The organism is Neiella litorisoli (assembly GCF_014773395.1).
Lineage (GTDB): Bacteria > Pseudomonadota > Gammaproteobacteria > Enterobacterales > Neiellaceae > Neiella > Neiella litorisoli.
Window position 1 is genome coordinate 1 of record NZ_JACXAF010000028.1, and the last position, 57,311, is coordinate 57,311.

Genomic DNA, 57,311 nt, shown 5'->3' on the forward strand with positions numbered 1-57,311 from the left:
AATTTGAACACTCTTCAATAAGTTGATAATTTTTTATCTCAACTCACTGCGAGTGCCCACACAGATTGTCTTGCTAATTGTTAAAGAGCGATGCGCATTAAAATGCGCGTGCTGCACAAGGATGTGTGAATGTCGAAATCATTCATGGATGAATGTTTTATTTCGACCAGCTCCTTGGCTGCGGGAGGCGTATATTACGCTTCCGATTCTCAGTGTCAACCGCTTTTTGAAATCTTTTTTTCAAATCGCTGCTCTTCATTATTTGAAGAGCTTGGTTGATTGAGTGCGTCGAGAAAGTTTGAAACTTTAGAAGTTTGCCGTTGCCCCGAAGCAGTGGAGGCGCATTTTAGAGATACAGCTCACAGAGTCAAGCACCAATCTATAACTTTTTTCTGACTGCCGATAATGTGGTCAATTCTGGGAGCTTTTTGTTACGTCGCTGTTGTTTATTTGTAAACTCGTGTTCCGTTAACGACTCCAGTAGCTCTCAGAGCCTTAATATTTCAAACCTGCAATTTAGGTGATAATAACAATGACCTCTTCAGTGCAAATGAGACGCACGCTAACTGCCGTTGGAACAGCTCTCGTCTTGGCGATCGTTGCCAAAATTACGTTTCCGGCAATTAGCGCTTACCTCGCTCCAGATTGGACCACAGCCATCATTGCATTAGTTGCAGCGCTAATTACTGCGTTCGTAGCCAATGTAAGAAGTAATCAAACGACTGCAGAACAAGGTATGCGTACCTTGTATGTGGGTAACTTGCCATATCGAGCAAATGAAGCTGCTGTTCGCAACTTATTTGCCCAACACGGTAAAGTGTTTTCTGTTCGCTTAATGAAAGACCGTCAGACTGGCAAACGCCGAGGCTTCGGCTTTGTTGAAATGGCAGAAGGTGACGCGGATGCTGCGATTAAGGCGCTTAATGATGCCGATTTTCAGCAGCGTAATCTAAAAGTTCGCGAAGCCAAGAATAAAACCGAACAAGAATAACAACTCTCTAGGGCAGGTTAATCAACCTGCCCAGCTTTAAGCCAAAGCCCTTCATCGCTTTTTGCAGCAGATCCGGATCGGACACCGCAGCAGTCGAATAGTAACAGCCATCAACCGGCTCATACATCACCTCATCGACTTCGCGAGCTAACTGCCTTATCACTTGGCGCGCAACGGCATAACCTGAATCCACCAATCGAATCCCCGGTAGCAACTCTGCAATCGGTGATGCTAGCAGCGGGTAATGAGTGCAGCCCAACACCAGCGTATCGATGCTTGGCTGACTTCGAATCGGTTGCAGCAATTGTTCAAGCCGCTTGATATCAAGTTCGCCATTGAGCAAGTAGCGCTCCGCCATTTGTACCAAATCGCCAATACCTAGCTTGGTGACTTGGCAGTCGGCGGCAAAATCGGCCACCAACTGATCGGTATAATCTCGATTCACCGTCGCAGGTGTTGCCAGCAAAGCGATGTGCTTACTGTTACTGCTCGCCGCAGCAGGTTTAATCGCGGGCACGACACCAATAATCGGCACGGCAATCTTGTCTCGTAACTGAGCTAACACCGAGGTACTCGCTGTATTGCATGCAATCACGATGGCGTCAGGCTTAATGGCCGCCAACGAACTGGATAAAATAGTAGAGACTCTATGATTGAGTACGTCCTGCTCCAGTTCGCCGTAGGGAAATAGCGCATTGTCAAAGACATAATGACACTCAAGATCTGGTGCCAAGGCGCGAATGTGCTGCCAAACAGTTAAGCCGCCAACACCGGAATCAAAGACGATGATTTTTTGGTTGCGCAATGCGATGAGCCTTCAGAAACATAATAAATCGGCACAAAAACTGGACAGTTATAAACTAATCCCTACAATCGGCCCGTTTTCGCTTTCGGATCAAACTATGTCAGATCAACTCTCCTATCAGCAACAGCTTGATGAAAAAGTCGCTCGCTTGAGCGAACAATTTGCCGAATTTGGTGATGTGCCAATGACAGTGTTCCAGTCGCCGGCGCAACATTATCGGATGCGTGCCGAGTTCCGAGTCTGGCATGATGGCGATGAGTTGTACCACATCATGTTTGATCAGCAGAGCAAGCAGAAATACCGTGTCGATCAGTTCAACACGGCTTCTGAACTAATTAACCAAGCGATGCCTCTGCTGATAGAACATCTTAAAAGCAACGACATCCTGCGCCGTAAGCTGTTTCAAATCGACTACCTATCAAGCCAGCAAGGCGAGCTACTGATCAGCTTGCTTTACCACAAGCAGTTAGATGAACACTGGCTTGAGCAAGCCGAACAGTTGCAAACAGCACTGAGAGAACACTTTCCTGTATTTATTATTGGCCGTGCTCGTAAACAAAAGCTGATTCTGGATCGCGACTTCGTTAATGAAACGCTGACCGTCAATGGTCGTGACTATCATTATCGCCATGTCGAAAACAGTTTCACCCAACCGAATGCGGCTGTTTGCGAACATATGCTGAGTTGGGCGCAAGACTGCACCAAAGACATGACCGGCGATTTGCTTGAGTTATATTGCGGAAATGGCAACTTCTCGATTCCACTGGCCGCTAACTTCCGCCAGGTATTGGCTACTGAAATTGCCAAGCCATCGGTTGACTCTGCACAGCACAATATTGCCGCCAATGCGGTCAACAACCTCAACATCATTCGTTTATCGAGTGAGGAATTCACCCAAGCTTGGCGTGGCGAGCGCACCTTCCGTCGTTTGGAGGGGATAGACTTGAAGAGCTATCAACTCGATACATTGTTTGTCGATCCGCCGCGAGCAGGATTGGATGAACAGACCAGAGAAATGGCAATGAATTTTAAGCGCGTGCTCTATATATCCTGCAATCCGGATACCCTGCATCGCGATTTGTTGCGCCTGACCGACAAGTACCGCGTCGAGAAACTGGCGTTATTCGATCAGTTTCCATTTACCCATCACGCTGAAATGGGCGTTTGGCTGGTAGAAAAATAACGGATTACTCGCTAAAACGGCGGTCATGCTTCAATGCCGCCGCCCCTTTGGCAATTAACCGTAATTGATTGATCACCCGCTCCGCCAAAGGCTTACGTGCCGCGGCGGGTAAGTCTAACGCCTCGGCGCCTGCGTTGAACACCAATGTCACCATCGCCTCGGCTTCCATCACAGCCAGCTCACGGGAGCACTTGCCATAGTCTTCCAGGTAATCGGCTAACTCCGCGATAAAATGCTGGATCTCACGATTCACCGCCGCCCGAAAAGCAGCCGAAGTACCCGAGCGTTCCCGCAACAACAGGCGAAAAACGTTGGAATGGTGCTGGACGAATTCCATGAAAGTTTCGACCGAGGTACGAATAATGCTGCCACCATCCGCGATTCGTTGGCGAGCCTTGCGCATCAACTGGCGCAATGCCAAGCCACCTTCGTCGACCATGGTTAGACCAAGCTCGTCCATATCTTTGAAATGGCGATAAAAGGACGTTGGCGCAATGTTCGCCTCTCGAGATACTTCGCGCAAACTGAGCCCCGAAAAACTGCGTTCAGCGCTTAATTGACTAAATGCCGCGTCGATAATCGCTCGACGCGTCTTTTCTTTTTGTTGTGCGCGAACACCTGACATTCTCAGTTCCCATGCAAAGTTATGATTGCTCAGGCAATTCTACTCTTAATCTGAATTGGTAACAGCCATGGCTTCAAACAAAAACAAATTTGTCACTTGATCCTACTGCCAAGCTCGGTTTTAATTTGCGTACACCTGTACGCTGAAAAATAAAAGCATGTCTAAACCTAAACTCATTTGGTCGACCAACATCCTTTTCGCCAGCACCTTTATTGCGGCATTAACAATCGTCCCATGGTACGGCATAACCTACGGATATAGTTATGGATTATGGATCGCAGCGGTGCTCTGCCTCGGCTATTGCGGGATGTCCATTACGGTTGGTTACCACCGCTTGTGGGCACATAAGACTTTCAACGCACACCCGTTTGTTCGTTTTGTATTGGCTATTGGTGGCGCATTTGCGTTGCAAAACAGTGCGCTGCATTGGAGTTCCGATCACCGCGCTCACCACCGCCATGTTGATGATGGCGATAAAGACCCATACGCGGCGACAAAAGGCTTCTGGTACAGCCATATTGGTTGGATGTTGCGCGAGTACCAACCGATGCGCTATCACGATTACAGTAACTGCCGCGATCTGCAAAAAGACAAGATTGTCATGTGGCAGCACCGCAATTATTGGCTGATGACATGGTCATTGAATTTGGGCATTCCGGTACTCTTGGGCTGGCTGCTTGGTGATGCGATTGGTGGTTTCTTGTTAATCGGCGTGTTGCGCCTCGTCGCCAGTCATCACTTCACCTTTTTCATCAATTCGCTGGCCCACGTTTGGGGTAAGCGGACTTATACCGAAAAGAACACCGCTCGAGATAATGGCTGGTTAGCCTTACTGACTTATGGTGAGGGCTATCACAACTTCCATCATTTGTTTGAGTACGATTACCGCAACGGTATCCGTTGGTATCAGTTCGATCCGAGCAAATGGTTTATCTGGACCATGGCCAAATTAAAGCTGGCGAGCAACCTTCGCACTGCGCCAGCCGAGCGGATCATGAAAGCCAAACTCGATACGCAAAAGCTCAAACTCGACAGCAAAATTTCGCTTAGCATTCACGCCGAACGCTGGCGCGAAGCCTTACAGCACGAGTATGACCGCTTGCTGCAACGTACTCAGGAATACTATGCGGTACGCAAGCAATTGTTGCAGCTAAAAAAAGATAAGCTGTCGAATAGTTATCAGCAAGAACGGCAAGAGCTTCAATTACGCCTCGAAAAATTACGTCGGGCGGTTCGCGATCACCAACGAAGGTGGCAACTGTTGATGGCAGAGGTGACTCATTTAGCACCAGCCTGATCACTCGGCTTTCAACTTCAGTCCTGCTAAACTGCCATTACTTCTGATGGATACGTCAACTAGCAGGGCTGAACGTGAGCAAAAAACAGGACTCCTCAACCGCCAAACCAACCTCATTTAACTACGATGTAATTGTTATCGGTACCGGCCCAGGAGGCGAAGGTGCGGCAATGAACCTGACCAAAAAAGGTCAGCATGTTGCTGTTATTGAGCGCCATAGCGATGTCGGCGGCGGTTGTACGCATTGGGGCACCATTCCTTCGAAGGCACTGCGCCACAGTGTTGAGCGACTCACCGAGTTCAATAACAACCCTCTATTCTCAAACCGGCAAGACAACCTCCATCTCACCTTTAAAGACATTTTGCAGCACGCTCAAGGTGTCGTTGGCAAGCAAATCCGCATGCGCCATAGCTTCTACGAGCGCAACAGAGTCGACGTTATCCACGGTGAAGCCAGCTTTGTCGATCGCTACACCATTAACGTTACCCGCGCCGATGGCAACATTGACCAACTGACCGCCAAACAATTTGTTATCGCCACTGGCTCGCGCCCATATCGACCTGCCGATATTGACTTCAGCCATCCTCGCATTTACGACAGCGATAGCATCCTCAATCTAGAGCATGACCCGCGCAACGTCATTATTTATGGTGCCGGTGTGATCGGTTGTGAATACGCTTCGATATTCCGCGGCCTCAACAACAAGGTCGAACTGATCAACAGCCGCGATGCCTTGCTGTCATTCCTCGATGCCGAGATCTCTGACGCCCTGAGCTACCACTTGCGAAACAACGGTGCCAACATTCGTCATTGCGAAGAATATGAGTCAGTTGTTGGCGATGAGACCGGCGTCGTGATGGAGCTGAAATCCGGTAAACGAATGCGCGCCGATTGCTTCTTGTTCGCCAACGGCCGCACCGGCAACACCGACAAGCTGAATCTGCCAGCGGTTGGCCTGGAGGCAAATTCCAGAGGTCAGTTAACCGTGAATACGCACTACTGCACGAACGTCGATAACATCTATGCCGTTGGTGATGTCATTGGCTACCCGAGCTTGGCGAGTGCGGCTTATGATCAAGGTCGGATTGCTGCTGATGCGATGACCAAAGGTCAAAGCGACACCCATTTGATTGCCGACATTCCAACCGGCATTTACACCATTCCAGAGATCAGCTCAGTCGGCCAAACCGAGCAACAGCTCACTGAGAAAAAAGTGCCCTACGAAGTGGGTCGTGCACACTTCAAACATCTAGCGCGCGCCCAAATCGCCGATCAGCCGGTTGGCACGCTGAAGATCTTATTCCACCGCGAGACCAAAGAAATCTTGGGCATTCACTGCTTTGGCGAGCGTGCAGCAGAGATTGTTCACATTGGACAAGCCATCATGGAGCAAAAGGGTAGCGGCAATACCATTGAGTATTTTGCCCACACCACATTCAACTACCCAACCATGGCTGAAGCCTATCGAGTGGCGGCCCTGAACGGATTAAACCGCTTGTTCTAACGAATGCGCATCAAAAAGGCCTGCAATTGCAGGCCTTTTTTGTTGCTCAGCGTTTTTGTTAGTGACTGCGAATAATATCACCCCAGCAATAGGCCGGGTCAGCCACCACCATAAAATTGGGGTTTTCAAAGCTCTCGCGTTGGTTATAGGTTAGCGGCTCTAGCCCCATGGTCATCACCGCACCACCCGCTTGGCTGACAATACATTGCGCTGCGCCCGTGTCCCACTCGCCAGTCGGGCCAATGCGCAAATAACAATCGGCACTGCCCTCGGCAACCATGCAGCTTTTCAAGGTACTACTGCCAAATGGAATAAATTCGGCGTTCATTCCTGCGGGCAAGCATTCTGTAATTAAGTCCAGTTTTTGTCGGCGACTAATGGCAAAACGCAGCTTTTCTTGTTCTCGGTTCAGCGAGCGAGCATGAATCGGCGTATCGGTACCATCGGCATCTCGGCGGAACACGCACTGACCACGAATCGCCGCGTAGCTAATGCCACTGACCGGCGCATGAATAATCCCCATGATCGGCACGCCCGCTTCAATTAAAGCAATATTGACAGCAAAATCGCCGGAGCGCTGAATAAACTCGCCGGTACCATCGAGCGGATCGACCAACCAGTAGCGGTCCCAGTGAGCGCGTTTGCTGTAGGGAATGTGTTCGGATTCTTCCGACAAAATGGGGTAATCAACAGGCAGTTGACGTAAGCCTTTGAGAATCACATCGTTAGCGGCCAAATCGGCGGTCGTCACCGGAGTTTGGTCACTTTTTTCCAAGGCTTCAAAATCGCCGGAATCATAAATGTCAGAGATGGCCCGCCCCGCATCAACGGCGATGGTCATCACGGATTCCAACAATTGCTCCAACTTCATCTGCTTTTCCTTCTCTTGTCGAAACTAACTCCACAGCGCCAAATGGCGCGCTGCGAGCATCAATGCAGTCACACTTCGGGCTTCTTTAAATTCCGGCCAATCCAGTAGGCTAAGCCAATCATCAATGGGCCATTTCACCACCACCAAAGGCTCAGGTTCATCACCCTCAAGAACCGATGGCGACAAGTCTTGCGCCAACAGGATGTCCATCTTGGCAGCAAAGTAACCCGGCGCCAACGTGATCTGCTTGAGCGAAGTCAAATCGCTGGCAGCAAAACCGACTTCTTCTTGCAACTCTCGATTGGCCGCTTCAATGGCTTGCTCGCCGGGATCAATTAATCCCTTGGGAAAGCCCAGTTCGTATTGTTCGGTACCTGCAGCATACTCACGAATCAGCAGAAATTCACGGGCTTCGGTCACAGGCACCACCATCACTGCGCCACGGCCACTGCCTCGCATGCGTTCATACTGACGGCGAGCACCATTGGAGAATTCCAAATCAATGGTTTCGATTTCAAACATCCGGCTTTTAGCAACCACTGTGCGTTGATGAATGCGTGGCAGCTTGAGCTGGGGTAAATCCTTTTCTGACATGCGTTGGTTTGCCGAGCGTGAAGTGATAGGGTGCCCTCATTACACCCAATTCCTGATAAAGATTCCAGTACTATGCCCAAGTGGTCATCAATCGATACCGTGCTGCTCGATATGGACGGCACGCTACTCGACCTGTATTTCGACAATCATTTCTGGCTCGAATTTCTGCCGCGTTGCTATGCCCGCAAAAACAACATCAGCGAAGCCGAGGCTGTGACGTATCTCAAAGGGGAATATGAAAAACTGCAAGGAAAATTGGAGTGGTACTGCCTTGATTACTGGAATCAGCATTTAAACATCGACTTGATGCCGTTAAAGCGCCAAATCGCCCATCTGATTCAACTGCGGGCCGATGCCGAGCCATTTCTACACGCGCTTAAAGCGAGTGGTCGCAAGGTGATGTTGCTGACCAATGCGCACCCAGACAGTCTGGCGCTAAAAGTTGAACACACTCGCCTTGGTGAATTAATCGATACTTTGTTGTCGAGCCACCAATACGGCGCGCCCAAGGAACATCAATCGCTGTGGCAGCAAGTGATGGATGAGCAGTCGCTCGACCCAGCTCGGACCTTATTTGTTGATGACAGCTTGTCAGTGCTGCGCTCAGCCCAGCGCTTTGGCATCGGCCACTTGCTAGCGGTGACCAATCCAGATAGCAAACAGCCAGCACGAATCATTGATGAGTTTGAATCGGTGGGCGATTTCACCACGCTGTTGGGCGATATCACGCCGCTTTGACAGCAATGTTATGTGCATGAACCGTAACAGAACAATAGATGAAACTAAGGTGCGGAACGAGGCGAGTTGTCAGATAGTGACTCAAGACGCCGTGAAATCATCCCTGATGGCTCAACTGCCGCATCCCTGCGGCAGATGCTTTCGCAACGACCAGACACTTCGCCTCTAGCGAAGACAGAAGTCGCTCGTAGCTACAAACTACCGTCGAGCTCAATTTGGTAGCGATTGTTACCAATTGGCGTCGCCACAAACATCAAGCCTTGTTCGAACCCTTGGGGAAATTGCGGACCTGGGTTAAGGGTGCCTGACACCGAATAGCTCTGAGCAGCCAAAGTTGCCGATACATCAAGGCCGATAACTTGCTTGTCATCGTCGACCTTGGCGACAATTTCGCCATCGACGCAAGTTAATGTCGCTCGGGTATTATCAAGCTTAAACGGGTTGCCCAAAGCGGCAGCGATCACTTTAGGATTGCGCCACGTCACTAAACCATCGAGCTCTGTACACCATGGCGTACCTTGCGAAGCTGCCGTGATCTGAGCATCAATCATGCCTTCAAGTTCAACTTGCAACGGCATTGGCGACAATTCCGCAGCAACGCTCGCAGGCATCATCACTTCAAGATCCTTTGCATACCAACCTGACAAGCTCATGCCCGCAGTGCCCGTCACCGCAATATCACTGGTCATATCTTGACCGGCAATAATATCAGCCTCAAGCCGACCAAGTAGCAATTGGCCAATGTTAATATCCCACTGGACATCCTTGATGAGCTTACCTTGCCAGTGAACCACACCAATTTCGCCTTGCCATACGGAACCCGAAACACGCCCAACATGCAGGTTGTTTTGTGGCGGCAATAGCCATAAACCAAATTGTGCCGGCAAGGTGGCAACGACAAAAATTAAATACATCACCAATGCAAAGGCGACTAACCACCAACGGCTCATTGAATAATTCTCAACTGTAATTTACGAACTTGGACCATGCCGGCATCATCATCTCGGCTGAGATCAATCGAGGTCACTTCCACTCGCTGGCGCTGCAGCGTTTGTAACCACGCCAATAGCGCATTGAACTCGGCTTTGTCGATGCGGACGCTGAGCTCATCCTTTTGCGGCTGGATCCGGCTTAACTTAATCTTGTGCTGGCTTGCGGTGCGATTGACGCGCTGACTCAAGCTCCCCGAGACCTTGGCGCTTGATTGCGCGGTGGCCGAGCGTGACAACAAGACCCGACTGACACTGGTGCGCATCCATTCTAAGGTGTTTTGTTGTGCCTGCAGGCGTTGCTGCCCCGTGGTGACCGAGTTGTGTAGTGGTTGCCAAATCAACAAATAGAACACCAGCACCGCAAAGGCGACTGCCATGGCAATCAGCAAGCGCCGCTCACGCTGTTGTAATTGCTGCCATTTTTCAATCATGACACTCTCCGAATCGTGACTGTGCCACTGACTTGACCGTTGCTGGAATTCAACGCGCCGACTTCCGCTTGATAGCCATTGCTGACTGCCGATTTAAATTGCTCGAATTGTTGGAAATCCTTGCCCAATGCCTGAATTCTCAGCTCTTGCCGTTTATGATCAAAGCGCAATGAGCGGATCTCCAAGCCACTCACCGAGCGATAGGCTTCAGCGACATCGTGCAATGCACTCAAAAAGCCTTCTGCTGGGCCGCTGGCACCGCCAATCTGCTTAATCTTCTGGCGCATTTGTGCTCTCGGATTATTGACCCGTTTTTCATTGGGAAAAGCAATTTGATAGGTGCGGACCACTTCGGCTTCGACCAAGTCAGCCTGATGGTTTAATTCGCTAACTCGCAGCGCGACATTTAACAAGTACAGCACCAGCGCAACCGCCGCCAACGAAGCAACGTGAAGCCATGGTCGCCACGCGGTCTGAGCACGTTTAACGCGGATTCGATAAGGGCCGTGACGCAGATTCACTTTGCTGCTAATGGCACCTTCAACCAACGCCAGTAGCGGTAACTCAGCGAGCTCAACCGCAACTTGCTCGGATTGAAGATCGGCTGGCCATGGCGTGTGGCTTACCATGCCGCCATCGGGCAAGGTCGCTTGTCGCCACCAGCTCTGCAGCCAAGTATGATCATCAAGCAGCACACCCTGGTTGGTGGCTTGGCGAATCAACCATTGCTCTCCTAATGCAACCGCTTGCCATTGCTCTTCGGTATTCGGCAGCGCCAGTACATCGGGGACGATCTTGCTAACCACCAGCTCGGCTTGTTGCAACCAAGACAGCCATAAATCCATCTTCTGATGCGCGACGTAACACACACCAACATGGTCGGCCGCACTCTGATCGGTAATGGTGACATGAATACTGTCGATGTCCTGGGCAATATCATCTTCGAGCATGTATGGCAGGGCAGCCATCGCTTGGCGACGATTTTTCTTGGGCATTGGCAAATCGGCCAAACCGCAATCGTTCATCGGTGCGAGCGCGATAATCTCGCGATCGGTCGACCAAGTCTGCAATTCATGCAGCTTGTCTGCACCTGCCAGCTCTCCTGAGGCAATGACTTCTTGTTCACCTTGTGACCACACTAGCCATTGCATGGCCTGATCACTGTGACTCGCCAGCCTCACTATCAAGAACTCGTTCAACTCGTCCTCCAAACCGACGGCTTATCACCGTCCAGTTATTACTATCGTGTTTTAACAGCGCTTCGGTGCGCAGCTTGGTGCCGTCGTCTAGGCGGGTTTCTGCTTTGAGTAGAAACACATCCGACAGCACGGTTAACCCTGCTTTCACTTGCGCTGGGATCTCAATGCCGGCAAAGGCCTGAGAACTCATCATATCGTCAACCGTGTCGAAGCCATCTCGGGGCCGATCATCCATCAGCTGCTGGGCTTGCGACAAGGTCATGTTGGGGCTAAATGCCGCCACAAATTGTTCCGGTTGTTCGACCGTATTGACGTTGAGCAGCCACTGCCTAGTGGCTGGCACAACACACACATAAGGCGCAATGCGATCGACCACCGCTTGGTTAAAGCCATTAATGGCACGCAATTCACCGATATCAACCAAGCTGCTATTCGCCGCTAAATAAGGCTTCACCCGACTCTGGTACTCACTATCTTCAGCACCACCGCTTTGATTAACAAAATCGTCGGCATCGAGCCAATCGGTCAGTGAATCGACCATGATTTCCGCTTGGTAGCTATCGACTTCAAGCTGCTCCAAGAGCGCCAGAAATTGCTTGGCCGCTAGTGGTCGCTCGCCGGTTTGCTGCAATTGCGCTAACTCGGATTCCTGCGCTCGGACGCCGTTCAAATTAAAACAGCTACGCATGTCACTGAGCTCACCGGTAAAAATGGCGCCGCTCTCTAACGGCGCGGTCACTTCACCGCTGGCCCAGTACTGGCTCAGATGGGTTTTATCCGAGCTGTCATCAAAATCTTGCCGCAATATTTTGCGGGCAAAGCCTTCTGCGCCAATGTTGACCCACTTGGCCGCATCCAAGCTCATCAGGGTCGAGGTGCGAGTCAGCTGACGGCGCAATCGCTCGCTCATATCGACGGCAATCATCGACACCAATGCCACCACCAACAGCACAGTGATCAGCGCAACACCGCTTTGCCGAGGCCAAGCGCGCGCCAAACCACTAGGTGGTCGTTGCTGCAGGTGCTTGTTCAAGCTTTGCTCCTGTCATCAGAAAAACGCGTCTGATTGTGCCAAATGCCTTGCTATTGACTGTCACTTCCACAGCATTCGGCAAGGTTAATTCTTTATTCCAGTTTTCAACCCAACTTTCACCGACATAGAGCCGCACTTTAAACGACTCAATATCGTCAATTAGCACTCGTACCTTCGGCTCAACACCGGCGGCCTGATCAGGATACAAGGTGTGCAAGCGCTGTAATTGATTCTCTTCAACTCGATAAACAACGCCCTGAACTTCACCGCGGGGCAGCTGGTTAAACGGGTTAAGCCAACCGCCACGGGTAAAGGCCACCGTGTCGCTGTCGGTTTCACCGCTGCCGCGGGTATGGGCGAACAGCACTTTCGACGGCGCATCGCCATCAAGCCGTACTTGGCGCACTGTGGCTTGCATGAAATCGCGCTCCATCACCCAGAGTGCGCGCTGCAAACGCTCGAAATCTTCGGCGTATTGCTGTGAGCGAACATCGGCTTTTTGCACTGTCGTCAGGGTGCCGTATGCGGCAATGCCAATAATGCTAAAAATGGCCACGGCCACTAAGATCTCAAGTAAGCTAAAGCCGCGCTGATTCATGGCTTTTCCACAAAGCCCGTAACCGAGGCAATGACATACTCGCCATCTTCTTCCAAGCTGACGTCAACTTGCACGCCGCGCAAATAATCACTGCCGCCGCTGGTTAAGGAAATCTTGTAATACCACTCGCGCTCCGACATGGTCACCTTGCCAGACATTTTGCCTTGGCTTTGGGATGACGGTTTGTAGCGCAGAATGAATTCCGCTAACTGGTTTTGCCCAACCCAGCTGGCAATCGACTTTTCCATTAATAGTGATTGCGAACGCAAGCTTTGCGAGCTGGCGCCAATCAGGCTCACCGCGGCATAGCTGAAAATAGCCAAGGCCACTAACACTTCGATTAAAGTTAAACCGCGCTGACGCATTATTCGTCCTCTCCGGTCTTAATCGTTAAGGTGTCGGCTTGGCCCCACACCGTCACTGTCGGCGGCTGCTCATCTTCCATTGGCTTCCAGCTAAACGCCAAACTGAAATCGGTAAACTCGCCGTAGCTATACACAAACACCTGTGGTGTGATTTTGTCCTCGTCTTCCTCGGCAAACATGTCTTCGAACAGGCCGTCACTCTCGAACAAGGATTCTTGTTCCCACGGCAAGCCATCAAGTTCCAGCTTTAAACCAATATTTTCATCAACCACATGTGGCATCAGCGCCTTGTTGTTAGCCACCGGCTGCCAATCAACATCATTCCAGCGAACAAACTCATAGCCATCATCAGTGACCATTAAGCCTAATTCTTCGCTGGTCAGCATGGCGCGATCAGAGGCCATTTGCATGGCAACTCGAAACCGCTGCGCCTCACGCTCTAGCAAGGTTTCAGGTCCGGCGCCCGACAAGGTCAAAATCATTCCGCCCGAGACGAAGGCAATGATCATCACCACGATCAAGACTTCGATCAGGGTAAACCCCGATTGCTGGACGGAGCGACGGTTCATCTTGCTGCTTACCGGAAGTCTTGCAGATTCCAGTTGCCAATATCAGCGTTGGCACCTTCGCCACCCTCTTCGCCATCGGCGCCTAGCGTGTAAATGTCAATTTCGCCATTCTCGCCTGGGCTGAGGTAGAGGTAATCGTTGCCCCAAGGATCTTTTTCCAGACGACGAACATAACCATTTTTCGGATAATTACGGGGCGCCGGATCGACCGAAGGCTCAGCAATCAGCGCCTCTAATCCTTGCTCAGTAGTCGGGTAACGGTGGTTATCCAACTTGTACATATCGAGCAACTCTTCGAGTTTAGCGATATCAGAAACTGCTTTTTGAGTCGCCGCTTTCTCCGTGCTATCTAACAAGCGCGGCACCACCATACTCGCCATAATGCCGAGGATGACGATCACCACCATCACTTCAAGCAGGGTAAAACCCGATTGCTTGTGGCGCTTGGTCTGTGAGTTATTACAACGCATATATTCCTCCTGTTGGGTTACAGCCCAACTAAATTCTGCATTTCTAAAATCGGCTGTAGGATCGCTACAACAATAAACAAAACAACGGCAGCCATCGCCACCAACACCAAAGGCCCTAGCAAGCCAAGCGCAATGGTCATTGCACTGTCAAATTCACGGTCCTGATTATCAGCTGCACGTCCTAACATTTGCTCCAATTCGCCACTTTTTTCGCCACTGGCAATCATGTGCAACATGATCGGCGGGAACAATTTAGTTTCCTGCAACGACGCGCGCAAACTACTACCTTCACGAACCCGATCAGCAGCTTTTCGCAACGCATCTTTCATTTGCAGGTTTAGCAAGACATCGCCGGCAATGCGCATAGCATCAAGCAGAGGCACCGCACTGGCGGTAAGAATACTCAGAGTCCTGGCAAACCGAGCGGTGTTCAAACCACGCACCACTTTACCGGCCACCGGCAATTTCAATTGCACTTGGTGCCAGCGAAAACGATAACGCTTGATACTCAACACGCGCTGCACAACAACGGCGATCAGCATGACCGCAACTAACAGGAAGATGCCGTAATCGCGAACAAAGTCACTGGCGCCAATCAAAATCCGAGTGGCCAGCGGAAGGGTCTGGCCCATGTGCAGAAACTGCTCCACCACTTTGGGCACCACCACTGCCAATAACAAGCTAATGACGCCAATGGCAATCACCGTCAATACAATGGGGTAAACCAGCGCCTGAATCACTTTGCCGCGGGTGTCTTGACGCTTTTCGTTATAGTCGGCCAAGCGATTGAGCACTTCATCAAGATGGCCGGACTTTTCACCGGCGGCAACCGTGGCACAAAATAGTTCATCAAAGATCTGGGGGAAACCGCGCAGGCTATCAGCCAGTGAATGGCCCTCTAACACGCGGCCGCGAACGGCCATGATCATGCTGGCAATACGCTGCTTTTCACTTTGCTGAGCAACGGCATGGAGACTTTCTTCAATCGGCAGGCCGGATTGCACTAGCGTTGCCAATTGGCGCGTCATTAACGACAGATCGGTGGTTGAAATTTTGCCGCGAAAACGACTGCGAAATGACGGTTTGGCTGAGTCGCTTTTGGCTGCGCGACTATCAGTAACTTCTGTCAGCTGCGTCGGCATCAAGCCTCGTTCACGCAATTGCTGGCGAGCTTGCCTGGCACTTTCAGCTTCTTCAACACCTTTGGCTTGCTTACCTTCAGCACTGATTGCTTTGTATTGGAAAACAGCCACGGTTTATTCCTCGCGGGTGACGCGCATGACTTCTTCCAAGGTGGTTTCGCCATTCAGCACTTTTTGGAAACCATCGCTACGAATGCTGGAGCTGTGCTCGCGAGCCAACCGTTCAATGCGTTGTTCATTTTCACCGTTGTGAATCATTTCCCGCACTTCATCGGTCACCACCAATAGCTCATGAATACCGGTTCGGCCCTTATAGCCGGTGTAGTTACATGCCTCACAACCTTTCGCGTGATACAAAGTGGCCGGTTCGTTCGGCGACAAGTGCATTAATTCGCGTTCGGCATCCGAAGGACTGTAAGGGTCACGGCACTCATCACATAACGTGCGCACCAAGCGCTGGGCCAGAACACCCAGCAAACTAGAAGAGAGTAGGAAAGGCTCCACACCCATATCATGCAATCGGGTAATCGCACCGACCGCGGTATTGGTGTGTAGCGTTGATAAGACTAAGTGGCCAGTCAACGACGCTTGAACAGCGATTTGTGCTGTTTCCAAGTCGCGGATCTCACCAACCATGACCACGTCTGGATCCTGACGCAAAATCGCCCGCAAACCGCGCGCGAATGTCATATCAACTTTGTTATTAACCTGAGTTTGACCAATCCCTTCGATCGCGTATTCAATCGGATCTTCTACGGTCAGGATATTACGCTCGCGGCTATTAATTTCCGTCAGCGCAGCATATAAGGTGGTACTTTTACCCGAGCCCGTTGGGCCGGTCACCAAAATAATACCGTGTGGTTTGGCAATGGCCTCGGCAAACTGATCGCGGACTTTGGCGGTCATGCCAAGACTTTGCAGATCGAGGCGGGCCTGATTTTTGTCCAGTAGTCGCAATACCACTCGCTCGCCATGGCTTGATGGCATGGTCGATACCCGCACATCCACTGCCCGACCGGCAATCCGCAATGAAATACGGCCATCTTGCGGTACCCGCTTTTCGGCAATATCCAAACGGGCCATGACTTTGATCCGTGACACCAACAGCGACGCCAGCTTGCGGTTGGGCTTGAGCATTTCACGCAACACGCCATCAACGCGGAAACGGATCACTAAGCTTTGCTCGTAGGTTTCAACGTGAACGTCCGAAGCGCCGTACTTGATGGCTTCACCCAACATGGCGTTGATCAGCTTAATAATTGGCGCATCGTCGTCGGAATCGAGCAGATCTTCGGTTTCCGGCAGCTCTTCGGCAAGGGTATAGAAATCGGCATCGTTGCCGATGTCTTCCATCAACTGTTTCGCTTCGTTGGAATCGCGCTGGTATTCCTCGGTCAATGCCAACTCAAACTGATCATCAGCGACCATTTCAAGGCGCACCGGCTGATCGGCAACTCGCCGCGCTTCGCTAATATAACGCCACTGAGCGCTGCTCTTGTGACAGAGGCGCGGGTCGCCATCATCGAGGATCAACAGCACGCCAAATTCGCGGGCAAAAGCAAACGGTAGCTGAGTCGGCGCTTGGTGTTCTGGCGCTCGCTCGTCTGCAGTGTCAGCTAGTTGATCATTGCTAACAAGCTCCGCATCGGCCAGAGCGTCTTGCTCTACCGATGCATTCTGTTGGGTATTACTCATCGGCTGATAACCCAGCTTTCTTAGCCGCTTCGAGATGCTTCTCGTAAGCTTCCGCGTCCGGCGTCGTGCCATACTCCGGCAATACCGGCACATTCTTACGAATAATTGGCAACTCTTTCTCGTCTTGCGATAACTGCAGCGCGCGCATGAAATTGTACTTGCGCGAGCTGACCGCATTCATGGTGGCGGCATCGCGCACAATGGTCGGGCGGATAAACACCAGCAGATTGCGCTTGGCTTTGGTGGTCGACGTCGAGGTAAACAACTTACCCAACACTGGAATATCGCCTAACAGCGGCACTTTTGACTCGCTCTCTTGAGCATCTTCATCAATCAAGCCACCAAGCACTACCGTATCGCCATTGTCGGCCATCACGGTCGTTTTCAACTCGCGCTTGTTGATGGTGATATCCACTGACGTGGTACCAGAGACCGAAGAAACTTCCTGTTCAATAACGAGCTGAACCGCATCGCCTTCGTTGATCTGCGGCGTCACTTTCAATTTGACACCCACTTCCTGACGCTCAATGGTTTGGAACGGGTTATCGTTACCCGAGCTGGCAGTCGCGCCGGTTAAAATCGGCACGTCCTGACCTGCGATAAAGAAGGCTTCTTGATTGTCCAGTGTGGTTACAGACGGCGTTGATAGAATGTTGGAATTAGAGCTGGTTTTAACGGCCTGCACGACTGCAGCCCAGTCATCTTCGATGACACCTAACATCATGCCGTTGATTTGTCCCAGCAAGCTCGCCAACAGAGTGTAATCGCCCTGCTGATCAGGGTTTTCAGTACAAGTATCACCGGTACATACCGTTGAGCCTGGGACGTCCTCTGCTGCGCGCTGGCCAGCCCACAAGCCAGAAACCGGCACTTGCGTACCGTTGTTCCACTGCATCAAGCCGGTATCTTCACTAAAGTACTGAATGCCTAAATTGGCGCCGTCGCCTTCCATGATTTCAACAATAATGGCTTCAATATGAACTTGAGCGCGACGGATATCGAGCTGGCGAATCACCGCCTCCAACGATTGCATCATTGATGGCTCAGCAGTGATCACAAGCGCGTTGCTGTCTTCATGGGATTCGATATTGACGTCGCTGCGGCTACGACTTTTAGTTTTACTGCCGCCACTCTCTTCGGCAGTAATAGAATCACTGACGCCTTCAAGCACGCTAACCAAATCTTCAGCACTGGCGTATTTGAGGTAAAACACTCGGGTGTTACCACTGGTCGCCAACTCTTTATCGAGACGTTCAATCAAATTAACGATGCGAATACGGGCTTTTTCTTCACCGCTCACAATCACGCTGTTGGTACGCTCATCTGCCACCAGTTTTGGGGTCAGAAAATCGGCGGCGTTCTTACCACCACTTGAGCGATTTAGACTCTCAACAATGCGCACCATTTCGGCAGCGGAAGCAAATTCCAAATCGACAATATCGACGTTCTGGTCACCGGCTTGATCCACCCGATCAACAATATCCACCAAGCGATTCACCACCGCTGCACGGCCGGTGATCATCAACACGTTGGACGGATCATAGTGAACCACGTTACCACCACCAGCATTGTCGTTCAGCTGGCGCAGCAGCGGCGCTAACTCTCGTACCGAGACATTGTGAACCGGCACCACGCGAGTAATGAACTCATCGCCAAAAGCAGGGCCATCCTTACCAATCACTGGGTTCGGCGCAAATTTGGCGTCTTTATCTTTGACGATTTTGATGATGTTGTTGTCCATCTCGACGGCGGCATAACCGTAGACTTCCAATACATTGAGAAAGAATTGGTAGTACTGATCATCATTTAACAAATCGTACGAGCGGACATTAATTTTGCCACGAACCGCAGGGTCGATAATGATGGTTTTATTGAGGTTCTTACCAACGATGTTAATGAACTCGTTGATTTCAGTTCCTTTGAAACTGGCCGTATATTCAGCGGCAGAGGCAGTCAGCGCAGCACTTCCGAGTAGCGACGCCAACAACAATTGACGCAGCCATTTGGCAGCTGGTCGAACGGTTTTATGATTCATAAGTAAATGATTAGTTAGCTTCACGGCGACGGTAATTCCAATAAAAAGTCATAGAGTTGGCCGTCTCGTTCAACAGTCAAAGAGAGGTCGGTCATGGTCTTCAATTCTTCCATCACTTGGGCAGTTTGAGTGATGTCAGTGAGGTCATAACCATTGAGAGCTACGGCGAGATCGTTGGCTTTCAAGCCAACGGATTGAAATAGTTCACGGTCGATTCCAGGATTAATACGAAAGCCCTTCAACTCGGTGCCATCGCGTACTGGGGTAATTTTGACGTAATCGGTGAGCTTAGCGAGCTTATCGGCATTGCTGGCCGAAGGCGAATTCATGGTTTCTAGCGCTTGTTGTAATTTGGGACTGCGCGGAGCTGACACCGTCTTACGAGTTGCGCTGGCTTTGGCAGGTGCTTTCTGAACCGGCTTGTTACGTTCAAAGTTGGCTTTTGCGTAAGCGTCATCAAGTTGCAGTGTTTCCATCGCGCCCGCATTGCTGATGATAACTCGGTCTGGGTAGATTTCTTTGATCACCGCGCGCGTACCGTCAATGCGGTCATCGATGCCATAGGTCGCTTGTGAACCTTTCGACTCAATAATGGCCGAGCCTTTGTGTTGCTCAGAGCTGGCCACAACACCGGTTAGCTTGACCTGCAATTTAGTTTTCGGCGCTTCGGTTGGTTTGTTTTCAACAACCGGCGCGGCAGCAGCGTCACCAAATAATTTCATTTCTTGCAGTACGCCGACGTCGCGTTGTTGACGCTCTTGCTGCTCTGCTTTTGGGGGTTGCCATTGGCCTTTGGAATGGGTGGTGGGTAGCAAGCGCTGAGTTAAAATCGCCAACAAGTAAGCCACAACAAGGCTCAGTACAATCAGCGCGGCCAGCCGAATTTTGTCGACTGGTAATTTGCTGCTCGACAAGGCGGCAATCCAGCGTTTGGCTACTACTTCCAAATTCATTGCTACTCTTCTATTTTTCCGATTCTCAGTGCATCGCCACCCGTGGCAAATCTGAGCCATGTTAAACGAGGCAAAGGCCCTGCGACAAGGGAACAAGCCTGTGTTTGTGCGTCCTTATCGCAAATCTGATAACTTTCTGGCGTTATGTCACTTGTTTTACCACCAGAGAAATCGAATTTGATGTCTTCAGATACCAATATCCGTCTCGACAAATGGCTGTGGGCAGCCCGTTTTTACAAAACTCGCTCCATCGCCCAACAAATGGTTCAGGGCGGCAAAGTTCGTTACAACGGCCAGCGCAGCAAGCCCAGCCGAACTGTGGAGCTCGGCGCAACCGTGCGCCTGACGCAAGGTTATGTCGAAAAAACTGTGGTCATTACTGGCCTGAGCGATATCCGCCGCAGTGCCACTGAAGCCCAACAGTTGTATCAGGAAACCCCTGAAAGCGAACAACAACGGGAAAAGCTCATTCAACAGCGACAATTGGCCAATGCCAGCAAGGCGGCGCCGCCAACTAAACCCGACAAAAAACGCCGTCGCGAATTAGTGCAACTGAAAAACCGCCAAAGCGACTTTTAGCGCCACGGAACGGCGCAGTGTAACGAACTTGTCATGACATTATGATGACTGCGCCCTTGGGATCGTTATAATGCAGCCCTCTCGCGACTCGCTGTCGCAGCCCAATGAACATTAATGATAATAATTTTTTATCAAAAACTTTTTTCCACCCATGCCGTGTTGAGCAACTTTTCGTTACACTCAAGTTTTGTTACGACACGAATAGCTAAATAAGGACTTGCTCACGTGATCCAATCCAACGCTGATCAGCTGCATCGCTACCTTTTTGAACAGCGCAATTGCCGAGGCGAATTGGTGCAATTGCACAGCACTTATGCCCGCATCATTGAGGGCCACAATTACCCTCCGGTTATTGCGCAACTGCTTGGCGAAGCATTGTCAGCCACTTGCTTACTCACCGCTACGATCAAATTTGAAGGCGAAATCACCTTACAGATACAAGGCTCAGGGCCATTGTCGTTGCTGGTGATTAATGGCCGCAATGACCAGACCATGCGCGGCATTGCCCGAGTTCAGTCTCATGTTGGTAGCGACATGACGTTCAAGCAGTTGATTGGCCAAGGCCAGATGGTGATCACCATCGCCCCCGACAAAGGCGAGCGCTATCAAGGCGTGGTTGAATTGAGCGAAGACACGTTTAGTGCCTGTCTAGAGCAGTATTTCTATCGCTCTGAGCAACTGGCGACCAGCTTGAAACTCTTCGCTGATGTCGAATCACAGCAGTGCGGCGGCATTTTGATTCAGGCTTTGCCAAAACAAGATAACGATGATGAAGACTTCAGCCACTTACAGGTTTTGGCCAACACGCTAAAGGCCGAAGAGCTCTACGAATTGCCGGCCGAGCAAGTGCTTCATCGCTTATTCCATGAAGAAAATGTCACCTTGTATCCGCATCAAGATGTGACCTTCCATTGCAGCTGCTCACGGGAGCGCAGCATGAATGCCTTAATCAGCATGGGAAAAGCAGAGGTTTCACAGTTATTTAGCGAACAAGAACAAGTGGATATTCATTGTCAGTACTGTAATACCCACCATGTTTTTAGTGCCGAAGATTTCGATGAATTATTTGGTCTGACCAACAAAAAAATTCATTAGTTTTTTTAGGGGTCGAATTTGCCCCTAAAATTTGTGACGTTGATCGGCTAGCGCCGTTGATAACGTCTCATTTTTTGATCTGGCAACAGGACTGCCAGAGTGCCGAGCGACAACAATGTCTAACCAGAAAGATAAAAAACAATACCTATATCCCTACACCTTAAAACTAGGAGAACGACATGACAGTGGACGCTCCAATCCAAACACTCGATCTAACTCGATACGGCATCACCGATACCGTTGAGATCGTCCGTAACCCGTCATACGATCAGCTTTTCGAAGCTGAAACCGATCCATCACTCGAAGGCTTTGAACGCGGCCGAGTGACCGCGAACGGTACCGTAGCAGTCGACACTGGCATTTTCACTGGCCGCTCACCCAAGGACAAGTGGATTGTCTGCGACGACACCACTCGTGAGAACATGTGGTGGACCTCTGAAAAAGCCAAAAATGATAACAAGCCAATTACCCAAGAAGTCTGGAATGACCTCAAGGCGTTGGTCACCAAACAACTCTCCGGCAAAAAACTTTACGTTGTAGACACCTTCTGTGGCACTAACCCAGATACTCGTCTGAAAGTTCGCTTTATTGTTGAAGTTGCATGGCAAGCCCACTTCGTCACCAATATGTTCTTGCGCCCAACCGAGGCAGAACTGGAAGACTTTGAGCCTGACTTTGTGGTCATGAATGGTTCTAAAACAACCAATCCAAAATGGCGTGAACATGGTCTAAATTCTGAAAACTTCACCGTTTTCAATATGACCGAGAAAATGCAGGTCATCGGCGGCACCTGGTATGGTGGCGAGATGAAGAAAGGTATGTTCGCCATGATGAACTACTACCTGCCACTGCGCGGCATCGCTTCGATGCACGCTTCTGCCAACGTCGGTAAAGATGGCGATACCGCAATCTTCTTCGGCCTATCAGGCACCGGTAAAACGACCCTGTCTACCGATCCAAAACGTGCTTTAATCGGCGACGATGAGCATGGCTGGGACGATGAAGGCGTGTTTAACTACGAAGGTGGTTGCTACGCTAAAACCATCAACCTGACTCGAGAAGCAGAGCCTGACATTTATGATGCAATCAAACGCGATGCATTATTGGAAAATGTTGTCGTGCGTGATGATGGCACCGTTGATTTCGATGACACCTCAAAAACCGAGAATGGTCGGGTTTCCTACCCTATCCACCACATCGAGAACATCGTTAAGCCTGTCTCGAAAGCTGGCCATGCCAATAAAGTGATCTTCCTAACTGCTGATGCATTTGGCGTATTGCCTCCGGTGTCTAAGTTGACTCCAGAGCAAACCAAGTATCATTTCTTGAGTGGTTTCACCGCGAAACTAGCGGGTACTGAGCGTGGTATTACCGAGCCAACGCCAACCTTCTCTGCTTGTTTTGGTGCTGCGTTCTTGACCCTGCACCCAACCAAATATGCAGAAGTTTTGGTGAAGCGGATGGAAGCAGCAGGCGCCCAAGCTTATCTGGTCAATACTGGCTGGAACGGCTCAGGCAAGCGTATTTCCATTCAGGACACCCGCGGCATTATCGATGCGATTCTTGATGATTCCATCGAAAAAGCGGAAACCAAGCAAGTGCCTATCTTCAACCTTGAAGTGCCAACGTCACTACCTGGAGTTGATCCAGCGATTTTGGATCCACGCGATACCTACGCTGATGTTGCCGATTGGCAAGCGAAGGCAGAAGATTTAGCAAGCCGCTTCATTAACAACTTTGAGAAGTACACGGATAATGATGCTGGCGCCGCTTTGGTCGCTGCCGGACCACAGCTGAAATAGCACCAAGGTCAAACGAAAAAACCCGCTTCGGCGGGTTTTTTATTGGCTCGGCATTTCGGGTAATGATAGGACTGGACTGCACTAACTCAACGGCAACTCAATTCGCGCCATCAGTCCTTTGCCGTCCATATTCGATAACGACACATTGCCGCCATGGGACAGGACTACCCGCCTGATAATAGCTAGTCCTAAACCACTGCCTTCAGTGCCACGCGCTTTATCGCCTTGGGTAAACGGCTCAAACACATTCTGCAATTGATCATCGGGAATTCCGGCGCCGTGGTCGCGCACCGTTAACCAGATTTTTTGCTTGCTAGCATCCAGTCCTGTGTGCAATTCAACCGGCGGCTCACCGTGACGCAGGGCATTTTCAACAAGATTAGCGACCACGCGTTTGATGGTCACCCGTCGCAACGGGATTTCCGGCAGCTTGGCATCAGGATGAAAATGGATCGCCACATCGCGCACTTCTTCGGCCTGCACCACCTCCGACACAATGTCATTAAGTTGATAAGGTTCTAACGACTCATCTTTGTGATGGCGAATGTACTCAATAAACTGATCAATGATGGCGTTCATGTCGTCAATATCCTGAACAATACCATCGCGAAGCCAGTCATCTTCATCGGCCATCATTTCACTGGCGAGACGAATGCGCGTTAACGGTGTGCGCAAATCATGAGAAATGCCCGCCATCAGCAAGTTTCGGTCACTTTCGAGCCGCTTAATGCCATTGGCCATGTGATTAAAGGCGCGGGTCACCTCAACCACATCTTGTGTTCCTGACTCTTTCAGGGTTTCGGGCATATCGCCACGGGCAACTTTTAACGCCGCCACTCGCAACGCCTTTAAGGGCCGATTGAGCTGCCGAGCAAACAGCCAGCCCCCCAGCACACTCAACCCACCAATAATCGCTAAGTACATGGGCAGCGGCGAGAAATCACTCTCTTCAAGCTGCTTCATCGGCACCCGAAGCCACAACTCCGGCGCTTGCGGTGCGTTCACCCACACAATGTAATTCGCGCCCTGTTCAATACGGATCTCGGCATTGCCGCCAAGTTCATCACTCATTTGCTCGGATAGTAGGGCGTATGGTGTGGCATTTTCTAATCCTGACACCATTGCCACCGGCTCAATGTAAATCTCAATACCAGTGCTTGATAGCATTCGTGATTTGAGTGCTGGCTCCAGCATTTTATGGCCGGGATTGTGATCATCCAGCACCAGCCGCACCTGATTCGCCAGCAGGTGAACAATTTGCTCATAGGACGGCTTAATCACATAAAGCGCGACCATGAAATAAGACACCATTTGGGTAAGCAGCAGCAGGCTACCAATCAGTAATACCGTTTGCCCAAAAGCACTGCGAGGCCAAAGCCGAACCATTAATAACTAACCATCAAACGCTGGTACCATCGGGCACAAAGACATATCCCAACCCCCAAACCGTCTGCAAATAGCGAGGGTTCGATGGATCTTGCTCAAGCATTCGCCGCAACCGCGAAACCTGCACATCAATCGAGCGCTCCAGCGCCGAGTAATCGCGGCCGCGAGCTAGGTTCATTAATTTGTCGCGCGATAGCGGTTCTCGCGGATGGGTGACCAGCGCCTTGAGGACGGCGAACTCGCCACTGGTTAACGTCAACGCTTGACCATTTTGCGACATCTCACGGGTCGCCAGATTGAGTTTGAATTCGCCAAACTCGACAATGGTTTCTTCATGGGAGGGCGCGCCTGGAACCTCTTGGGTTTTGCGGCGCAAGACGGCTCGAATACGGGCCAGAAGTTCACGGGGATTAAATGGCTTAGCGAGATAATCATCAGCGCCGAGTTCAAGGCCAATAATGCGATCAACTTCATCGCCTTTGGCAGTCAGCATAATAATGGGCAGCTCATTTTCTTGCTGGCGCATGCGACGGCAAATGGACAAACCATCTTCGCCCGGCAGCATTAAGTCGAGCACCATTAAATGGAAGTTTTCTCGCTCTAATAAACGATCCATCTGTTCAGCATTCGGCGCCACTCGCACCTGATAACCTTGCTCAACCAAATAGCGCTCTAACAGCGCTCGCAAGCGCATGTCATCATCGACCACCAGAATTTTGGTGCTTTCCTGATTCATTGCCAGTCTCCTTTTTGGTCCACTATAGTGCCCACAACGCAGATGAAGCAAAGCATTGAATGCAAATGAAATCAGCCTTTTGTTACAAATTATGTGAGCGGCAACTCGTCGGTCAACCTTGGATTTCAGCCATTTGCCCGCATATCTGCGGAATAGCCCATTGCTCGATTCCATCGGAACCAATTGACCTGAATGAAAACCAACCTGATCACCCGCGAAGGCTGGCATCGGCTTGACGATGAACTGAAGTTTCTGTGGAAGGAAGAACGCCCTCGCGTCACTCAAGCCGTATCTGAAGCCGCCGCCTTAGGTGACCGCAGCGAGAACGCTGAATACATCTATGGCAAGAAGCGTTTACGTGAAATCGATCGGCGCTTACGCTTCTTAATGAAACGACTCGAAGTCCTTGAGATCGTTGATTATTCACCGCAACAAGACGGCAAGGTTTTTTTCGGCGCCTATGTCGAAGTTGAAAACGATGATGGCGAAATTGCCCATTATCGGATTGTCGGCACCGATGAAATCGACGTAAAGAAAAAGCACATCACCATCAACTCTCCGATGGCACGAGCTCTGATTGGCAAACAAATCGACGATGAAGTCCAGGTTCGAACTCCCGAAGGAGTGAAGATTTGGTACATCAATAAAATTCAGTACACGCCGTTTGATGACGCGGCGCTCGACGCACAGTAAAGACTATCCATGCAAAACATTTCTCAACAAATTGCAGTGGAGCTCAATGCTTCACCAGCACAGGTAAATGCGGCTGTTTCATTGCTCGATGAAGGTGCCACCGTCCCGTTTATTGCCCGCTACCGTAAAGAAGCAACGGGCGGCCTTGATGACAGCCAATTGCGATTGCTCGAACAGCGCCTTGGCTATTTGCGAGAACTCAACGACCGCCGTGACACCATTCTCAAGTCCATTGACCAGCAAGGTAAATTGACGCCAGAGCTACAGGAAGCAATCCGCCAAGCTGACAGCAAATCAACCTTGGAAGATTTGTATTTGCCCTACAAGCCGAAGCGTCGAACCAAAGGCCAAATTGCCATTGAAGCTGGGCTCGAGCCGCTCGCCGATGAGCTACTCAATGCCGCCAACGGCGATCCCGAACACATGGCGCAGGCTTACGTTGATGAGCAACAAGGCGTTGCCGACACAAAAGCGGCTCTTGATGGTGCGCGCTACATTCTGATGGAACGCTTAGCCGAAGATGCCCAGCTCGTTGGTCAATCCCGAAATCATCTGCAACGCCACGGTATGCTCACCGCCACGGTGATGATGGGACAAGAGCAGAACGGCCAGAAATTTAGCGATTACTTTGATCACAGCGAGCAGCTGACGAAAGTCCCTTCCCACCGCGCCCTTGCCATGCTGCGAGGTCGCAATGAAGGCATTTTGCAGCTCAAGGTCACACTGCCGGAGGATGTTGAACCCGGCGAACAACTGGTCGCTTCACACCTGCGTTTGTCAGCCGACAGCTCGGCACTTGGCCGCTGGCGGATCCAATTAGCGCAATGGACCTGGCGCATCAAATTATTGTTGCAACTGGAAAATGAATTACTGGGGCAACTCAGAGAACAAGCAGAGCAAGAGGCGATTGAGGTCTTTGCTCGCAACTTGAACGATCTATTGATGGCAGCTCCGGCTGGACACAAAGCCACCATGGGGCTCGATCCGGGGTTGCGTACCGGCGTTAAAGTTGCGGTAGTCGATGCGACCGGCAAGCTTCTTGATACCGCCACCATCTACCCCCACGTACCGCAAAAGCAATGGCAACAATCACTGGCAACACTAGCCACGCTGGTGAAAAAGCACGCCGTTGAGCTGATTGCCATCGGCAACGGCACAGCCTCACGAGAAACCGACAAGCTAGCCGGCGAGTTAGTTAAAGCTTTAGCGCAACCGAACCTGCAGAAAATCATGGTCAGCGAAGCGGGCGCATCGGTGTATTCGGCATCTGAGTTAGCCGCTCAGGAATTTCCCGACTTGGACGTATCGCTACGTGGCGCCGTGTCGATTGCCCGACGACTGCAAGATCCGCTCGCTGAATTAGTTAAAATCGATCCCAAAAGCATTGGCGTCGGCCAGTACCAGCATGATGTCAACCAAACTCAGTTGGGCACCAGTCTAACCAATGTGGTGGAAGACTGTGTAAATGCGGTCGGGGTTGATGTCAATACGGCCTCGGCGCCCTTGCTCACTCGCGTTGCCGGATTAAACCGAGTGTTAGCCCAAAATATTGTCGATTATCGCAACGCTAACGGCGCCTTTGCCGAACGCAAACAATTGCTGAAAGTAGCCCGTTTAGGCGCTAAAACGTACGAGCAATGTGCGGGCTTCTTAAAAGTAGTCAATGGTAAAAACCCGCTTGATGCGTCTTCTGTTCACCCTGAAGCCTACCCTGTAGTGAAGCGGATTTTGGCCCATAACAGCTGGCAGTTGAGCGACATCATGGGGCAATCGGGGGCGCTGAAAAAGCTCAACGTCAATGACTATACCGATGATCAATTCGGCGTACCGACGGTGACGGATATTTTTGCCGAACTCGAAAAGCCCGGTCGCGATCCACGACCAGAATTCACCACTGCCAGCTTTAAAGATGGCGTTGAGACCTTAGCCGATCTAAAGCCTAATATGATCCTCGAAGGCGTTGTCACCAACGTCACTAATTTTGGCGCTTTTGTTGACATCGGCGTTCATCAAGATGGCTTGGTACACATCTCAGCATTGGCCGATCGCTACATCAGCAACCCTGCAGATGTGGTCAAGGCGGGACAAGTGGTGAAAGTCAAAGTGATGGAAGTGGATATCGCACGTAAACGGATCGCGCTGACCATGCGAATGGGCGATGTCGCCGACAGCACCCCCAAAGCCGCAAGTGAGCCGCGGGCTAAACAAGAACGCCGTTCACATCGCAATGACCGCTCGCGTCAGCAATCGAATGCGCAGCCAGCAAATAATGCATTCGCCGAAGCATTTGCCAACGCTAAGCGTAAGTGAATCGTTAATGAAGGATGTTCGGCAGCGGTTAGGCGCTGCCGATAACGAAGCCCAAAGAGCTTTCTGAACTTTGTCGATAGGCTTGTGCAATCACCGAATTGCGCTGCACCATTTCGGCAATCGCCTCTTTGGTGTTGAGCGGCCCGGCCAGTTCAGCATCGTCATCTTCGAGCGTTTCTTGCTCAGGCTGGCCAAGCTGTTGGCTGGCCTCGGCTAATCCGTCCTGAAAGCTGCGCCGCTCTCGGCTGTATTCGCCGTCTTCGGTTTCGCCTGATGAGATTTGAGCTTGCGCTTCGATAATCAGTTGCGCCGCTTCTTGTGCCACCCGCCGATCTTGTGCCGATGGTTCAGCTGGGGCTAATGCTGCCGCGCGCACTTGGCGCATTTTTCGAATCGTCGCCACCGGATCGCCCGGCACCGGCGCAATATCGATGGAGACTTCACCACTCACAGCATACAGTTGGCCATCAGGGCCGCGCTGATAATCAAAACTCGGCGCCCCCGCATATTGGCCGCCAACCGCGGCGTGAGCTTGCTCATGGGCAATCACTTCGCGATCGCGAGCTTCAAGCTGGTCAATCACCTGTTGCTCTTGAGCTTGCTGCTCTTGCTCGCGGTTTTCCTGACGCTGCTGCGCCTGCTGTTCTTGCGGGTTTTGTTGATCGCCACTTTGCTGCTGAGAGGAATCATCAGCGGCTTCGATCGGTTGGTCGGTTTCGTTGTCCACCACATCTGTGCCGTCAATAGCACCTTCTGATGCGACTAAGCGCTGACGTGGATCTTTGGTTTGCGGCCGCTGTTGCTCTTGATCTTTAGCAATGCCGGGCTCACGGGGAAAGCCTTCCATTTGCGAAGGCTGACGAATGACTTCCCGAACTTTGTTGTCATGCGCGAGCGCCTGAGTCTGCGGATTAACCGGACTCAACGGCACATGGGCATAGTTCGAGACAATATTCATGATCAGTTAAACCTTGGTGTCGATTAAGGTGCCGACCACCTCATCGGCAGTGCGGATCACCTTGGCACCAGCAAGCGTTAGAATTTCTGCTTTCTTTAAATCGACAACCGCTTCGGTCAGGCTAGTGCTGCCAGAGGCGTTTATCGAATTCTCTGTCGTTGGCTCAATAACTGTTTCAGCAATGGCCTGAGAACTTTCCGCGGCCATGGAAAAAGCTTGATTAACGATGTTTAAGCCAGATTGGTGAATACTATTCATTCTGACCTCCTCCAAACATGGACTGTTTAATTATCGTACAAACAGCGATAATTGAAAAGGTCAAAAAAGTATAGAACGGGCAACTGAATCCAGCCTGAACGCCCGTCGGAATCACGTTTGGTGCTGTTTTATTGACGCTTATCCGGCCGTCGCGCGAAGCAGCCAATCGGTGGCCTCAGCCGGATGACTGATAAACGGCGCATGTGATGCTTTGGCCAAAACGGTGGCAGCCTCACCCAATTGCTCAGCCAACGCCACTGGCACCAACGAATCTAATCGGCCAAGCAGCCAGTATTGCGGTGTTGGTGATTTAATGGTCCTAAAATCAACTTGTTGCAGTAAAGTTAAGCCTTGCTGCAAGGCCTCTGAATCGGCTTGCGGATGTTGCTCTAGCCGCTGCTTGATTTGGCGAATATCCTGCTTCGCGGTCTCGCTGCCCATGGCCTGAATGGCCAGAAATCGTTCAATGGTTTTATCGGCATTTAAGTGCAATTGCTCAGTGAACTGCTGCAGCACACTCGGTTGAATACCGCGCCAGTTCTCAGCTGCGGGAAAATGCGGGGAGGTCGCCACCAACAATTGCGCTTTGACGCGCTCAGGTTGACGTTGTGCCAAGCGTTGCACCAACAAGCCGCCGAGCGACCAACCTAACCAATAGGCTCGCTCCGGTAATTCTGGCATCAGCGCATCGAGCCACTCGTCGAGGTCCGGATTGCTGCAAGCAGGCCGACCACCAAAGCCAGGCAAATTAACCACATGGCAACGAAAATGATGCTGCAGCTGTTCAACCCAACTGTCGAAGATACCGGCATTCATTCCCCAACCATGAAACAGCACTAGCTCATCGCCTTGACCCGTTCGCAAAATCGTCATTTCCGCCCCATACTTTCAATCATCCACTTTGTGCAAGCCACAGGACGTGGCACAACACCCAAGGACGGGTATGTTAAGAATTTCTGACTTTCACGCCAAGCTCGGGCGACAAATATCACACCGCTCGCGGCAACTACTGGCCTTAGCACTGAATCCTCGCTGCGTGCTGTGCCAACTTGCCATGACCGGCAATGAATCAGCCAAACACCGTTATTCGCTCTGCAGCACCTGCATCTCCCAGCTACAGCGCTGCCAAAACAATTGTCGGCGCTGTGCCTTGCCTCTGCCAATGGACCACATCGATTCAGCAACCATCTGTGGCGAATGCCAAAAGCAACAATCGCCAATCGAGCAAATCATCGCTCTTGGCTGGTATCAAAGTCATTTACGCCACTTAATCCAGCAATTCAAATATCAGGGTCAGTTGGCCGCTGGCCGAGCGCTGAGTGGGGCTTGGTTGCACCATTGTCAAATTGATAAGCTGCCTCAAGCGCTGATCCCAGTACCAAGTCATCGGCGTAAAATTCGACAGCGAGGCTTTAACCCAGCCGCTCTATTGGCAGGTGACTTTGGCGACCAGTTAAGCTTACCCGTGGACTTAAAGGCCTGTGTTCGACTTCATCCGGGAACTAGCCAAATGGGCAAAGATAAAACGGAGCGCTGGCGCCAAGTCCAGCATATGTATCGCGTGCTGCGCTGCGACTATGACCATGTCGCCATCGTTGATGATGTGGTGACCACTCAGGCGACAGCTACAACCATTGCTAAGCAACTGAAAGAGCATAGGGTTTGCCGAGTGGATGTCTGGTGCATCGGTCGAACGCCTTGAGTGCTTGTTTCAGTGAAGAGATTAGCGTTACAATTACCCAAGTATTTTTGTCAAGTATTCTAATGAGCCCGATATGATTGATATTTCTGCAGATGCGCAAGCGCATTTCGTTAAACTGCTGAGCCAGCAGCCCGAGAATACCAGAATTCGCGTATTCGTAATTAATCCGGGCACGCCAAGCGCCGAGTGTGGTGTTTCCTACTGCCCAGAAAATGCCGTTGAAGACAGTGACGAAACCTTCCCATATGACGGTTTTGAAGCCGTGGTCGATGCCGATAGCAAACCCTATCTCGATGATGCGGTGATCGATTATGTCACTGACAAGCTTGGCGCTCAGTTGACACTCAAAGCTCCCAATGCTCGCATGAAGAAAGTCGATGATGATGCCTCGTTGGTTGAGCGAATCAACTACATGATTCAAAGTGAAATCAACCCTCAACTGGCCAATCACGGTGGTAAAGTCGAAATTGTTGAGTTGACCGATGATGGCTTCGTGGTGCTGCAATTTGGTGGTGGTTGTAATGGCTGTTCAATGGTTGATGTGACCCTCAAAGAAGGCATTGAAAAGCAACTGTTAGAGCAGTTCCCTGATGAACTCAAAGGGGTTCGTGACGTCACTGAACACCAGCACGGCGAGCACTCTTACTACTAAACTCTTACTACTAAGTTATGCTGATAGTAACCAACAAAGGCCCTTGCGGGCCTTTGTCATTTCTGAGCGCTAATCGAAAGCAGTTATTGTGGCCGAGCTTGCTTTAAGGCATTGCAGCGCACGTCAACCTCATTGCCGCTGGCGAACAGGTTAGTAGCCTCTGCCGCATCATTGGCTAGGTCGTAACACTCTTCGACACCTTCATTGCTAATGTATTTGGCTGAGCCATCAGACACCGCCCAGCGATCGGTCACCGACTCCTCATACAATTCAGAATAAAGTTGCTGATGACGCTGCGCTGCTGGCGCTTGGGCATCAATATGGCCCAGCAAACTCAAACCATCGACATCTTGGCTGCTTGTTGCGTTGCCGATTGCCAGCAGTGTTGGATAAAGATCCTGAATTTGGATCAATGCATCGACTTCACCGCCATCAATGCCAATGTTGCTACCCGCTGCGATCACTAATGGCACATTCACTCCGCCTTCATACACAGTGCCTTTGGCATGAGCTGCGGTGAAGGGATACGCGCTGTCCTCAATAACTGCAGCGCCCGAAGTGCCATTATCGCCCAAGAAAATCACCAAGGTATTAGCCCGCGTAGCGGCATCCATCTCGGCCAATAGTTGGCCAATGGCACTGTCCATCGCCTCCGCCATTGCCCGATAGCAATCGGTCACTGAATCGTCTTGGTTATTGCGACTACAGCCATCACCCGGTTGCCCGGTCAGATTAACGGCACTATAGCTGCCCTCTGGCGGCACATGAAATGGCGAATGTGGCGCATTGAATGCCAGTTGCACAAACCATGGTTGTGATACCGATGCGATCCATTCGGCCGCTTCAGCGGCAACCACATCCGTAGCATAGCCGGTTTCAATGACAGGGTCCGTTTTTGCGGCATCTGCTCCCACCAAGGTTGTTTTTTGCCAGTTGAAATAATCGTCAATGTTTTCCAAGCTGCCGGAGTAATAATCAAAACCTTGCGAGGTTGGTAAGCTTGCTTGCCTCGTTCCTAAGTGCCACTTGCCAAATAATGCCGTGGCGTAGCCAGCATCGCTGAGCGCTTCGGCAATGGTGTATTCACTGGCATCCAACTCGCCTAACCGACCAGGGCTAAAGACACCGTGACGCAGCGCATGGCGCCCAGTCAGCAAGCTAGCGCGAGATGGCGAACACATCGGGTTGGCCCAAACATTGCGGAACAACACGCCGCTGCTGGCCAGTTGATCAATCGTCGGTGTTTGCGCGCTGTGGTCACCATGTTCGCCATAGCCACTGACGTTATCAACGCCGATGTCATCACCGATAATCAGCAGAATATTGACGCTGCCGTCGGTAGCAATCGCTTGCTCGGCCGTACTTGGCTGATGCGTTCGCACGCACCGCACCCAGTGATCGTTTTTAACAATATCGCCCTGCGGACCGCGATAGTAAAAACTGCCATAGCCCAAGTCCTGCGACGGCACATTACCGCCATTGCTAGCATCATCTTTATCATCGCTGCGCTGGGCTCCTGCGCCATGAACGTCGAGTAACTGATTCATGTAGCCCAGCGAGCGACCAAAGTTAATATAAGCCGCAGCATGACCTCTGCCACCGTAACTAATATGGGTAGTGGCACTCCAGTATGCGCCCCAGTCGGTCTCGCCTTCTTCATTGATAAAACTGGTGGCATTAAATATCGGATCGATGGCGGCAGAAGCGTGAGTGTCTGGCGAGCGCGAGTAGTCGACAATGCTATGTAATTCTTTGATATTCGGCAGGCGCCAATCGTCATAACCGGCAATCGATGCGTGTTCACATATGGCAATGGCATCATCCCAATTGTCCGACTGAACATCGTTGCGCTGCCACATTAACCCTGTGGCATGGTCACTGACGGTATCGTCACCGTTATTGACGAGATCGTTAAGTCCGTATTCGTCGCCAGCAACACAACGAACATAATACGATTTGTTGTTCAGCGGATACCCCTTGATGCGGCCATCAACAAAGTTCACGCCAAACATGGTTTCGGAATTGTTCATGGTGCGGGACACGTACTCGGTAGTGGTGGCATATTGGCCATCAATGATCCGTTCGCCAGCCGCTTGGTCACCAAATACCCAGTCGAATATAGGGTCAATGAATGGGATTAATCCCGTTGTGTCGGTGCCATTGTAACCACTCGGATCTTCACCGGTGAACGCGATCAGCGAGTATGCTTCTTTGATCGATGGCAACCGCCAATCGCTGCGCTGGGCAAGCTCTAAGCCCTGACAATAAGCTGCAGCATTGGCAGGGCTCAGCTTGTCACTGACATTGACCTGACCATCGCCGTTGGTATCTGTGCTTTGCGTCCACACCAAGCCAGTGACCTCATCAATGACCACGGTGCCGGCGGCCGATAATGAATAGTTGGCCTGATTGCCGCTGTAATCAGCATCGTAGCCCATGCCAGAACAGCTTGTTTCAATACCGCCTGCCGAGCTAAAACAACGACGTTGGCCGGTATCGACAACCGGAGAACTAACGACAACAGTTTCCTGATTAGCCTCCACTTGCACTGTGTCCAATGCGCTTTGCAATTCGCCATCACTGACAATCAGCTCGATCAGGTAAATCCCCGCCACATCCGGCGTAATGGTTGCTGTCACTAGGGTTGGATTGTCAATTGAGGCCGAGCTGCCATCTGGACGCTGCGCCAATTGCCACGAGTAACTCAACGGATCGCTATCGGCATCCTCACTCGCCGCGCCGCTCAATGTCACTTCCACCCCAACAGCAACCACCTGATCATCACCAGCATCGGCCACAGGAGCCTGATTCGGTGTCTCCGGCGTTGTTGGCGTCTCTGGTGTAGATGGCGTTTCGGGTGTTGTCGGTGAACTTGATGACGAGCCGCCTCCACCGCCACAACCAGCAACAGCTAGCCCCAACAGTAACAACGACAGGCAACTCAGCGGAGCGCTTTTTTTGATAGGCGGGGTGCGTTTCATCCGTTACTCCAATTCAGTCGATGGCTACAAGCTAGTATGAGGACGTCAGTGACCGAGGCAATAGACAAGGTGCCAAAGCTTGATAGCCAAGCCAAACCTACACTTGTTTACAAATGTCTACATTAATCAACAAAGGCCATCAACGGACAAAGCAAGAAGAGAATTAGATCTGGCGCAGTTGACGAGGCAAGCAATAGGACAAACCAACGCCCCGAGCCAACAAAAAGCACAAAAAGGCAATCCACAAAGCATGATTACCTTGCTCTTGGAGCAACCACCAAACCGGAAAGAACACGCCAAAAGCAGCCAACATCATGGTATTTCGCATCTGTTTCGCAGCTGAAAAACCAACAAAAATGCCATCCAAAAGAAAGCAAGCAGCGCCAGCAAGTGGCAATAGCACAATGTAAAGCAAGTAATCTTCAGCAGTGCGGCGAACAGGTTCTAAGTCCGTCAACAGCGACACGATGGCGGCACCAAACTGCCAAAACACTGCGGCAAATAACATGGCTAAAATAGCTGTCCAAAAGCCGTTGAGCTGAATCGCAACCACCGCATCTACTCGCTGTTTAGCGCCTTTGGCCTGTGCCACCATAGCTTCGGCGGCATAAGCAATCCCGTCAAGGCCAAGCGCAATCAGCATCAAGAAATTCATTAATACGGCGTTGGCAGCAATCGTGGCATCGCCCAATCGAGCCGCCCTGGCCGTCATAAAAGCGATACACGATTGCAAACACAGTGAACGGATAAAAATGTCCAGATTCATCGCGATCAGCGATTTCATGTGTCGCCAATGCAACCAGTGCTGGTATTGCCGGAGTCGCTCAAGCATGGCTGGCTGCAATCGGCAAGCGAGCCAGAGCGCCAGTATTGCCGCGCCATAATCGGCAATGACCGTGGCCGCTGCAGCACCTTGCACGCCCCATTGAAACACCAACACAAACAGCAAATCGAGCACAATATTGATGACATTGGTTAAGATCAGCAGCGCCATCGCCGTACGACTGCGTTGCAGACCAATAAACCACCCCATCATCACCAGATTAACCAGCGCCGCCGGTGCCGATAGGATACGAATATCAAAATAGAGCTTGGCCTGCTCCGCCACCAATGACGATGGCTTCATCAAGCCAATGGCCGCCAACCAAATGCCAGCACTCGCGATCAACAAAGCCAAACCAAGGGCTAAAGCCAGCGTTAAACCTTGTAACAGTACGTGACTCTGGCGTGCTTGATCGCCAGCACCGTGCGCTTGCCCAGCGAGGCCTGTAGTGGACATCCGCAAAAAGCCAGCAAGCCAATAAATAAGTGTGACGACCATGCTACCGACAGCCACACCACCCAGATAATAGACTTCATCTAAATGGCCGATCACCGCGGTATCAACCAAGCCAAGCAGGGGTACAGTGAGGTTAGCCAGAATCATCGGCAGCGCGATGTTGCCAATTTTTCGATGCAAATCAGCACGCTGTAAGGTATTCCAGAACGATGTCATAGCAGCCAATATTTGTATTAAGGCAAGGTGATTGCGCGCTGAAAATCACTCAGCAATTGCGATGCTTTGACGGTTGGAATTTCGCCCGGAACGGCAACCGGCTTGAACACGCCATGAATATGGCCATTGGGGTTAATCAATACAATCGACGCAGAATGGTCGACCAAATAGTTGTCTTGATCGGCGCCATCATACAGCGCATAAGCCAAGCCGAGGTTTCGCGTCAGCGGGAACAAATCTGGATGAGGGCCAGTGGCCGCGACAAAGCTAGGATTGAAATAGTTTAGGTAGGCGTTGAGCTTTTCGGTCGTATCTCGCTGCGGATCGGCACTGACAAATACCACTTGCACCGGCAATTCACTGGCTTGCTGCAGCTTAGGGTAGATACCATTGAGCATGGCAAGCGTCATCGGACAGATATCAGGGCAAAAGGTATAACCAAGGAAGATTAAACTCCAGTTGCCAACCAGTCGCTGATTGTCGAATGGTTGCTGTTGGTGATCGGTCAAATGAAATGGCTCAAGCTGTCGTTGCGGCTGATAGACCACCAGCGTATCCGATTGATGGCCATAACCAGTGGCAGTTATTGCCACCTCAGAGGTTGCCGGCTGGCTTTGTTGATAGGCCCAGAATCCAACAATGGCTGCCAGCAATGCAGCAACCAGAATGAGCACCTTGTTGTTCAAGTTAATCCCTTAGTGGCAGTCACTTGCAAACGGCCGAACTAAGCGATGAAATGATCGACCAGAATCACGATAAACAACAGCATAAGGTGGACAATTGAAAAACGGAAGGTTTTCATCGCCCACACTTGCTCATCACCAAATTTGAGCCGCACTGCATAATAAATAAAGGCTAGATTCAAACCGCTGGCGCCAATCGCATAGAGCCAACCATTCATCCCTGCAAGAAATGGAATCAAGCCGACTACAAATAACAACAGGGTATAAAGCAGCACGGCGGTTTTGGTGAATTCAATACCATGGGTAACAGGCAACATCGGTACATTCACTCGGGCATAATCATTCCGTCGATGGATCGCTAACGCCCAGAAGTGAGGAGGCGTCCAAGTAAAAATAATCATCACCAGCAACAGTGGGTAGCCATCAATTTGTCCCGTGACAGCGGTCCAGCCGAGCAATGGAGGAATGGCGCCAGCGAGCCCGCCAATCACAATGTTTTGCGGCGTCGCTCGTTTCAAATACATGGTGTAAACGCCGGCATAACCAACCAAGCCAAACAGGGTCAGCACCGCAGTTAACGGGTTAACCAATAGCCACAACATCGCCGAGCCAATCACCGCCAGCATGGCGGCAAATGCAAGCGCTCGGTGCGCTTCAATGACACCTCGCGGCAAGGGCCGGTGATGTGTGCGAGCCATTTGTTCATCGATTTTTCGATCAACAACATGATTAAGTACTGCTGCAGCCCCAGACACCAGGCCAATTCCCAATAAGCCAAACACCACGGGTTGCCATGGCAGCCAACCCTGTGTGGCGACACACATGCCAACCAATGCCGTGAGCAACAACAGCATCACCACATTGGGTTTGGTCATTTGATAGTAGTCTTGCCAACTGGCCCGCCCTAACAGACGTTGGACTAATCCTGGGCCCTTGAGAGTTAGTGTTCTAGCCATTGGCTTGACCTCCGAAAATAAGTGGTTTGCTGCGCCTTGCCCACAACACCACTAAAGTGGCGAACAGTAGCGCGGCGCCACCGTTGTGAGCCACCGCAACGGCAATCGGCAAATGGGCAATGACATTAATCAGCCCGAGGGAAACTTGCCCGACCAGCAGCAGTGAAAGCCAGATTGAAGCGCCGATGCGGCGCGCTTTAACAAGTTGAAAAATGGCTAAACCAACAACGATGATAACCACCGCCGCGCCGAAACGATGAAACACATGAATTGTCATTCGTTGTTGGTAATTGTGACGGCCGTATTCATAGCTGCCGTCCGTTGTCTCCGGCAAGCTAAAGGCGCCTTTGAGATCCAGTCGCTCGCTCCAGCCGGATTCACAAACAGGTAATTCCACACAGGCAGTTGCCGCATAATTGGCGGATGTCCAGCCGCCGAGCAAAACTTGCAGCATCACGACAATCAGTGCCACCAGCAAAGTCCGTTTTGCACCTGCCGGCGCCAATGACGTCGTTTGATGGGCACGCTTGCTGGCTTGACGCAACCGCGCTGATAACAGACACAACAAGGCAAAAATAGAAAAACCACCGAGTAGATGAGCTAACACCACTAATGGGTTGAGCTTCATCGTCACCGTCCACATCCCTAGTAGCGCCTGAAAGATCACCAACGCCACTAGGCCAACGGTAAGCCCTCGCACGAACCGGCTATGGCGCCAGCCACCAATCGCTAAGCCGACAATCAACAATCCCAAGGCACCGGCCAGATAGCGGTGGATCATCTCATTCCAGGCTTTTTGTGGTTCGACTTGGCGTTCTGGGAAGGCCTCATTGGCCACATCGATTTGCTCGCCTTGTGGCACACTGAGCAAGCCATAGCAGCCTGGCCAATCGGGGCAACCTAGGCCGGCATCGGTTAATCGTGTATACGCACCTAACTGGATCACCAAAAAGCTCAATACCACGGCGACAATACTTGCAACGCGCATAATTACTCCACTTCTACTGTTGTCCCGCTAGCCACCAAGGCCATGGGATGTCCTTTTGCTCATCCGCTGATGCTCATTAACCGATCCGCGATAATTTCAGCATTTTGTACAAATCCGCTTTCACCCCTCGGCCTTGCTCGGCAATTTGCTCGCGCTCAGCGCCAGCTTGCAATGGCGGATAAGTCAGCATGACATGGCCCAGAGGATCCATAATCAGAATAGTGCCGGCTGCCGCCCAGCGCTCTGGTAAGTTGCTAAGTTGTGAGCGCCAAAACAATTGTTGGCCGGTTTGGCTCGGTGCTTGTGCTCCAACTGACAGCACAACAACCCGTTGTTGATACTGTCCCAAGGTGGTTTTGATCCGCTGCAGGTAGCTTTGAGTTGCATCGCATTGCTGCTGACAAATGCCAATCAAAGCCCAGCTGTTGTGCCATTGCTGCTGGCGCCATTCGGCCCGCTGCAGGGGTGGCATCACCATTTGACCATGGGAAGTGACGCCGCCATTAAACCAGCCTTGCTTCAGGATCAATAACGCCACCAGCACTGGCGCTGCAAAAGCCAATAGCACCAATAGAAAAGTGCGCCGAGAAGCGGCTTGTTTGGTTGTCATCCATCCCCCTTTGCGTTTTTACGCACATGACGCCATAAAAAAACCAGCATCAAGATCAACACAGCCACAGCCATTGAATACCACTGCAAGGCGTATCCGTAATGTTTTTCCGGCCCCATATTGAACCATTGCCACTGGCGCGGCAGGCCCCAATTCTCTTTTTCATCAAGCAATACCAGCCAAGGCTGCAATGGCATCGCGAGCTGTTCGGCAAGCAACGATGGCTGATCGGCCTGACTGCGGATCACCGATCCTCGCTGTTCAAACAAGTAGCGCTGATCCAGTAATGGTTGAGCGCTGGTCAGCTTGATTTGTCCCCGCAACCGAACTTGCTGCGGCATCGGAGGTAGCTCAGGCCACTGATCGCGAGAGAGTGCTGCTGGCACCCAACCCAAGTTGACCAGAAAGGCAATTTGATGGTGTGTTACTGGCACCAACAATTGATAGCCGACCTTGCCGTTGTGAATTTTGTTGTCGAGTAAAATTCGCCAATTTGGATCCACCTCGACCTTTAACAACACTGGCAAACCATGCAGCTGCGACGCTGGCGTTGCCAAAATCTGAGATAGATCCGCTGGCAGTCGAAGCCGTTGCTGCTCCAACTGTTCGACCAACTGTTGCTTATGTGCGCCACGCTCTGTTTGCCAAATACCAAGCTTGACCAACCCAGCAAACACCAGCATGGTAAAGACTGAAAAACTGATGATTCGCCAATCAAACCGCATACAACCAAACCTTCATTCAGACACGAGGAAACCGCATGCATTGGCTACTCAAAGCATTGATCGTGATTCTCCTTGTCTCTGTGATTGTTAATTTGGCGCTGGCCTTGAAACAGATGTTGGCGACGTCGAAGTCAGCCGAACGACCACAAAAATCAATGTCGAGCTACATCGGTCGGCGACTCATATTCTCCGCCGCTATTTTGCTGCTACTGTTGCTGTTCGCTGCCAGTGGCAACATCGCCTTCAACCCTCGTCCTTACTAAAGCACGTATACAAAGACAAACAGGCACAACCAAACCACATCAACAAAATGCCAATACCAACTGCCTGCCATAAAGGCGAACTGCTGATCCTTGCTGAAATGGCCTTTAATCACTCGGCCGAATAACACAATCAGAATGATGGTCCCCAAGGTGACATGCATGCCGTGAAAACCGGTCAATAAGAAAAAGGTATTGCCATAGACTCCCGCATCTAAGGTCAAACCCATTTCGACATACGCATGGATGTATTCTTCAACTTGCAGAAATAAGAAGCCCACACCAAGCAGTATGGTAATGAGTAACCACGCGGTTAAAGCCGTACGCTTGCCCTGCTCTAAGCTGACATGGGCAACATGTAAGGTAATCGATGAAATGAGCAAGATAATGGTGTTGTATAGGGGTAAGCCAGACCAGCCCATCGCCTGAGTTTCGCCGCCATCAGGCATTTTAATCAAAGGCCAATGGGCCGAAAATTCTGGCCACAGCACAGCGTGGGTCATTTCGTTGTTGCCAGCACCGCCGAGCCACGGCACCGCAATCATGCGGGCATAAAAGAGAGCACCAAAAAACGCCGCGAAAAACATCACTTCTGAGAAGATAAACCAACTCATGCCTTGGCGAAATGAGCGATCCATCTGTTCGCTGTACAACCCAGACATTGATTCATGAATCACATTGCCAAACCAGCCGATCAGCATGATGATCAGCAAGGTTGCACCAGCCAGTAAGATCCAATGGCCACTGCCACCTTCCTGACTCATTTGCTGCACCGATGTGCCAGCACCAACCGCAATAAGAAATAGCGCGATGGCTCCAACAATGGGCCACGGACTCTGGGCAGGCACATAGTATTTCTGGTATTGCTGACTCATTGCATCGTCCTCTTACTTGGCCATCGCAACTTCGGCGCTTGAGTTATTGTCATGTTCGGTGATGTCGTACAAGGTATAAGCCAAGGTCAAAGTACCAATTTCCTTTGGCATATCTGGCGCAATGTAAAATTGCATTGGCATGACTTTCCGCTCGCCCGGTTGTAGCGGTTGCTGGTTAAAACAAAAACATTCGAGCTTTCTTAGGTATTGCGCACCGAGCCCCGGCGATACTGAAGGGATGGCCTGCGCAACCACGGCTTTATTCGTTGGATTTTCAACAATGAATTCGACCTGAGTCATGACCCCAGGGTTGACTTGAATCGTTGATAACTGTGACTCAAACGGCCAGCTCACGCCTTTGGCATTGCGGGTCATAAATTGAACCCGTACCTGCCGTTGCAAATCGGCTTCGATCGCCACCACTTGAACCGCTTCGTCATTGGTTTTGCCATTCAGTCCGGTGATTTCACAAAACACGTCATAAAGCGGCACCAGGGCAAAGCCAAAACCAAACATCGCCACAACCACCAGCACCAAGCGGCCGGCAAGTTTGCCGTGATTTGGCTGCGCCACCTGCTGGTTGCTACTCATTTGATGACCGGTGGCGTTTCAAAGGTGTGATAAGGTGCGGGCGACGGCACTGTCCATTCAAGCCCTTCTGCGCCCTCCCACGGTTTGGCCTCAGCTTTCTCACCACCGCGTGCTGCTTTAACAATCACCGCAAGGAAGATCAGTTGTGATAAACCGAAGGCAAAACCACCGATGGAAACAATCTGATTAACATCAGCAAACTGCAATGCATAATCAGGAATGCGCCGTGGCATCCCCGCCAAACCGAGGAAATGCATCGGGAAAAACAGAATGTTGACCGAGATAAGCGAGCACCAGAAATGGGCTTTGGCAAGGAATTCGTCAAACATGTAGCCAGTCCACTTTGGCAACCAGTAGTAGGCGGCGGCATAAATCGAGAAAATAGCGCCACTGACTAACACATAATGGAAGTGAGCGACGACGAAGTAAGTGTCGTGGTATTGGAAGTCGACCGGTGTAATTGCCAGCATTAATCCGCTGAAGCCACCGATGGTGAACAGAATGACAAATGCCAATGCGAACAACATCGGCACCTCAAATGTCATCGCGCCGCGCCACATGGTTGCCACCCAGTTGAATACTTTCACGCCGGTCGGCACCGCAATTAGCATGGTGCAGTACATGAAAAATAATTCACCAAATAATGGCATGCCGGTGGTAAACATATGGTGAGCCCAGACGATAAAGCTCAGTCCCGCAATTGACGCTGTTGCGTACACCATCGATGCGTAGCCAAACAAGGGCTTGCGAGCAAAAGCTGGAATGATCGCCGAGACGATGCCGAATGACGGCAAAATCATGATGTACACTTCTGGATGGCCGAAGAACCAAAAGATGTGCTGGAACATCACCGGGTCACCACCACCGGCGGCATCAAAAAAGCTTGTTCCAAAATATTTATCGGTCAAAACCATGGTCACCACACCAGCGAGAACTGGCATTACGGCAATCAACAAAAATGCAGTGATCAGCCAGGTCCAGACAAACAACGGCAATTTCATCCATGTCATCCCCGGTGCACGCAGATTAACGATTGTGACAATGACGTTGATGGCACCCATGATCGACGAGATACCCATGATATGGACCGCAAACACAAACAGCGCCGTGCTGTCATTGGAATACGTGGTCGAGAGCGGCGCATAGAAGGTCCAACCAAACGCTGGGCCACCGCCTTCCATGAACAAGGAGGCAAGTAGGATGGCGAATGCGAACGGTAGAATCCAGAATGACCAGTTGTTCATTCGCGGCAACGCCATGTCAGGCGCACCAATCATCATTGGAATCATCCAGTTCGCCAGCCCTGTGAAGGCCGGCATTACCGCACCAAACACCATGATCAGTCCATGCACCGTGGTCATTTGGTTGAAAAAGTTTGGCTCCACCAGTTGCAGTCCCGGCTGAAATAGCTCTGCACGGATCACCATGGCCATGGCACCACCGACCAGAAACATGGTGAACGCAAAAATCAGGTACAAGGTGCCAATATCTTTGTGGTTGGTAGTCAGCAACCAGCGCATCAGTCCTTTGGGTGCATGATGATGATCATGGCTGTCGTGATCGAGTGTTTGGTCAGTCACTGATGACATAAATACTATTCCTTAATCAGCTGCATTCTTGCGCGCTTGTACATCAGCCGCCTGAATCAATTCACCGGTGTTGTTACCCCAAGCATTCCTCTCGTAAGTGACAACAGCGGCCAACTCTTTGAGAGATAACTGCTTGCCGTAACCTGCCATCGCTGTGCCTGCTTTACCGTGTAGCACGATGTCGATATGGCCTTGCCGATCTTGGGTAACCATTTCGCTGCCAGCCAACGCCGGAAACATACCAGGCAAGCCTTGGCCATTGGGCTGATGGCATGCCGAGCAAAACTGATCATAGGTACGCTTACCTAAGTCCATTAATTCTTGTTCGGATAATTGCATGGCCAACAGGCGCTGCTCTTCAGCTTCGCGAGCTTGCTGTTTCGCAACTTGTTCGGCGAGCCATGCATCAAATTCAGCCTGCTCTTTGGCGATGACCACAACCGGCATAAAACCGTGGTCTTTGCCACACAGCTCGGCGCATTGACCGCGGTAAATTCCCGGCTTAGGTACATTGGTCCAAGCTTCGTTAATAAACCCCGGATTAGCGTCTTTTTTTACTGCAAATTCCGGTACCCACCAAGAATGGATGACATCATCGGATGTCATTAAGAAGCGCACTTTGGTGTTGGTTGGGATCACCAGTGGACGGTCAACTTCCAATAAGTAGTTTTCGCCCTTGGCGAGCTTGTTTTCGATTTGCTTTTTCGGTGTGGCCAGTACGCTGTAGAACTCAAGATCGTGTTCAAAATATTTGTAATGCCACTTCCATTGGCTGCCGGTGACTTGGATGGTTAATTCGGCATCATCGGAATTTTCCATCGCGATTAATGTCTTGGTCGCAGGGATTGCCATGCCAATCAAAATCATAAAGGGGATGGCAGTCCACAGGATTTCGACTTTGGTGCTCTCGTGGAAGTTTGCTGGTTTTACGCCGCGCGATTTTCGGTGCCGAACAATTGAATAGAACATGGCGCCAAAGACGATAAAACCGATGATGCAGCAGATATAAAAGATGGTCATGTGCAGATCATAAACCTGCCCACTAATATCAGTCACTCCCTGACTGAGGTTCAGTGGCATGTCTTTGGCCTGACTTGGAATTGTCACCAATGCAGCTAGCCAACACAGCCCGATTTTTTTCAAATCCACCTAACGTCCTCCAAATCCATACCGGCACGGTATAGCGGTGAAAACGCAGACGGCATAACGAAGATTCGTTACCACGTTTTTTATCGCGATGCTTTTTAGAATTAATGCAAGTATCCGGATCAGTCCAGCGATCCAACCCGCAGATTGTTAAATTTTAATTTAGGATTCAATTAGATAGAGCATAAGCACTAATAAATACAAAGTGCCAACCTGCTGAATTTGATATGTTTTTAATTTTTTTTGATTTAAAACAATTTTTTAACATTGTTTTAAAAAATTGTTAGAAAGGTGATCTAGTTCTCTTGCCCGACTACACACTGGGCAAGTGCACTTCGCAAATTAATGCAGGCAATGTTGATAGTTAGCTAACTGATTGTTTTCTTTGGTTGGAATATCGATACGAGTAACATTGGCAGCGTGTTGGTGAAGGACAATGTTAGGCCAGCTCAGCGGTTGATGAGATGCCTCGCCTTTGGGAAATACAAAACTAAGCGCTTTGGTGCCGCGAGCGGCTAACTTTAGTCGCTTAATGTCACGCCCAGTGAGCTCATCGGTCCATGTCAAAATACAAGCGGCATTATTTTTAACCAGAGCTTGCTCCGCTGCCCAAAGGGTATCGAAATCGTCATTACCATGGACCACTAACAGCCGGCTTCGGTCGACATCAGCCATTTGCGCAATGGCATCCAATGCCGCTTTCGGTGGCTTTAGCAGGATCAGCCAACCGGTATCGTGGCTGAGCTTAGTCAACGCCGGCTCAAGCGACTGTAAAAGTTGTTGTTGGCCATGTGCTGACATTTCGTAAATCACCTCGCTTTGCCAACCTCCGGCAGGGAGCTGCTGATTTAAGGCTTCGTGGCCAGTTGCAATGCAGCATTTGGGAGTGCCAGTTGCCGAAACCTGCCAGACACCTGGGTGCTTCACCCGTTGTTCGGCGAATTGCTTCATAACCATTCTCCATTACGGATAACACCAACTGCTAACCCTTCAATTGAAAAGTGCTGATGGCGAAGATCCACTTCAATTGGATCAAATTCAGGGTTCTCGGCTAACAACAGTACCTTATGGCCATTTTGCTGAAGCCGTTTAACCGTCACGTCTTCTTCGACTCGGGCCACGACTACCTGACCATTTCTGGCGACTTGAGTGCTGTGCACTGCGAGTAAATCACCATCGAGGATGCCGATATCCTTCATGCTTTCGCCGTTAACACGGAGCAAGAAATCGGCTTGAGGCCGGAACAAATTAGGGTCTACCGCATAGTGAGATTCGACATGCTCTTGCGCCAGAATCGGCTCACCAGCAGCAACCTGACCAATCAGCGGCAGACCTTGTTCATCGTTGGCAGCTTCTTCCAACAATAACCGGATACCACGGGAGGTACCCGGGAGAATTTCGATCACACCTTTGCGAGCCAGCGCTTTTAGATGCTCTTCTGCTGCATTGGGACTTTTGAAGCCAAGTTGGCGGGCAATTTCGGCTCGCGTTGGCGGCATTCCTGTTGCTTCGATCGTATCTTTGATCAGTTGGTAAATTTCAGCCTGTCGCGGCGTTAAAGGTCGCATTGAAGTTGCCATATTTATGCCTGTTTATCTATACAGTACCACTGTACAGTAATACAGTATTTTTTGATTGGCAAGTAAAAAGCTTTCATCCATTTGTATTTAGCCTTTGTTATACTCCGCAACTAGCTTTTATTTGCCAGTTCCAAGAACCATGACTCATCACTCAAAGTTGCTGTCCCACTTGATCAAGTGGTCACTTAAGCTGTTTGTCAGAACCCGCGCCATCAGCTCTGAAGCCGTTACCGCTGCGGCTGATCTTCCCATTGTCTATGTGTTAGAGCATGACAGCGCGGTCGATACCCTGACCTTAGCAAAAACTGCAAAAGAGCTCGGCCTGCCGTGCCCTTTTGAGGACGGCAGCCGAGTGCTTTACATTCACGGTCATCGCTTTCAACGTGGCCATGGTGATCGCTTGCAGGCGGCCATCCAGCAGTTATTGTCTGCTCATCAGCACGATCCCGAACTCAATACACAGCTACTACCCATCACCCACTTTTGGGGCCGAAGCCCAGAAAAAACCAAAGGCACGATTAGTAGCTGGTTCGCCGATCACCCAACGCCAGGTTGGCTCCGCAAGATATGGATGGTGCTCTTTCTTGGCCGCGACCACTTTATTCGCTTTGCTCCGCCAGTTTCGATTCGCGAATTTGTTAATCGCTATGGCGACGACCAAACCAGTGTTCAGCGCATAACCCGAGTGGCCCGCGCCCACTTTTTCCGTCAGCGTCTCGCCGCTACGGGGCCGCGATTACCAAATAAAGAACGCATGTTTAAGGAGTTGACTCGGAATCAGGCGATACGTCAGATCACTGATGCCGATCCAATTAAACAAGAAGCCATGCGGGCCAATGCGCGCGATTACCTGAAAGAGATTGCAGCAACCTATTCGAACTCGCTGGTGGTGGTGCTCGATCGGTTTATGACATGGCTGTGGAATCGACTTTATCGCGGGATCAATGTCAATAACATTGAACAAGTGCGACAACTTGCCGAATCCGGCAAGGAGATCGTTTACGTTCCTTGTCACCGCAGCCACATGGATTACTTGCTGCTGAGCTACGTCATTTATCAACAAGGGTTAGTGCCACCGCATATTGCTGCGGGCATTAACCTTAATTTCTGGCCCGCAGGCCCAATCTTCCGCCGTGGCGGCGCGTTTTTTATTCGCCGTTCATTTCGCGGTAATAAATTGTATTCAACGGTGTTTCGCGAATACCTGAGTTGGTTGATTAAAGAAGGTTTCCCGGTCGAGTATTTTAGTGAAGGTGGTCGCAGCCGAACCGGTCGTTTGCTAACCCCAAAAACTGGCATGTTAGCAATGACAGTGCAGAGCCAGCTCAGCTCGCAGAGCCGGCCAATCGTGTTGGTGCCCATTTATCTTGGCTATGAGCACGTCATGGAAGTGACCACTTATCTGAAAGAACTAAAGGGTAAAAACAAAGAAAAAGAAAACTTCTTTGGCACGCTTAAGATCCTTCGTAAATTGCGTAACTATGGTCAGGGCTACGTCAATTTCGGTACGCCGATTTCACTCGATGAACATCTCTCTGGATTCGATTCGGATTGGCGTAACAACGATCCGGAGGAGCGTCCAAGCTGGCTGTCTGATGCCGTTTCAACACTAGCCCAGCGCTCGATGACCGAAGTTAACAACGCCGCTGCGATCAATGGCCTGACCTTGGCGGCGATGGCCATTTTGAGCAATGACAATCGCGCCATGAGTGAGCGCTCGCTAGCGTTATTTCTTAACAGCTGTTTGGAATTATCACGTCTCGCAAGTTATCACCAGAACACCACAGTGCCGCAAGAAGATGGCCACACGCTGCTCAAGCAAACCTTGGAGTTAGAGAAATTCCAAGTCAATGAGGACAAGCTCGGCAACGTCATTAGCCTCGACCCGTTTGGTCAGGTGGTGATGACCTACTACCGCAATAACATCATTCACTTGTTTGTACTGCCGAGCCTGATGGCCGCAATCATTGTTGAACGCGGCACAGTCAACAAGTCGCAACTGTTTGCCGATATTGATGCCCTATTCCCGCTGTTGCAAGTTGAGTTATTCCTCAACCCTTGCCAGAACTGGCGCCAGCAATATTTAGAGAACATTCTGAGTGCGTTTATCCAACTCCAGTGGGTCAGCTGCGATGACGACTTGGTGACCACAAGTAGCAAGCGCAGTGCTCAACATTTGCAATTGAGTCAGCTTGCCAATGTCGTTGGTGAAACACTGCAACGCTACAGCATTGTGTTGGAGTTACTTGATTTCCGTCAGGATATTGCTCGCAGTGCCCTGGAGTCCGAATCACGTGCCGTGGCCGAACAATTGGGCAAATTGCACGGCATCAATGCGCCAGAGTTTTTCGACAAACAACTGTTCGCCACCTTAACGACGCAGCTTAAAGCCATGGGCTTACTCGACGGCGATGATGGCGCCAAGCAGTCGTTGCAACAATATCGCCAGCTGGTCTCAGGTTTGGTGTCGAGCGACATCCATAAAAGCATTGAGCAACTGGTTCAACAGCCAAGATAACGGCGCCACAGTACGCACCAATAATGGCTATATGGATTGGGTCAGGCCTGCAGCAGCGGGCCTAACCAACCAGCGCCAGGGCTAAACCGCCGCTAATCACCATTCCCACCCAGTTGTTGCTGCGAAATGCCAGAAAGCACGCGGCTGGCTGTCGCTCGCGAACTAACTGCCATTGCCAGATAAACAGGCCTAGCGCCAACAGCAAAGCGCCAGCAAAAGTAACCTGCATGAGAGCTGCGCTAACGGCAAAGCCAACTAGGCAAGCAAGGCAAAGTAGTTGCAACATCACAATTGCCAACACATCGAAGCGGCCAAATAAAATCGCCGTCGATTTAATACCCACTTTCAAATCATCCGCGCGGTCGACCATGGCATATTGGGTGTCGTAAGCCACAGTCCAAGCCAGATTGGCGGCAAATAGCCACCATGCATGGGCCGGAATCGCACCATTAATTGCGGCATAAACCATCGGAATCGCCCAACTAAATGCCGCCCCAAGTACTACTTGAGGCAAGTGTGTGATGCGTTTTGTAAAAGGATAGATAGTGGCTAACGCCACGGCGACGAATGACAACTGTATGGTGAGTTGATTGAGCGTCAGGACTAAAGCAAAAGCCACTAAACATAGACCCACGAACACGCCTAACGCTTGTTTCGGCGTCACTTCGCCAGTCACTAGCGGTCTGGTTTTGGTTCGCGCCACAGCACCATCCCAATGGCGATCGGCGTAATCATTAATCACACAACCAGCGGATCGCATCAGCACCACGCCCAACATCAAGGCAACAGCGGGCCATGACCAAACGAGTCCTTGCGCAGCATCCAACAACGCCCACAAAGTTGGCCATAGCAATAGCAAAATACCGACAGGTTTATCTAATCGGCACAGACGAAAAATTCCAGCCCAAGGAAATGGCATCGGTTGTTTAATTGGTTGAGTTCTCATCGTTCAGGACATTACGGCTTTGCTGGCGCCATGCTACCACACAGTCGGATCAGAGTGCGGAAGTTCAGTGGCAATGACGGCTTCAACTAAGTACAATAATCAGTCGAACTATAAATTACAGAATTAGGCCCCATGGTTAAAAAAATTTCGACTAGCTGGAGAGCATGGATGTTGCTGGCCGGATTATTATTATCGCAGCAAGCAGCAGCAGAAAACGCCCCAGCTCCGAACGGCGACTATGCCTATTTCGGCTTTGAACCAGACATAGTCACCAACTATATCCGTAAAGGCCCCAGCCTCGGCTATATCCGCTTAACAGCTGAAATCATGGTTGCTGGCAATAAAAACTTAGAGCTAGTCGAGCACCATGCGCCCCTGTTACGTGCCGCGTTGGTCGAGATTTTTGGTAGTCAGCCCGAAGATAAGATCAAATCATTAGCAGGCCGTGAAGAAATTCGCCGCCAGTGCCTCACGACGATCAATGAGTTGTTACAACAGGAAACGGGGCAACCGCTAGCGGCGGACATTCTGTTTACTAAATACCTGTATCACTAAGGCGTGTTGACCGTTGCAAAGCGCTGCGCCTCGTCCTGAAGCGCAGCGATAAACCATTAACGCTTACGAGCGTCAAACCAGCCCTGAACGGCCCCCACCAGCAAACCGCCCAAATGAGCAAAATTGGCCACTTGCTGACCAAGTAAGCCAGCAAAGCCCAGCACCAACCAAATCAGCATAAAGCCAATGTAGGCCGGCGGCATCGCCAGCTCTGGCTGTTTACGCTGCACCACCGCAACGTAACCCAGCAGTGCATATACGACGCCGCTTAAACCAAGGAAGTTTGGCCCTACCAGAAAGCCTTGGAGTAGGTTGGAGAACAAGGCACCGACAAGAAACAGTTCAAGTAGCTTACTGGTGCTGACAACGCGCTCAATACGCCCTCCCAGATACCACCACCAGACCACATTGAACAACAAATGAATCAAGGCGATGTGCATCAACGCAGGTGTCCACAAGCGCCAAATCTGCGGCCACTGTTCGGCAAACGGAGCTGGGAAGTGTAACCAACCGAATAAGGTCGACGCCAAGCCAATCTGATTCAACAAGCCAATCACCAGACAAGCAATCAAGATAACGAGGGTCACTGGCCCTGCATGCAGCCAAATTTGATGGAGAATCGGCGCGCCACTGCTGCCGTAATCAAAACTGACACCACTTTGATCGGCGCGCTGCCACGAGGCACTGCGATACCTTGGATGATTTGGATTTTCAGCAAACGCCTGAAATGCCTGTTGCGCGGCTTGGTAGTGCTCGGCATTCAGTAACTCAATGCAGTAGTAGTGGCCATCAACTCGCACTTCACATGGCATCCGCTGAACCGCCATGTAGTCGACAAAGGCCTGCGCTAAGCGCGGATCAGTGAGACGTCCCAGCTGCATGGCTAGTTGCTCTCAACGTCGTTGGGGTACTGCTGAGCCCAAGCTTCAAAACCACCATCAAGACTGTACACCTGCTCAAACCCCTGATTGGCGAGATATTCGGCTGCTGGCTGACTGGAAATGCCGTGATAACAGCACACCACCAGCGGCTGATCGAATTCACCATGAAGGACAAAATCGGCCACATTGGTATTGTCGAGGCGCACGGCTCCGAGCATGCGTCCTTGGCCAAAGGCATTGGCATCACGAATATCGGCGATCTGCACCTTGCCCTTGGCCAGAAGGGCCTGAGCATCGGCAGGAGAAATACGAGAAAAAGCTGACATCAACGGCTCCTTTGAAAAATCGGAGTCATTGTATCAGCCAACAACAGCCGGTGCGATCCGGCTTCTATCAAGCTTCTTTCAGACGCTCATTAAACTCAGCTTGGCGCACATTGAATTGCAATATCTTGTGGGAAGCTGAAATGGTGCCGCTGCCACCACACAACGAGCAGCTGTATTGTTCGCGGTAAGATTGCTGGCCGTTAGAGCCAACCAAGACTAACGAGCCAGCGCCATCGCACTCTGGGCAAATTTCCATTGAGAAACACTCCTGTCAATGCAAGCAACGCCAGACTAATAGTCTGACACTACAGTGGCATGACAGTTGTGTGCTATTTCGATGACGTCCAATCGAGGATGACTTTGCCACATTGGCCGCTCAGCATGGCATCAAAGCCCTGCTGAAAATCATCAACCGAATAGTGATGGGTGAGCATCGGCGTGAGGTCGAGGCCCGACTGCACCAAGCTGGCCATTTTGTACCAGGTTTCAAACATTTCCCGGCCGTAAATGCCTTTGATGGTCAGCCCTTTGAAAATCACATGGTTCCAGTCGATGGGCATTGATGAAGGAGGGATCCCCAGCAAGGCAACCTTACCGCCATGATTCATCTTGGCAAGCAGATCAGAAAATGCCGCCGGCACCCCTGACATCTCCATCCCCACGTCAAAGCCTTCGGTCATGCCCAACTCTTTCATCACGTCATCGAGTGATTGTTGGCTGACATCAACTGCTCTCGTCGCTCCCATCTGGCGAGCCAAATCCAACCGATAGCGATTCACATCTGTGATCACAACATGGCGAGCGCCGCTATGACGCGCGACCGCGGCGGCCATAATGCCAATGGGCCCAGCGCCAGTGATCAGCACATCTTCACCGACCAAATCAAACGACAGAGCGGTGTGAACAGCATTACCAAAGGGGTCAAAAATAGCAGCTAGATCATCACTGATGTCATCCGCTAATTTGAATGCGTTATATGCTGGGATCACTAGATATTCAGCAAAACAACCCGGCCGATTAACACCAACACCTGTGGTATTACGACACAGGTGTCGGCGACCCGCTCGACAGTTGCGGCAATGGCCACAAGTAATATGGCCCTCACCGGAGACTCGATCGCCAATTGCAAAACCGCGAACTTCCTGGCCAATAGCAACCACTTCGCCAGCGTATTCGTGGCCCACCACCATAGGCACCGGAATGGTTTGCTGCGACCATTCATCCCATTTGTAGATGTGTAAATCAGTGCCGCAAATCGCCGTCTTGTGGATTTTGATCAACAGATCATTATGTCCCAACTCAGGGATTGGCACTTCGGTCATCCAAATGCCTGGCTCGGCTTTCAGTTTGGCCAGCGCCTTCATGGTTTGAGTCATTTGCTGATCACTCCAAGTTCTCGACCAACGTCGATGAATGCATCAATCGCCCGATCTAATTGCGCCTGGGTATGGGCTGCCGACATCTGAGTGCGAATACGGGCTTTACCTTGTGGCACCACAGGAAACGAGAAGCCAACCACATAGATGCCGCGCTGCATCATGCGCTCAGCCATATCGGCCGCTACCTTGGCATCACCGAGCATCACCGGCACAATGGCGTGATCAGCGCCAGCTAGAGTAAAACCAGCATCTGTCATACGTTGACGGAAGTACGCACTATTTTGTTTCAGCTGTTGGCGCAGATCGCCACTTTCGCCCAGTAACTTCAAGGTCTGCCGCGACGCACTAACAATCGCTGGCGCTAACGAGTTAGAAAACAAATAAGGCCGCGAGCGCTGGCGCAACCAGTCAATCACTTCTTTCTTACCGGCAGTATAACCACCAGAGGCGCCACCCATGGCTTTTCCTAAGGTACCGGTGATGATGTCGACCCGCTCCATGACATTGTGAAACTCATGGCTTCCCCGCCCCTGTTCGCCGACAAAACCAACAGCGTGGCTGTCATCAACCATCACCAAGGCGTTGTACTTGTCGGCCAAATCACAAATGGCCGGCAGGTTGGCGATCACCCCGTCCATCGAAAATACCCCGTCGGTGGCAATCAGCTTGTGGCGAGCGCCGGCTTCATCAGCAGCAATCAGCTGTTGCTCTAATTCAGCCATGTCGTTGTTGCTGTAACGAAAGCGCTTTGCTTTACACAAGCGCACACCATCAATGATTGAGGCGTGGTTTAGGGCATCAGAAATAATCGCGTCTTCGGCGCCCAACAGGGTTTCAAATAAACCGGCGTTGGCATCAAAGCATGACGAATAAAGGATCACATCTTCCATGCCAAGAAATTCAGCCAGCTCAGCCTCAAGCGCCTGATGCTGGTCTTGGGTTCCGCAAATAAACCGCACCGAGGCCATACCAAAGCCGTATTGGTCCAAGCCCTGTTTCGCCGCGGCGATCAGCTCTGGGTGGTTAGCTAAACCTAAGTAATTGTTAGCACAAAGGTTAATCACCTCTTTACCGGAATCGACGCGAATATCGGCATCTTGGGCAGTGACAATGGCGCGTTCAGATTTGAATAAACCTTGCTGACGAACGTCGTCGAGGCGCTGTGCTAAATCAGTATATAGAGGATGCATGATGGTTTTCCCAGACTCGGAGCGAATGCCGCGTAGTTTAACGCCAAGGCTGGGGTCGGGTGTATGATCCGACAGCTATTTCAACGACAGCAAATGCTGCCGTTTTGGAAACTTGAACTTACAGTTCGCTGCGCGCGCGGTAATTTTGTTGCAAACGCTCAAACTCGTCACGGGCCTCTGCCGAGGCATAGGGCTTGACTAACGCAATCAGCTTGACCACACCATCGTACACCGCTGGCACTTCGACTTTGACATCATTGGACTGACACATTTGAAAGCTGATCCAAAACGCCACAACCAATTTAATCAGCTGAATCAAATCCTCGATGGCATGGTCATCAATGACAATGACACCATTGTCTCTGAGTGCTTTGAGCACAACGGCGGCGCGACCAGAAACGGCTTCCTGAACATTGAGATAGCGCTGCTGCAGGGTGTGATCGCGCAGCAAAATACCGGGCAAACTGGAATAGAAGAAGCGAAAACGCCAAATACTGGAAAATGCCTCGTCGCAATAATCCGCCAGCTTGCTGACGGTCATCGGCCCTTCGGTTGGCTTAAATGCCGACTCCATATGACTGATGTATTCTTCGAACACACTGTGAATAATGTCTTCTTTATTGCGGAAGTGATAATACAAGTTACCCGGACTAATCCCGAGGTGGGCAGCAATGTGATTGGTGGTAATCGCCCGTTCGCCAAACTCATTAAATAATTCAATGCTGGCTTGAATAATGCGCTCTTTTGTCTTCATCGCACAGTCCGTGTTAAGTCACTCGATCTACTATGGCATAAGCCGCTGAATTAACACTATATCGGACTCATTCCTATTTCGCTTAACCGGCTCCTGACTTATTTGTCTCGGGTCACAATCTGACATCGACAAAAAATCCTTTTATAATCGACCACCTGGCCGTTGTTTTAACCGCTTAATCACGTTAAAACCTATTCTGGAACCTGACAGGGAAGCCCTCCATGGGTCACACAACAAAAATATCTACCCCAGCGCTCGCTGTTCTATTGGGCGCTGGTCTAGTGGCAACTCCAACGTTAGCACTAGCGAAAAACGTCTCGCCATATTTGCCACTGAAACTTTCTCCGGAAATTGAATACAAAGTCGAGCGCCTATTCGTGCTCGCGGATGAGCCGATTCTCAAACGCCCAATTTCAATTCGAGCAGTGTACAAAGCCTTGGCGAAATTAGGCCATCAAGATCCAGCGCTGAGTCGCGCCATCAAGGCCTACTTAAAACGTTATAACGCAACCGCCGCGGCTACCCATGCCAGCGCCAAGCTCAGCTCGACCGATAGCCTCGACAACACCAAAACCTTAGCCAATAGTCGCGGCCGAACCACTGGCAGCTCCTATGAGATCGCCGCTGCCGGTTATTTCAGCCCCAACGACTACGTCTGGGTCAATGTCGGCGGCCTAAGCCACGACGATGAATCCTACCTCGAAGGCACCTACCTGTCCTTTGGTACCGAGTGGGCACAGGTCGATATTGGCTATCGACCCCACTGGTTTGGACCATTTCAAGATAGTGACATGCTAATTTCGACCAACGCCAAAACCATGGCTAGCGTTACTATTTCCAATACGGTTCCGCTGACCGACTTTGGCATTACCTATGAAATGTTTTTTGCCGAGATGTCGACATCGAAACTGATCTTGAGCCAAGACACCGATGAGCGGCTCAAAGGTGAGCCGAAACTATTCGGCTTGCACCTCGGTTTTCAGCCGCTTGATGGCTTTGCCATTGGCTTTAATCGCTTGATGCAATATGGCGGCGGCGATCGTGATGATAGCTTGGGCGACTTGTTCAAAGCCTTCTGGGATCCTTCTGGCCAAGATAATGTCGGCGACAAAGGTCGCGACTTTGGCAACCAGCTCACGTCCATTACCACCCGCTACACCTTCCCCGGAGAAATGCCGTTTTCGGTGTACATGGCCTATGCCGGAGAAGATACCTCAAATGGCGATAATTTCCGGCTCGGCAATACCTCATTGATGTTTGGTGTGCATTTGCCAAAACTCACCGATCAGCTCGATTTCAGTTACGAATTCGCTGACTGGCAAAACTCTTGGTACACCAACACCAACTATGGCGATGGCTTACGTGAGGAGAAAGTGGTCATTGGCCACTGGGGCGGACAAAATCGTGATTTGCAGCCGCCTGTCGGCGCAACGACCCACATGGCTAAATTGATTTGGGAAATGAGCGGCTCGCAGATCCTTACCACCACAGCGCGCTTTATTAGTAACGAAGATTACTACGGCGCCGATTACGACGATGGTTATGAACTGGGTATCGAATACACCCACGCCCTGCGTTATGGCTTAGTCGGTGCTGAGCTGCTCACCGGTCAAAATGTTTACGGCGATTCGTTCGCCACTGCAACAGGATTTGTAAGATGGTAAATCAGTCCCTAGTCGCGCTTGCCGTGCTAGCCGGTGGCGCATTGCTGCCGACGCAAGCAACCGAAATTTACGGCAACCTTGGTGTTAACTACCACGATGTCAGCTTTGACACGGGCGATGCCGCATTCGAAGCCGCTCAGGATGATTCCGATGTCGGTTACCACGTTGCCATCGGCGTACGCCGCCCATTTGGTGACAGCCAAACCCACTGGCTTGGCTTTCAGTTGGAGTTTGATGAGATCCTCGGCGACTCAATGGTAGCTTTTCGCGCACTTGATTACCAATATGCGATTGACGACCGCTGGCGCGTCGGCGCGTTCATTGGCGCCGCATCGATTGACACTGGTGCCTCTCAGA

Annotated in this window: 58 protein-coding genes (1 of these 58 running past the window's edge); 17 read left to right on the forward strand and 41 right to left on the reverse strand. The window is 50.9% G+C overall.

The window, feature by feature from the left end:
• Positions 1–532 precede the first annotated feature (532 nt).
• Positions 533–991, forward strand: a complete 459-nt coding sequence (locus IC617_RS16825; RefSeq protein WP_224746091.1) for an RNA recognition motif domain-containing protein — start codon at positions 533–535, stop codon at positions 989–991.
• Positions 992–998: 7 nt separating this feature from the next.
• Here the strand turns inward: IC617_RS16825 and murI are convergent, their stop codons facing one another.
• The gene (murI, locus tag IC617_RS16830) at positions 999–1,796 is read right to left on the reverse strand and encodes a glutamate racemase (RefSeq protein ID WP_191146155.1); all 798 of its coding nucleotides are present in this window, start codon (positions 1,794–1,796) and stop codon (positions 999–1,001) included.
• A 97-nt stretch (positions 1,797–1,893) separates the two neighbouring features.
• On the opposite strand from murI, the gene trmA reads away from it, so the two are divergent.
• Positions 1,894–2,979, forward strand: a complete 1,086-nt coding sequence (trmA, locus tag IC617_RS16835; RefSeq protein ID WP_224746092.1) for a tRNA (uridine(54)-C5)-methyltransferase TrmA — start codon at positions 1,894–1,896, stop codon at positions 2,977–2,979.
• A 4-nt stretch (positions 2,980–2,983) separates the two neighbouring features.
• Here trmA and fabR read toward each other — a convergent pair whose 3' ends face one another.
• The gene (fabR, locus tag IC617_RS16840; protein ID WP_087507346.1) at positions 2,984–3,604 is read right to left on the reverse strand and encodes an HTH-type transcriptional repressor FabR; all 621 of its coding nucleotides are present in this window, start codon (positions 3,602–3,604) and stop codon (positions 2,984–2,986) included.
• 157 nt (positions 3,605–3,761) lie between these two features.
• Between fabR and IC617_RS16845 the strand changes: the two genes are divergently transcribed.
• Both IC617_RS16845 and sthA read left to right on the forward strand, forming a co-directional pair.
• Complete coding sequence (locus IC617_RS16845) at positions 3,762–4,901, forward strand: acyl-CoA desaturase (protein WP_191146157.1); 1,140 nt, start codon at positions 3,762–3,764, stop codon at positions 4,899–4,901.
• 74 nt (positions 4,902–4,975) lie between these two features.
• The gene (sthA, locus tag IC617_RS16850) at positions 4,976–6,406 is read left to right on the forward strand and encodes a Si-specific NAD(P)(+) transhydrogenase (protein ID WP_191146158.1); all 1,431 of its coding nucleotides are present in this window, start codon (positions 4,976–4,978) and stop codon (positions 6,404–6,406) included.
• 58 nt (positions 6,407–6,464) lie between these two features.
• Here the strand turns inward: sthA and cysQ are convergent, their stop codons facing one another.
• Positions 6,465–7,277 carry a 3'(2'),5'-bisphosphate nucleotidase CysQ gene (gene cysQ / locus IC617_RS16855; protein ID WP_191146159.1) on the reverse strand — a complete coding sequence of 271 codons (813 nt, stop codon included), beginning with the start codon at positions 7,275–7,277 and terminating at the stop codon, positions 6,465–6,467.
• A 24-nt stretch (positions 7,278–7,301) separates the two neighbouring features.
• Positions 7,302–7,871: an ADP compounds hydrolase NudE gene (gene nudE / locus IC617_RS16860; RefSeq protein WP_191146160.1), complete on the reverse strand. Its 570-nt coding sequence runs from the start codon at positions 7,869–7,871 to the stop codon at positions 7,302–7,304.
• 72 nt (positions 7,872–7,943) lie between these two features.
• Between nudE and yrfG the strand changes: the two genes are divergently transcribed.
• Complete coding sequence (gene yrfG, locus IC617_RS16865) at positions 7,944–8,609, forward strand: GMP/IMP nucleotidase (RefSeq protein ID WP_191146161.1); 666 nt, start codon at positions 7,944–7,946, stop codon at positions 8,607–8,609.
• Between the two features lie 191 nt (positions 8,610–8,800).
• Here the strand turns inward: yrfG and IC617_RS16870 are convergent, their stop codons facing one another.
• Genes IC617_RS16870 through gspC form a run of 12 tightly spaced genes read right to left on the reverse strand, consistent with a single transcriptional unit; the run spans position 8,801 to position 20,091 of the window.
• Positions 8,801–9,559: a type II secretion system protein N gene (locus IC617_RS16870; RefSeq protein WP_191146162.1), complete on the reverse strand. Its 759-nt coding sequence runs from the start codon at positions 9,557–9,559 to the stop codon at positions 8,801–8,803.
• Positions 9,556–10,032, reverse strand: coding sequence for a type II secretion system protein M (locus tag IC617_RS16875; RefSeq protein WP_191146163.1), 477 nt, complete (start codon positions 10,030–10,032; stop codon positions 9,556–9,558). The genes IC617_RS16870 and IC617_RS16875 overlap by 4 nt, the downstream gene beginning before the upstream one ends.
• The gene (gspL, locus tag IC617_RS16880; RefSeq protein WP_191146164.1) at positions 10,029–11,183 is read right to left on the reverse strand and encodes a type II secretion system protein GspL; all 1,155 of its coding nucleotides are present in this window, start codon (positions 11,181–11,183) and stop codon (positions 10,029–10,031) included. The genes IC617_RS16875 and gspL overlap by 4 nt, the downstream gene beginning before the upstream one ends.
• Before the next feature lie 7 nt (positions 11,184–11,190).
• Positions 11,191–12,264, reverse strand: a complete 1,074-nt coding sequence (gene gspK / locus IC617_RS16885; protein WP_191146165.1) for a type II secretion system minor pseudopilin GspK — start codon at positions 12,262–12,264, stop codon at positions 11,191–11,193.
• Positions 12,233–12,862 carry a type II secretion system minor pseudopilin GspJ gene (gspJ, locus tag IC617_RS16890; RefSeq protein ID WP_191146166.1) on the reverse strand — a complete coding sequence of 210 codons (630 nt, stop codon included), beginning with the start codon at positions 12,860–12,862 and terminating at the stop codon, positions 12,233–12,235. The genes gspK and gspJ overlap by 32 nt, the downstream gene beginning before the upstream one ends.
• Entirely contained in the window at positions 12,859–13,227 is a 369-nt protein-coding gene (gene gspI / locus IC617_RS16895; RefSeq protein WP_191146167.1) for a type II secretion system minor pseudopilin GspI, read from the reverse strand. The genes gspJ and gspI overlap by 4 nt, the downstream gene beginning before the upstream one ends.
• Positions 13,227–13,796: a type II secretion system minor pseudopilin GspH gene (gspH, locus tag IC617_RS16900; protein WP_191146168.1), complete on the reverse strand. Its 570-nt coding sequence runs from the start codon at positions 13,794–13,796 to the stop codon at positions 13,227–13,229. The genes gspI and gspH overlap by 1 nt, the downstream gene beginning before the upstream one ends.
• A gap of 8 nt (positions 13,797–13,804) precedes the next feature.
• Positions 13,805–14,266, reverse strand: a complete 462-nt coding sequence (gspG, locus tag IC617_RS16905; protein ID WP_191146169.1) for a type II secretion system major pseudopilin GspG — start codon at positions 14,264–14,266, stop codon at positions 13,805–13,807.
• Between the two features lie 17 nt (positions 14,267–14,283).
• On the reverse strand, positions 14,284–15,519 hold the full coding sequence (gene gspF / locus IC617_RS16910) for a type II secretion system inner membrane protein GspF (protein ID WP_191146170.1): 1,236 nt from the start codon (positions 15,517–15,519) through the stop codon (positions 14,284–14,286).
• Positions 15,520–15,522: 3 nt separating this feature from the next.
• Positions 15,523–17,103 (reverse strand): type II secretion system ATPase GspE, encoded by a 1,581-nt coding sequence (gene gspE, locus IC617_RS16915; protein WP_191146171.1) that lies wholly within the window; start codon positions 17,101–17,103, stop codon positions 15,523–15,525.
• The gene (gene gspD / locus IC617_RS16920) at positions 17,096–19,138 is read right to left on the reverse strand and encodes a type II secretion system secretin GspD (RefSeq protein WP_191146172.1); all 2,043 of its coding nucleotides are present in this window, start codon (positions 19,136–19,138) and stop codon (positions 17,096–17,098) included. The genes gspE and gspD overlap by 8 nt, the downstream gene beginning before the upstream one ends.
• 20 nt (positions 19,139–19,158) lie before the next feature.
• A complete protein-coding gene (gene gspC, locus IC617_RS16925) occupies positions 19,159–20,091 on the reverse strand; it encodes a type II secretion system protein GspC (protein WP_191146173.1) in 933 nt (310 codons plus the stop codon).
• Between the two features lie 180 nt (positions 20,092–20,271).
• Between gspC and hslR the strand changes: the two genes are divergently transcribed.
• The 3 genes from hslR to pckA all read left to right on the forward strand — a co-directional run bounded on the left by hslR (position 20,272) and on the right by pckA (position 23,567).
• Positions 20,272–20,670, forward strand: coding sequence for a ribosome-associated heat shock protein Hsp15 (hslR, locus tag IC617_RS16930; protein WP_191146174.1), 399 nt, complete (start codon positions 20,272–20,274; stop codon positions 20,668–20,670).
• A 228-nt stretch (positions 20,671–20,898) separates the two neighbouring features.
• Complete coding sequence (gene hslO, locus IC617_RS16935; protein ID WP_439651281.1) at positions 20,899–21,765, forward strand: Hsp33 family molecular chaperone HslO; 867 nt, start codon at positions 20,899–20,901, stop codon at positions 21,763–21,765.
• A gap of 197 nt (positions 21,766–21,962) precedes the next feature.
• Positions 21,963–23,567 (forward strand): phosphoenolpyruvate carboxykinase (ATP), encoded by a 1,605-nt coding sequence (pckA, locus tag IC617_RS16940; protein WP_369410430.1) that lies wholly within the window; start codon positions 21,963–21,965, stop codon positions 23,565–23,567.
• An 81-nt stretch (positions 23,568–23,648) separates the two neighbouring features.
• Here pckA and envZ read toward each other — a convergent pair whose 3' ends face one another.
• Positions 23,649–24,953: a two-component system sensor histidine kinase EnvZ gene (gene envZ / locus IC617_RS16945; protein ID WP_191146176.1), complete on the reverse strand. Its 1,305-nt coding sequence runs from the start codon at positions 24,951–24,953 to the stop codon at positions 23,649–23,651.
• A 13-nt stretch (positions 24,954–24,966) separates the two neighbouring features.
• A complete protein-coding gene (ompR, locus tag IC617_RS16950; protein WP_191146177.1) occupies positions 24,967–25,689 on the reverse strand; it encodes an osmolarity response regulator transcription factor OmpR in 723 nt (240 codons plus the stop codon).
• Positions 25,690–25,881: 192 nt separating this feature from the next.
• On the opposite strand from ompR, the gene greB reads away from it, so the two are divergent.
• Positions 25,882–26,382, forward strand: a complete 501-nt coding sequence (gene greB / locus IC617_RS16955) for a transcription elongation factor GreB (protein ID WP_191146178.1) — start codon at positions 25,882–25,884, stop codon at positions 26,380–26,382.
• Between the two features lie 9 nt (positions 26,383–26,391).
• Positions 26,392–28,692: a Tex family protein gene (locus IC617_RS16960; protein WP_191146179.1), complete on the forward strand. Its 2,301-nt coding sequence runs from the start codon at positions 26,392–26,394 to the stop codon at positions 28,690–28,692.
• A gap of 28 nt (positions 28,693–28,720) precedes the next feature.
• Here IC617_RS16960 and IC617_RS16965 read toward each other — a convergent pair whose 3' ends face one another.
• From IC617_RS16965 to bioH, 3 genes are all read right to left on the reverse strand, one after another.
• Positions 28,721–29,650, reverse strand: a complete 930-nt coding sequence (locus IC617_RS16965; protein ID WP_191146180.1) for a putative metalloprotease CJM1_0395 family protein — start codon at positions 29,648–29,650, stop codon at positions 28,721–28,723.
• A 6-nt stretch (positions 29,651–29,656) separates the two neighbouring features.
• Entirely contained in the window at positions 29,657–29,908 is a 252-nt protein-coding gene (locus tag IC617_RS16970) for a hypothetical protein (RefSeq protein ID WP_191146181.1), read from the reverse strand.
• Positions 29,909–30,046: 138 nt separating this feature from the next.
• The gene (bioH, locus tag IC617_RS16975) at positions 30,047–30,781 is read right to left on the reverse strand and encodes a pimeloyl-ACP methyl ester esterase BioH (RefSeq protein WP_191146182.1); all 735 of its coding nucleotides are present in this window, start codon (positions 30,779–30,781) and stop codon (positions 30,047–30,049) included.
• A 70-nt stretch (positions 30,782–30,851) separates the two neighbouring features.
• On the opposite strand from bioH, the gene IC617_RS16980 reads away from it, so the two are divergent.
• Together IC617_RS16980 and nfuA are read left to right on the forward strand one after the other, a co-directional pair.
• Positions 30,852–31,610, forward strand: coding sequence for a ComF family protein (locus IC617_RS16980; protein ID WP_191146183.1), 759 nt, complete (start codon positions 30,852–30,854; stop codon positions 31,608–31,610).
• 73 nt (positions 31,611–31,683) lie between these two features.
• Positions 31,684–32,262, forward strand: a complete 579-nt coding sequence (nfuA, locus tag IC617_RS16985) for a Fe-S biogenesis protein NfuA (RefSeq protein ID WP_191146184.1) — start codon at positions 31,684–31,686, stop codon at positions 32,260–32,262.
• A gap of 83 nt (positions 32,263–32,345) precedes the next feature.
• Here the strand turns inward: nfuA and IC617_RS16990 are convergent, their stop codons facing one another.
• The 7 genes from IC617_RS16990 to IC617_RS17020 form a co-directional block, all read right to left on the reverse strand.
• Positions 32,346–35,243, reverse strand: a complete 2,898-nt coding sequence (locus tag IC617_RS16990) for a sulfatase-like hydrolase/transferase (protein WP_191146185.1) — start codon at positions 35,241–35,243, stop codon at positions 32,346–32,348.
• Between the two features lie 163 nt (positions 35,244–35,406).
• The gene (locus tag IC617_RS16995) at positions 35,407–36,738 is read right to left on the reverse strand and encodes an MATE family efflux transporter (protein WP_191146186.1); all 1,332 of its coding nucleotides are present in this window, start codon (positions 36,736–36,738) and stop codon (positions 35,407–35,409) included.
• A 17-nt stretch (positions 36,739–36,755) separates the two neighbouring features.
• Positions 36,756–37,424: an SCO family protein gene (locus tag IC617_RS17000; protein WP_224746093.1), complete on the reverse strand. Its 669-nt coding sequence runs from the start codon at positions 37,422–37,424 to the stop codon at positions 36,756–36,758.
• Between the two features lie 38 nt (positions 37,425–37,462).
• Positions 37,463–38,377 (reverse strand): heme o synthase, encoded by a 915-nt coding sequence (cyoE, locus tag IC617_RS17005; RefSeq protein WP_191146187.1) that lies wholly within the window; start codon positions 38,375–38,377, stop codon positions 37,463–37,465.
• On the reverse strand, positions 38,370–39,365 hold the full coding sequence (locus IC617_RS17010; RefSeq protein ID WP_191146188.1) for a COX15/CtaA family protein: 996 nt from the start codon (positions 39,363–39,365) through the stop codon (positions 38,370–38,372). Before IC617_RS17010 ends, cyoE begins: the two co-directional genes overlap by 8 nt.
• Positions 39,366–39,441: 76 nt before the next feature.
• Positions 39,442–39,975: a redox-active disulfide-containing membrane protein gene (locus IC617_RS17015; RefSeq protein ID WP_191146189.1), complete on the reverse strand. Its 534-nt coding sequence runs from the start codon at positions 39,973–39,975 to the stop codon at positions 39,442–39,444.
• Positions 39,972–40,700 carry an SURF1 family protein gene (locus IC617_RS17020; RefSeq protein WP_191146190.1) on the reverse strand — a complete coding sequence of 243 codons (729 nt, stop codon included), beginning with the start codon at positions 40,698–40,700 and terminating at the stop codon, positions 39,972–39,974. Before IC617_RS17020 ends, IC617_RS17015 begins: the two co-directional genes overlap by 4 nt.
• 35 nt (positions 40,701–40,735) lie before the next feature.
• On the opposite strand from IC617_RS17020, the gene IC617_RS17025 reads away from it, so the two are divergent.
• Positions 40,736–40,963, forward strand: a complete 228-nt coding sequence (locus IC617_RS17025) for a DUF2909 family protein (protein WP_191146191.1) — start codon at positions 40,736–40,738, stop codon at positions 40,961–40,963.
• On the opposite strand, the gene IC617_RS17030 is transcribed toward IC617_RS17025, so the two are convergent.
• From IC617_RS17030 to lexA, 6 genes are all read right to left on the reverse strand, one after another.
• Positions 40,960–41,835 carry a cytochrome c oxidase subunit 3 gene (locus tag IC617_RS17030; RefSeq protein WP_191146192.1) on the reverse strand — a complete coding sequence of 292 codons (876 nt, stop codon included), beginning with the start codon at positions 41,833–41,835 and terminating at the stop codon, positions 40,960–40,962. The genes IC617_RS17025 and IC617_RS17030 overlap by 4 nt on opposite strands.
• A gap of 12 nt (positions 41,836–41,847) precedes the next feature.
• Positions 41,848–42,426 (reverse strand): cytochrome c oxidase assembly protein, encoded by a 579-nt coding sequence (locus IC617_RS17035; protein WP_191146193.1) that lies wholly within the window; start codon positions 42,424–42,426, stop codon positions 41,848–41,850.
• On the reverse strand, positions 42,423–44,015 hold the full coding sequence (gene ctaD / locus IC617_RS17040) for a cytochrome c oxidase subunit I (protein WP_191146194.1): 1,593 nt from the start codon (positions 44,013–44,015) through the stop codon (positions 42,423–42,425). The genes IC617_RS17035 and ctaD overlap by 4 nt, the downstream gene beginning before the upstream one ends.
• Positions 44,016–44,027: 12 nt before the next feature.
• Positions 44,028–45,095: a cytochrome c oxidase subunit II gene (coxB, locus tag IC617_RS17045; protein WP_191146214.1), complete on the reverse strand. Its 1,068-nt coding sequence runs from the start codon at positions 45,093–45,095 to the stop codon at positions 44,028–44,030.
• A gap of 408 nt (positions 45,096–45,503) precedes the next feature.
• Positions 45,504–46,112, reverse strand: a complete 609-nt coding sequence (locus IC617_RS17050) for a SulA-like leucine-rich domain-containing protein (RefSeq protein ID WP_191146195.1) — start codon at positions 46,110–46,112, stop codon at positions 45,504–45,506.
• Complete coding sequence (lexA, locus tag IC617_RS17055; protein ID WP_087507444.1) at positions 46,109–46,729, reverse strand: transcriptional repressor LexA; 621 nt, start codon at positions 46,727–46,729, stop codon at positions 46,109–46,111. The genes IC617_RS17050 and lexA overlap by 4 nt, the downstream gene beginning before the upstream one ends.
• Positions 46,730–46,880: 151 nt before the next feature.
• On the opposite strand from lexA, the gene plsB reads away from it, so the two are divergent.
• Positions 46,881–49,259: a glycerol-3-phosphate 1-O-acyltransferase PlsB gene (gene plsB, locus IC617_RS17060; RefSeq protein WP_191146196.1), complete on the forward strand. Its 2,379-nt coding sequence runs from the start codon at positions 46,881–46,883 to the stop codon at positions 49,257–49,259.
• 61 nt (positions 49,260–49,320) lie between these two features.
• Here the strand turns inward: plsB and ubiA are convergent, their stop codons facing one another.
• Positions 49,321–50,178, reverse strand: coding sequence for a 4-hydroxybenzoate octaprenyltransferase (ubiA, locus tag IC617_RS17065; RefSeq protein WP_191146215.1), 858 nt, complete (start codon positions 50,176–50,178; stop codon positions 49,321–49,323).
• 159 nt (positions 50,179–50,337) lie between these two features.
• Between ubiA and IC617_RS17070 the strand changes: the two genes are divergently transcribed.
• Complete coding sequence (locus IC617_RS17070) at positions 50,338–50,760, forward strand: flagellar basal body-associated protein FliL (RefSeq protein ID WP_224746095.1); 423 nt, start codon at positions 50,338–50,340, stop codon at positions 50,758–50,760.
• Between the two features lie 56 nt (positions 50,761–50,816).
• Here IC617_RS17070 and glpG read toward each other — a convergent pair whose 3' ends face one another.
• The 6 genes from glpG to IC617_RS17100 form a co-directional block, all read right to left on the reverse strand.
• On the reverse strand, positions 50,817–51,641 hold the full coding sequence (gene glpG, locus IC617_RS17075; RefSeq protein WP_191146197.1) for a rhomboid family intramembrane serine protease GlpG: 825 nt from the start codon (positions 51,639–51,641) through the stop codon (positions 50,817–50,819).
• A 2-nt stretch (positions 51,642–51,643) separates the two neighbouring features.
• Positions 51,644–51,967, reverse strand: coding sequence for a thiosulfate sulfurtransferase GlpE (gene glpE, locus IC617_RS17080; protein ID WP_191146198.1), 324 nt, complete (start codon positions 51,965–51,967; stop codon positions 51,644–51,646).
• A 67-nt stretch (positions 51,968–52,034) separates the two neighbouring features.
• Complete coding sequence (locus tag IC617_RS17085; RefSeq protein ID WP_191146199.1) at positions 52,035–52,223, reverse strand: hypothetical protein; 189 nt, start codon at positions 52,221–52,223, stop codon at positions 52,035–52,037.
• 73 nt (positions 52,224–52,296) lie between these two features.
• Positions 52,297–53,331, reverse strand: coding sequence for an L-threonine 3-dehydrogenase (gene tdh, locus IC617_RS17090; RefSeq protein ID WP_191146217.1), 1,035 nt, complete (start codon positions 53,329–53,331; stop codon positions 52,297–52,299).
• 8 nt (positions 53,332–53,339) lie between these two features.
• The gene (locus tag IC617_RS17095; RefSeq protein ID WP_191146200.1) at positions 53,340–54,536 is read right to left on the reverse strand and encodes a glycine C-acetyltransferase; all 1,197 of its coding nucleotides are present in this window, start codon (positions 54,534–54,536) and stop codon (positions 53,340–53,342) included.
• Positions 54,537–54,654: 118 nt separating this feature from the next.
• Entirely contained in the window at positions 54,655–55,290 is a 636-nt protein-coding gene (locus IC617_RS17100) for a TetR/AcrR family transcriptional regulator (protein ID WP_191146201.1), read from the reverse strand.
• Between the two features lie 221 nt (positions 55,291–55,511).
• On the opposite strand from IC617_RS17100, the gene IC617_RS17105 reads away from it, so the two are divergent.
• The gene (locus IC617_RS17105) at positions 55,512–56,954 is read left to right on the forward strand and encodes a capsule assembly Wzi family protein (protein ID WP_191146202.1); all 1,443 of its coding nucleotides are present in this window, start codon (positions 55,512–55,514) and stop codon (positions 56,952–56,954) included.
• Positions 56,948–57,311, forward strand: partial view of a hypothetical protein gene (locus tag IC617_RS17110; RefSeq protein WP_191146203.1) — the 5' portion only. It continues 191 nt past the right edge of the window; only the first 364 of its 555 coding nucleotides appear in the window; it begins with the start codon at positions 56,948–56,950; its stop codon lies off the right edge, out of view. Before IC617_RS17105 ends, IC617_RS17110 begins: the two co-directional genes overlap by 7 nt.

Bases quoted from the DNA above. Each gene is read 5' to 3' on its own strand.
- IC617_RS17105 (WP_191146202.1), top strand. From the start codon at position 55,512: ATGGGTCACACAACAAAAATATCTACCCCAGCGCTCGCTGTTCTATTG.
- fabR (WP_087507346.1), bottom strand. From the start codon at position 3,604: ATGTCAGGTGTTCGCGCACAACAAAAAGAAAAGACGCGTCGAGCGATT.
- gspD (WP_191146172.1), bottom strand. From the start codon at position 19,138: ATGAATCATAAAACCGTTCGACCAGCTGCCAAATGGCTGCGTCAATTG.
- cyoE (WP_191146187.1), bottom strand. From the start codon at position 38,377: ATGGCTAGAACACTAACTCTCAAGGGCCCAGGATTAGTCCAACGTCTG.
- trmA (WP_224746092.1), top strand. From the start codon at position 1,894: ATGTCAGATCAACTCTCCTATCAGCAACAGCTTGATGAAAAAGTCGCT.
- IC617_RS16980 (WP_191146183.1), top strand. From the start codon at position 30,852: ATGTTAAGAATTTCTGACTTTCACGCCAAGCTCGGGCGACAAATATCA.
- gspE (WP_191146171.1), bottom strand. From the start codon at position 17,103: ATGAGTAATACCCAACAGAATGCATCGGTAGAGCAAGACGCTCTGGCC.
- IC617_RS17050 (WP_191146195.1), bottom strand. From the start codon at position 46,112: ATGAAGCAATTCGCCGAACAACGGGTGAAGCACCCAGGTGTCTGGCAG.
- IC617_RS17095 (WP_191146200.1), bottom strand. From the start codon at position 54,536: ATGCATCCTCTATATACTGATTTAGCACAGCGCCTCGACGACGTTCGT.
- ompR (WP_191146177.1), bottom strand. From the start codon at position 25,689: ATGAATCAGGAAAGCACCAAAATTCTGGTGGTCGATGATGACATGCGC.
- glpE (WP_191146198.1), bottom strand. From the start codon at position 51,967: ATGTCAGCTTTTTCTCGTATTTCTCCTGCCGATGCTCAGGCCCTTCTG.
- gspH (WP_191146168.1), bottom strand. From the start codon at position 13,796: ATGAACCGTCGCTCCGTCCAGCAATCGGGGTTTACCCTGATCGAAGTC.
- yrfG (WP_191146161.1), top strand. From the start codon at position 7,944: ATGCCCAAGTGGTCATCAATCGATACCGTGCTGCTCGATATGGACGGC.
- IC617_RS16875 (WP_191146163.1), bottom strand. From the start codon at position 10,032: ATGATTGAAAAATGGCAGCAATTACAACAGCGTGAGCGGCGCTTGCTG.
- ubiA (WP_191146215.1), bottom strand. From the start codon at position 50,178: ATGCCATTTCCTTGGGCTGGAATTTTTCGTCTGTGCCGATTAGATAAA.
- ctaD (WP_191146194.1), bottom strand. From the start codon at position 44,015: ATGTCATCAGTGACTGACCAAACACTCGATCACGACAGCCATGATCAT.
- bioH (WP_191146182.1), bottom strand. From the start codon at position 30,781: ATGACGATTTTGCGAACGGGTCAAGGCGATGAGCTAGTGCTGTTTCAT.
- gspJ (WP_191146166.1), bottom strand. From the start codon at position 12,862: ATGAATCAGCGCGGCTTTAGCTTACTTGAGATCTTAGTGGCCGTGGCC.
- IC617_RS17010 (WP_191146188.1), bottom strand. From the start codon at position 39,365: ATGCGCGTTGCAAGTATTGTCGCCGTGGTATTGAGCTTTTTGGTGATC.
- IC617_RS17020 (WP_191146190.1), bottom strand. From the start codon at position 40,700: ATGCGGTTTGATTGGCGAATCATCAGTTTTTCAGTCTTTACCATGCTG.
- lexA (WP_087507444.1), bottom strand. From the start codon at position 46,729: ATGCGACCTTTAACGCCGCGACAGGCTGAAATTTACCAACTGATCAAA.
- gspG (WP_191146169.1), bottom strand. From the start codon at position 14,266: ATGCGTTGTAATAACTCACAGACCAAGCGCCACAAGCAATCGGGTTTT.
- gspL (WP_191146164.1), bottom strand. From the start codon at position 11,183: ATGCAATGGCTAGTGTGGTCACAAGGTGAACAAGAAGTCATTGCCTCA.
- IC617_RS17100 (WP_191146201.1), bottom strand. From the start codon at position 55,290: ATGAAGACAAAAGAGCGCATTATTCAAGCCAGCATTGAATTATTTAAT.
- IC617_RS17035 (WP_191146193.1), bottom strand. From the start codon at position 42,426: ATGAGTAGCAACCAGCAGGTGGCGCAGCCAAATCACGGCAAACTTGCC.
- coxB (WP_191146214.1), bottom strand. From the start codon at position 45,095: ATGCCACTGAACCTCAGTCAGGGAGTGACTGATATTAGTGGGCAGGTT.
- IC617_RS16970 (WP_191146181.1), bottom strand. From the start codon at position 29,908: ATGAATAGTATTCACCAATCTGGCTTAAACATCGTTAATCAAGCTTTT.
- gspC (WP_191146173.1), bottom strand. From the start codon at position 20,091: ATGAATTTGGAAGTAGTAGCCAAACGCTGGATTGCCGCCTTGTCGAGC.
- envZ (WP_191146176.1), bottom strand. From the start codon at position 24,953: ATGGTTCGGCTTTGGCCTCGCAGTGCTTTTGGGCAAACGGTATTACTG.
- IC617_RS17015 (WP_191146189.1), bottom strand. From the start codon at position 39,975: ATGACAACCAAACAAGCCGCTTCTCGGCGCACTTTTCTATTGGTGCTA.
- IC617_RS16965 (WP_191146180.1), bottom strand. From the start codon at position 29,650: ATGAATATTGTCTCGAACTATGCCCATGTGCCGTTGAGTCCGGTTAAT.
- IC617_RS16960 (WP_191146179.1), top strand. From the start codon at position 26,392: ATGCAAAACATTTCTCAACAAATTGCAGTGGAGCTCAATGCTTCACCA.
- IC617_RS16825 (WP_224746091.1), top strand. From the start codon at position 533: ATGACCTCTTCAGTGCAAATGAGACGCACGCTAACTGCCGTTGGAACA.
- IC617_RS17030 (WP_191146192.1), bottom strand. From the start codon at position 41,835: ATGAGTCAGCAATACCAGAAATACTATGTGCCTGCCCAGAGTCCGTGG.
- IC617_RS17085 (WP_191146199.1), bottom strand. From the start codon at position 52,223: ATGGAAATTTGCCCAGAGTGCGATGGCGCTGGCTCGTTAGTCTTGGTT.
- IC617_RS16995 (WP_191146186.1), bottom strand. From the start codon at position 36,738: ATGACATCGTTCTGGAATACCTTACAGCGTGCTGATTTGCATCGAAAA.
- greB (WP_191146178.1), top strand. From the start codon at position 25,882: ATGAAAACCAACCTGATCACCCGCGAAGGCTGGCATCGGCTTGACGAT.
- gspI (WP_191146167.1), bottom strand. From the start codon at position 13,227: ATGCGTCAGCGCGGTTTAACTTTAATCGAAGTGTTAGTGGCCTTGGCT.
- IC617_RS16870 (WP_191146162.1), bottom strand. From the start codon at position 9,559: ATGAGCCGTTGGTGGTTAGTCGCCTTTGCATTGGTGATGTATTTAATT.
- cysQ (WP_191146159.1), bottom strand. From the start codon at position 7,277: ATGAAGTTGGAGCAATTGTTGGAATCCGTGATGACCATCGCCGTTGAT.
- nudE (WP_191146160.1), bottom strand. From the start codon at position 7,871: ATGTCAGAAAAGGATTTACCCCAGCTCAAGCTGCCACGCATTCATCAA.
- glpG (WP_191146197.1), bottom strand. From the start codon at position 51,641: ATGCAGCTGGGACGTCTCACTGATCCGCGCTTAGCGCAGGCCTTTGTC.
- tdh (WP_191146217.1), bottom strand. From the start codon at position 53,331: ATGAAGGCGCTGGCCAAACTGAAAGCCGAGCCAGGCATTTGGATGACC.
- IC617_RS16990 (WP_191146185.1), bottom strand. From the start codon at position 35,243: ATGAAACGCACCCCGCCTATCAAAAAAAGCGCTCCGCTGAGTTGCCTG.
- IC617_RS17070 (WP_224746095.1), top strand. From the start codon at position 50,338: ATGGTTAAAAAAATTTCGACTAGCTGGAGAGCATGGATGTTGCTGGCC.
- IC617_RS16845 (WP_191146157.1), top strand. From the start codon at position 3,762: ATGTCTAAACCTAAACTCATTTGGTCGACCAACATCCTTTTCGCCAGC.
- IC617_RS17025 (WP_191146191.1), top strand. From the start codon at position 40,736: ATGCATTGGCTACTCAAAGCATTGATCGTGATTCTCCTTGTCTCTGTG.
- nfuA (WP_191146184.1), top strand. From the start codon at position 31,684: ATGATTGATATTTCTGCAGATGCGCAAGCGCATTTCGTTAAACTGCTG.
- hslR (WP_191146174.1), top strand. From the start codon at position 20,272: ATGTCTTCAGATACCAATATCCGTCTCGACAAATGGCTGTGGGCAGCC.
- plsB (WP_191146196.1), top strand. From the start codon at position 46,881: ATGACTCATCACTCAAAGTTGCTGTCCCACTTGATCAAGTGGTCACTT.